Source organism: Methanolobus profundi, assembly GCF_900114835.1.
GTDB lineage: Archaea > Halobacteriota > Methanosarcinia > Methanosarcinales > Methanosarcinaceae > Methanolobus > Methanolobus profundi.
In genome coordinates, this window is sequence record NZ_FOUJ01000008.1 from 1 (window position 1) to 57,671 (window position 57,671).

The following is a 57,671-nucleotide window of genomic DNA, read 5'->3' on the forward strand; positions in this document are numbered from 1 at the left end:
CTTTTAATATCAAGAGCTTTGAGTTTGTTTTTGTGTTTTCAACTTAATATTAACTCTTATAGCTCAGGTTTTGTTCTATTCAGTATGCATGCATTCCACGGTATGTCTACTCTTACCTTCCATCTGCATAGACAATATCATTAGAATAGGGGGGTATTGCAGGGTTGACATTCATATCGAAGTCTACCTTTTGTAGGGTATTGCTTTACCGATAATAAGCATATTTTAATAATGATCCTGCGTGAAAAAGGCACTAAAATAAAGGATCTATTTTGCCCTATAAAAAAAGAGGTAGCACCCCGAATAACTTATCCGGGGTCTGATACAAAAAAGGTCTGGTCACAACCGTTCATTTTCTTCATTATTTCTTCTTTTGATCAAAATAATGAAGAAACCTGCTACAATAAGCAGTGCAAGTAGTCCGAGAACCTTTAATGTACTGCTCTCTTCTCCGTGTGATCCGTCATGTCCCAAATCTGATCCATCTGGATCTTCCATGGAAGCTGAAATTCCATTGCCATCTGATATCCCGGTGGACACAGGTTCAACTATATCTGTATCTTCTGAACTGACCATCTCAGCTGCTGTCTCCTCTACAGTTTCATCATCACTCCAGAACAGGAGTTTCTTAAGATAATATGGCATTCCATCGCTTTCGGAGGTAGACGATGAACTGTATTGATAGTTACATGTGACAGCAAATGGTGAGTATCCGGAAATATTCCTTACAATGAAGTAGGAGTATGTTCCATCATTACCTGTAAGTTCAGGTGTGTACGCTTCCCACTGTGGATTGGACCAGTGCCTGAGGTATACGGTATTGATGATCAGGCTTCCTCCATCCTTTGTATTGAGTACTCTGAACTCTATGCTGCGGTTGTTGCTTCCATCATTGACCAGTGTCTCGTTGTTGAAACCAATATCGAAATACTGGTATATTGAAGAGGCAGGGAAATCGATACTTGAACTGTTGATCGAAGAAGTGTTCAGTACTTCCACCTTGATCTGTATACCCGTGGTGTTGTTTCCTGTATTGAATGATGTTGAAATTATACTGCATGCAAGACCGTTACAATCTCTCTCATTGTTGTTTGTCGTGTTGAAGCGCAAGTACTTGTCACTGCCATTTATCGTAATATCTGGTGTGGTATTGATCATTATCTCAATGTCATCTCCACTTTCAGATGAATTAGTGATCGTCCATTCCCAGGAATGTGTGTCTGTCCTTCCAATGCTTTCGTTACTGGTCTGAACGGACACATTATATATCTCCATAAAGAAATTACTCTGGCTGAAGTACTGGCTGCTGTTGATCAGACAATAGGATACAAGGGACGAATCATTTGTGTTATTGAACAATGTGGCGCCTGTTCCGTTTACAGGATTTCCGTCAACGAGCCATACAAAGCTTGAGTAAAGAGTGCTCTGAATACTGAAATTCAGTTCTTCTCCATATGCTGATATTGCTGATGTGTTCTCAGGTGAGTATGTATTGATCGGTTCATCCGCACATCTGATATTGAAAAGGCTTGAAGATGTCCCGTTGCTGTTCTGTACTGTGAGGTTTACTGTGTAGTTACCAGATGTGAACATGTGCGTAGTGTTACTGTCAGTTGTATTACTTCCATCACCGAAGTCCCAGTTCCAGTCCGTTACAAGTCCGGATGAGTTGTCGGTGAAATTAACTGTAAGCGGACTTATTCCTCTGCTTACGTTAACATTAATATCGGCGATCGGCAGGATGGACACGTTCATATGTACATTCTCTGTGTTGTTCACATGTCCGAAATTATCGGCAAAACTACAGTTATAGGTCATTGAACTTACCAGTGTACCGGAATTGCTTGCAGGGATAGAAATGTTATATGAATAGTTCCCTGAATCAAAGGTCATTTCATATTCCTGTCCATCCACTGTTATATTGCACCAGTCCACTCCGGCGATATCAGTGACATTTATCTCTACGGTAACAGTCTCTCCTGTACTACCATTAAGGACTTTCTCGACCCAATTATGGTCAGGTCCGCTTGAATCTATTGTAAATGTGACATCTCTTGCTGATGAGTTATCCTGTGTATCATTCGCATATACACGGAACATAGCATTTTCAGTATCATCCTGGGGTAAAGTGTAAGCCATGCTTGTGCTTGTCAAAAGACTTCCGATCTGAGCCCAGCTTCCATTGAAGAGCCACAGGTCGTATTTCACACTGTCACCTTCCACATCTGTGGACGAACCCCATGATACTGTCATAGAGCTTCCACCCTGTTTGATCTGTCCGCTTGTTGGTGATGTGAATGCTCCTGGGGTTGTTGGTGCATCATTTACTGACGTAACGCTCACAGTAACTGTGGTTGATAATTGTGGTGATTCATCACCTGCCATTCCGCCATATTCGACAAAATAACCTGTTATTGGGTCGGTATAACCTGAATAGTAATCGTTCCATTCTCCATTTACAAGTAAGTGGGCACAGTCTTCACCATATGACAGATATGCATCATTTGGCTCTCCACTTGCCCAATTTTCGTATGCTAATGCAGAACCAGCGTAGTTACCACTCCAAAATTGAGTTCCTGCTTCAGGTCCGGTTACCCATTTCCACACTCCTTCAGTGTCTGCATCACTTGCTCCTATCCATGCCTGTCCTTGTATTTTAGAACTGATGAAAGTGTTCTCTGCTGCAGATGTAATTGTTGCAAGATATCCCTGTAATCCTTCCAGTTCCCTGCTTGCAGCAGCAGTTTCTGCTGCTGTCCATGAAATATGGGAACTTGCCACGTATTCATAATAGTGGCCTGTATCTTCTAAATATAATGTATTTCCTCCCAGGACAAAGGTGATCTTTCGGTTTGCAGTGTTTGGTTCCTCGTTTGTATTCTCGTACCTTACATTTCTGAAGGCAGCCTGATATGCTGCTGGAGTTGTGCTGTCGGAAGACAATGTCAGTACTCCTGTAGAGGTGTCAAATGATCCTGATATGCCACTTGTTGTGTCATATCTTAGATAGTCCTGTCCGGAGACATAACCATCTCCTATGTATACTTTAGCTGAAGAGTAAGTAGACTCGCTGCCGGTGATCGTCAGTCCGGGGTCTATATACATGTCATCATTTTCAGTATAAGTTGCAGTACTGCTCGAAGCAGTCAATGTAGTTACTGCTTGTGCAACAGGCGTGAAGGCCACACATGATATTAATAGTAATGTGGCAATAATAATTGATCTGTGCATAAATTCCTCTCCTCTCTGAATTATGTATTTGGTTAATGTGAAAAAAATCAATGTCTTTATATGGCATCAAGTACCATGCTTATTATTTATCCATATTTATTTTTATCTTTAAATTAATAAAGGTATTTTAATCTTTCCGTAAATTGATCACAGAAGTTATTCTCGTGCACTCTTTGCATGGTATTAGCAATGCATCGAATAATTTGTGATATTAAAAATGCAGATCAGGATGGCGTAAATAAACAATATTTGCCAAAAATCGAGAATATGGTGGAATATATACTCCATAAAATTGATCTTATCTCTTAAGGTGATCGATGCACAGCTCATCAATTATATGCCTGCACAAATAATTATTTCTAAAAAAGAGAACATTTAGCTGCTATCCTCGGACAGCAGCTTAAAAAAAAGAATTAGTCTATGGTATCATGCATGCGAGGTTTGATCTCATTTAGACCACTTGACTCGCTTTCATCACCATTCTCATCATGATCTCTGCGATGCATTTCCTTGCTGACCATCTGGTTGAACATGAAGTACTTCTTCACGTATGCCATGATCTCTTCATCGGATATGCAGGAAACCCTCTTTTCATCATTATAGAGCTTCTGGATATCTGTCTGGATCGCTCTGAGACGTTTATCGTTCTTATCGATCTCGATATTAACTTCCAGCAGTTCGTTCAGTGTTTCCTGGACCTTATATCTGAGTACTTCGATGCCTGATGAATCACCGATAAGGAATATCCTCTTTCCACCAACGATCTCAGGTGGGTATGGCTCGTAGGTGAACGGATTCTTGATAACACCGGCAGAGTGGATGCCTGATTCATGGGCGAACACGTTGTTACCTACAACAGACTTGTTCCTTGGTATACGGATACCGATCTCATCCTGCATGAACTTTGAGAACTCTACGATAGAATCAAGGTTATACTTGTCAAATCCTTCGATACGCCTTGCCAGGAACAACAGAAGCTTCTCCATTTCAGCATTACCTGCCCTTTCTCCTATTCCTAAGAATGTAACGTTGGACCAGTTTGCACCGTGCCAGTAGCCTGCAATAGAGTTAGCGACTGCAAGGCCGAAATCATCATGGCAGTGGGTCTCGATGTTCTTGACATTGAGCTCATCCTTCAGGTACTTTGTGATCATTGGTATTCCAAATGGCTCGTCAACACCTTCAAAAGGTATACCGAACCCGATGGTATCACAGATACGAATAGTACAGTCAGGATCGATGTCCATTATCTTCTTGATAAGCGGGAATGTAAAATCGTAATTGTCTGCACGGGTCATATCTTCGATATGAGCCCTGGTACGAAGGCCATGGTCCACTGCATACTGGAGTGCATTGAGATATTTCTCCTCAGCTGTCTCACGGGTCAGTCCCATCTTATCGATTATGTGCGGGTCTGATACTGACATCAGGACACCGGTTTCCTCGATACCGTCAATGTTGAGTACCATATCAATATCAGCAGGATTAGCACGTGCCCATCCGGTGATCTCCGGGAATTCATATCCCTGATCCATCATGAGCTTGATAGCCTTTCTGTCCCTTTCGTTGTACACGAATGACTCAAGTTTCTCTATTCCTATCTGATGCAGGTAGTTATATATCTGGAACTTCTGCTGACTCTTCATAACAATACCGGGCATCTGTGCCCCGTCCCTGATAGTGCTGTCACTGATAGATACTTCCTGCCCCAGAGGCAATTTTATTTTTGGAAGATCATCATAATCCTTGTATATTTTCATTCCATACCTCCTTTGTATAGATCTTGTGATCCCGGAACGCATATCCTATGCAAAAATGAGTCAATATCAAATATTGATGTCTAACTGGAAAGCGATCAAACTCCGGGTAATTATCTTTATTGAAAGATGAACTCCATCTATTATAGGCAAACTTCTACTTAAAATGTCCTTTCGTTATCTGTAATTTAATAATTTTCTTGAGATGTGAGTGACAATAAACCTTTAAATCTTTATAATTTAAATTAGTACATGATTCATATGTGGAGCACATTACTCAGGAAGTTCGAAAAATATCCGGCCCAGCAAAAGGTCCTGAAGGTCCTTTTTGAAAGAGGTTTCCAGGTAAACGATGAAGGCAAGGTGACCTCAGGCGCAATAGAGATAGCCCACACACAACTTGCCAGAGAAGCAGGTGTTGACAGGCGTGTTGTTGATTCCACCACGGAGGTCATCCTTTCAGATGACCAGTTGAAAAAGATCTTCCAGAATGTAAGGTCCATACCATTTCTTCGTGATGTAGCCCCTCTTCTTGGTCAGGGTGTTGTTATAATCACTCCTGATGATGCATCACACAAGGGTATAATCTCAGAGGTATCCACAGTGATCGCAAAGCATAATATCAGTATCAGGCAAGCTGTATCAGATGACCCGTTCTTCACTAACGAGCCTAAGCTCACCATAATAACAGATACCAAGGTCCCTGGAAGTATTGTAGAAGAATTGCTCAAACTGGATTCAGTAAAGGGTGTCAGTATCTATTGAAGCCCTCTTCTATCTTTTCCTAAAGAACAGCCTTTGCAAAGGCACGGAACACCTTTAACATATGCACCGAACGTGAAGGGTGCAGCATCTTTTTTATCAGTATGGATGGATGGTCCATGTCGCCATAGCGTGTGATGGTGTCAAGAATAGCTGGATCGTTCATGGACCCTATCAGCTCATCGAGCTCACTGTCCTCAAGTCCACCTATGAAATTATGTATCCTCATTCCCATGGAAAGTTCCTTTCCTATCTTTCCACGCCATCTTTTATCATATTCCGAAAGGAAGTTCGAAGAACTATTTTCCTCAGAAACAGCTTTTGCAGCAACCTCTCCTGCTATCTTTGCGCAGACAGCACCGGTGTATATTCCTCCACCTGATGTTGGCTTGACCTGACCAGCAGCATCTCCTACCACAATCACACCGTCAGAATATGTCTTTTCAAGAGGTCCAAGTGGTATCCCGCCCATTACAAGGTCCAGTTTACCTCCACCATATCTCGAGGCTACATGCTTGTTATTTATCAGTAATTCTTCCAGGACCTCATGGGCATTGATGCCATATTTTGGGTCAACTGCCATCCCTACTCGTGAAATACTTTCATTCACAGGTACTGTCCATCCAAAGAATCCAGGAACCTGTGATCCTACGAACAGTTCCACAAAATCAGTATCATCTGAGCGATACGGGACCTCTGCCTGGATTCCCGGAAGTACTTTGCTCACATTACCAAGACCTGCCATCTTTGCTATCCTGCTACGAACACCATCTGCTGCGATGATCACATTAGCCTCAATTGTCTCAGTTCTTCCTTCTCTAATTACAGACAATCTCTGTATCTTGCCGGATGTTTCGATGCCAGTAGCTCTGGTATTCAGCCATAGGTCCACATCTTCTCCAAGTGCCATCGCTCCGAGCTGGCGGTCGAACATCTTTCTGGAAACAACATATGCTTTTGTCTTCTTTCCATCAATGGGCAGACGGTCACCATTCATAGGGTGTACGAATGCTCCTCTGACCGAGTTGAACACAAAGTCATCAGATGGCTCTACGTCGCATTCACTGACCGCTCTTGTGCTTAATAATCCGGTGCATCCTACGGGGCTGCCAATTGAAGAGTGGTCCTCTACCATCAATGTCCTGGCACCGTTCATGGCGGCATATCTTGCTGCTGTGGAACCGATGGGTCCGGCTCCTACAACTATAACATCATATCTTTTCATGTCAGCTTCTATTTCCATTCTGTATTATTGTGAGCAATTCCCTGAACGCATTTATTGTATGGTCAGGTCTTTCCATTGCCTGCACGTTATCATCAGGGTGGCTGTAATCGCCATATAATGCATGTACAGTTACCATTCCGATCTGTTTGGAGGGGATGATGTCTCTTCTGAGACTATCTCCTACATAAAGCGTCTCGTAGGCTTTGAGGCCCATGGAGTCCAGTGCATAGGTAAATGGTTCATGGGATGGTTTCTTGTGTCCTGTCATATCATAGGTGAAAAGTGAATCGAAACATCCACAGAGGCCTACCTTTCTGAGGCGTTTGCTGGCATTGTTCTTATCAGCATCAGTCAGTATTCCAATACTGAGCTCCATTTCCTTCAGGTCGAGCATTGTATCCTTCACACCTGGATAGAGTTCGATAGTGCTTATCTTCTCCCTTTCGTATATGGCGCAGCAATCGTTGAACATCTGTTCCGAGTACATATCATATTCTATCAGATAATCGCTGATATTCTCAAGGTCTTCAAACCCGTATTTCTTCCTGCGGAAATAGGATAACAGTTCATGAGCTTCTCCTTTTCCGATGAATTCCACAATGGCAGTGCAGGCAGTTATTTTTGCTTCTATGAAGTCAAAAAGGGTGTTATCCATGTCGAATATAACGCCTTTTAACTCACCTGTCATTATCGTGCCGTCCATTATTCTCATCTCATCTTCAAGGGTATAATGCTCTCCCTCGGTCGGAATTATGCAGCATTCATATATCAGCTATTCGTCTGCTGAAATATTCCAAAAGCAATATTTATATATTATTCTGATATATACAATAAACCTACTATCAAAATGATAGTTACTGAGGGAAACAATGGTTAAACAAATACAGTTAGAAAAGACTGATAACCCAGTGCAGTCCAATTCATCGACCGCTGATGAATTTGTTGTACGAAGTGAAGAGGATGGGTTCTATTCATCCTGTGGTCAGGCATATATCAGGATCGACAGAAACTGAACATTGAAGTTTTAATGATCTCTATTTTTCTGATAATAGTTCCTACTTTCCATTTTTTGCTGGATCTTCTGTTTTTCAGGTGATCTTTTCAGATCTGTCCTTGTAATGGTCGAAAAGTTCCTTTCCCCATAAGATGGCAGAGTCCTCGGAACTTGATATCGTAGTACTATCGTATTTCCCCTGATTTCCGGGAAGTGCCATTGAGAAAAATTTTTCACTTACAATTAGGTCCAGAGGCCTGACCTGTCCTTTATAGACAAAGATGTTGGACCTTTCATCTTTGAACAGGTTGTTGATATCTTTCTCGTATTCTTTTTTCAGCGATGCGAATATCGGATTGTCTGTCAGTAATATATTGTGATTCTGTGGGATCTCTCCTCTTATGGTCCTGTAGACATCCTCTGTAATTATGAGATCGAGCATGGTTCCCTTTTCCATGAGCCCTGAGTATATTATAAGCTGTGCCGGGTGATGCACTGGAATAAATGCCATTATCCTTTCAGAACCATCTATTCTCTGCAACATGTCTTCCTGTTGTTCGAATATATCAGGCATCTGCGGTTCACATATCTCGCAATTGCTAAGCTCTCCTATCCTGTAGAGAAGTTCATCTGGAATGGGTCTGAGGTCATGTTTGAGCCAATAGCTCCTGTATCTCTCATGGATCTCGAGGGTTGCCAGGAGATCTTCCATATTTCTCACTATCACTTTTCCCATGGGTGTGAGGGTGCAGGTTCCCTTATAGTAGGTTATCAGGTCCCATTCGACAAGCTTCTTTATCTGTGGTATCATTGATTTCCAGGGAAAATCAAAAGCTACCTTTATCTCATCTGAACTCTTTGCTCCATTCTTCAGGAACAATAGTAATTCCTTCCTTTTTTCCGAAAGGAACAATGTATCGATCAGAGACGATCGCATGTAAACCCCATTTTCAATTTGCTTTCAAAGGCATATATAGTAATTGGAATATTGTTATTCATTAGGAATGAACATATGATCTGTTACTTTTCCAACGCTGTTGTCCTTCTCCACTGATGCTGGAATATTCGTATGCCTGTTGCCATATCATCATGGTTTTGGCTATATCTTTTCAACTGAAAATATATTATGAGGAAGGGACCTCGGGAGGAATCGTCTAATGGGGCATATCAGAACAGCAGTATTAGTTTCAGTTCTATTTACAACAGTGATATTACTATTCACTTCAGTGTCTGTAGCAGCAACAGGTATGGGAATGTCAGCTTCATCAATGGATCCTGATGGTGAGAATTACGAATTTCTGATGGTAAGGGTCGTCACTCCGGATTCATTGGAGGTCACAGTGGGGGATACAGTGACCTGGCGGAACCTGCAACGTCCAAAGGTGCCGATCGTTCTTGTGAGCATTGACGGTCTGTGGGATGATGCGACCCTTTACTATGGCAAGACCTTTTCATATACATTTGAAGAGCCAGGGACCTATGCATTTACAGTTCAGGACAATCCTGCAATGGCAGGAACTATAGTCGTATCTGAGGGAACGATGCGTTCGGTAGCCGATACATCTGAGGATGAAGAAATGATGGTGCCGGAACCTGTGATAATGATGACACAGTCTAACGAACAGGTCATGAGCCGTATGCAGGAACAGGTTATGGATCATAGGAATGAGTTCCTTATCGTCCGCACACTTACACCAACTTCGATGGAGGTCTATGCAGGTGAGGCTGTCACATGGAGGAATCTCCAACGCCCAAAGATGCCTGTAGTGCTCATAAGCGATGAGGGTCTGTGGGATGATCAGACCCTGTATTATGGTAAGACATTCTCCTACATCTTTGATGAACCGGGTACCTATAGTTTCAGTATTCAGGACCATCCTGAGATGTCCGGGACCGTTGTAGTCTCTGAGAAAAGGATGGCATCTGTAGAAGATGAGGATACTGAAGCGGTAATGGTAGCACCAGGGCCTGTAATGATGAAAGAGGGTGAGGAAGTCGGAACCATGGAACAGGTAAGGGTACGTGTGGAGGAACAAACGATGGAACATAACTACGAGTTCCTTCTCGTCCGCGTGGCAACTCCTGAGTCGATGGAGATCGAAGCAGGTGAGACTGTTACATGGAGAAATCTCCAGCGTCCAAAGTTCCCTCTTGTACTTGTGAGTGATGATGGTCTCTGGGATGACCAGACCCTTTACTATGGTAAGACATTCTCATATACGTTCGAGAATGCAGGAACTTACAGTTTCAGTGTTCAGGGCAATCCTGCAATGACAGGTACTATAGTTGTAAAATAAGTATGGAAGGTAATTTTCAACCTTCCTCTTTTCTATCTTTCAGGTTATTGGAATATGAGTTCCAGTTCTTTCTGCAGATCATCTGCCATCATTGGTGAATATCCATGTGTACTGCCGTTCACTGAATACATCTCCTTTGGTTCACTTGCTTTGTTGAAGGTACTCAGTGCCATCTCATAGGGAATGACAGTGTCATCTACTGAATGGATCATCACATATCTGCGGGGTGTGATCTCTCCAAGATAGTTGTCAGGGTCTATGGACCTGGAGAACAGGTATGCATCCATGTCCGTGTTCTCATCGACAACAATACTGTCCGTATCATATCCACTTGTACTAATAGCGATCACTCCTTTTATATCCGGGTCGATAGCCGTGGAAATGATGGCGAACCTTCCTCCATTGCTGAGTCCCAGCATTGCGATGTTCTCGCTGTCCACCAGTGACTGTTCACCAAGTACATCTGCTGCGACCATTGCATCATGCACCATCATATATTCCACCGGCTCCTCTCCGTTCATGAAAAGTTCAAGGTCACTCTGCATGTCTATTCCGCCAAGATTCCTCTGGTCGATGGTTATGGATGCATAACCGAGTTCTGCAAGTAATTCCGGGATAGAAGTCTGCTGCTCTTTGGAAACCCCTGCTCCCGGAAGTACGACCACACCAGGTACGGCTGTATCTGAATCCGGTAATCTGATCAGGGCTTCGATATCCGAGTCCCTGCTTTTGAAGGTCAGTGTCCTTACAGTTGTATTGTCGTCTCCGGTCATGACGTTGCTGATGCTATATTCAGTTTGGTCCATCTGTGAATAAGAAAGGATACCCTCGTCTGAAACGGACCAGTCAGCATCCTTGTCAGATGCAAGGGACATTCCGATCACTCCTGCTGCCATAAGTATGATCCCTAATGCAAGTGGCAGTATTTTCACAGTTGGTTTCTGCTGTTGTGCTGTCTTTCTTTTTCCTTTAGTGGTATGGTGCTTGCTCATATGATCACCAGAAATAGTTATACGAACCTGCCGGGAGTCGAACCCGGGTTCTAAGCTCCGGAGGCTTAAGTGATATCCGCTACACTACAGGTCCATTGTATCGATATAGGTCCATTCTGCATGTTTCTCATTGAAGATAAATATAATGTTTCCTTGAATGTTTCCTTGAATGTTCCCTTAAATGTTCCCTTGATCTACTCAAATGTTTCTTTGAATATCCTCCAAAATGATCAATTTATGGGTATTTTGAACGCATATCTGGATGTCGAGATCAGGCATTTTTGTATATATTTGTCCTTTATCGATCATATCAGGTTAATTAGTAACTATACGAACAAAAAGTTTTAAATATCACAATTGTGTATTAGGTGTATTCACGATCGTGATGAAAAACGTACATCAAGGTTATAAGGTTGTTATGAAATTGGCTGCATAGCACTCCTTTCCGGTTACATGCCGTACCTTGTACTAGTGGTCTATTCCACATGAATCCTTCAAATGACAGGAGCTTCCGCGGCTCCTGTTAAAAAACGTACACTCCTGAAAGTTAAAACCCCTTGTTTTATTTATTAACCACGCTAATAGGTTGCACCATGAAAATAAGACTCCCTTCAGGCAAGACCGAAGATATTGATCTGGGTCCTCTTACCGTTGAAGAATTACTTCGTGAACTGGATATAGCTCAGGGCGAGGTGCTTGTCTCCCGTGATGGGGAAATAATTCCCGAGGACACTATCCTTAATATTGATGACAACATCCGTATCATGCAGGTAGTGTTCGGTGGATGAAAATAAGTCCCTGATAAGTGCTTTTTCTCTTACTCATCTGGTTGCGCAGCGTTGCTCATAGCTTCACAAACAGGCTCAGGAATATCTGTTATCCTCTTCCCCCATGAGTAAACGTTCATCTTTTTGCTTCTTACAAAGCCGATTATCGTAAGTCCACGTGCCCTTGCTATATCTATGGCAAGTGTGGTTGTTGCTCCTCTTGAAACTACGATCGGGATATTGGCTGTCAGGCATTTCCTCACCATCTCAGATGATATCCTGCCAGAACAGATGATATATGTTCTTGAAAGGTCGATACCTCTCTCTAATGCGTAACCTATGATCTTGTCAAGTGCATTGTGCCTGCCTATGTCCTCAACAACACAGACCTTTCCTTCTGCATTGTAAAGTCCTACCACATGGATCCCACCGGTCAGGACATGAAGTTCGGAATCAAGTGCTTCCTTCACAGAGTTACGTATGGTCTCTGAATCAAGTGTCAGGTCAGAGTTGATCTCCGGAAGTTTGGCTATATCCAGATAGGACATGGAACCTCCGCATCCGCTGAGCACGGTTTTTTTAGAGACAAGTATCTTAAAAGGACTTTTTGTGAGTACACTGGCATCGGTGTTCTCTATCTTGATGGATTCGATCTCGTCGACATCTTTGATGATACCTTCAGTATAAAGGAAACCAAGAACGAACTCCCTGAGCATATCAGGACTTATCATGGCTGTCAGGGCATGTCTTCCATTAACTCTTACTGCAAGGGGCATTTCCTCTATGACCTGATGTCCTTCCAGCTCAAAAGAGTCAGCATCTCCCTTGATGCAATCAAATTCTGTGTACATTTATAATCTCCTTGCCAGTTCCTTCATGGTGTCTATAAGCCTGTCAACCTCTTCCTCTGTGTTGTAAAGATAAAGGCTTGCACGTACAGTCCCACCCTCAAGACCCAGATGGTCCATAAGTGGGTGACAGCAGTGTTCCCCTGACCTTACCATTATGCCTGCTCCTTCATCAAGGATATGTGCAACTTCATGAGGGTGTAATCCGTCAACATTGAACGAAACGACTCCGATCCTGTCCTTATCATCTTCAGGGCCGTAGACTGTCACTTCATCTATCTCTCTTAGTCCTTCAAGTATTCTCGTTGTAAGCCGTTCTTCATGTTCCCTTATCTTCAGCATGTTGTGATCTTCAAGGTAATCCACTGCTCTGGCAAGTCCTATTATCCCGGATATGTTCGGTGTCCCTGCTTCATATTTTTCATATCCATCAGCAGTAGTATATCCATCCACGGATACATTTTCTATCATACCGCCACCAAGCATGAGCGGGTGGATATCTGCTTCCTTCATCCACAGAATTCCGGTACCCGTAGATCCAAGCATCTTATGTCCTGAAAAACACAGGTAGTCACATCCAAGTTCTTTTACATCGACCGGTATGTGTGGGACAGATTGGGCGCCATCCACAAGGAGCTTTGCACCTTTCTCATGGCATATCTCAGCTATCTCTTTTACAGGTAAAAGGTTGCCAAGTGTATTGGAAGCATGTGTTATCGCCACGATCTTTGTCCTGTCATTGATCGCATTTGCAAGCTGTTCTATATCTATGGAACCTTGCATGTCAGTGTTAACTACTGAAACATCCACTCCTCTGTTACGCAGACGGATCCACGGGAGGAAATTCGAGTGATGCTCAAGGACCGTGGTCACTACGTTATCGCCTTTGTTCCACCTAGTTCCGCAGGCCACCATATTAATGGCTTCTGTGGTGTTCTTGGTCAGAACAGTGGTACCGTTACCACCGCCGATGAATCTGGCTATCTTCTCATGGGAATGCCAGTACTTTTGTGAGGCGATATTGGTCAGTCTGTGAACTCCTCTTCCTACATTGGCACGGTAATGCCTCTCGAATTCGTTCGTTGAGCTAACTACCTGCTCAGGTGAAAGGCTGGTGGCAGCGCTATCCATGTAGGCTATGTCTGCAAGGATGGGGAAATCGTTCCTGATCCTGTCTACTTTAAGCATGCTGTTCCATCCGAAATATCAGGTTATGTAATGATGAATGGATGCACTTCTTATTCTTCGCTGCCAGCTCCGCATTGCTGTTCGTCCTGGCGCAGCTTTTTGCAGATGGTGCATATTCTTCCCGGCAGGTTGTCCACCGTGCCATCTTTCATCTCTTCTGCAAGAATACGTATAGAGTTCTTGACATCATCATCAAAGACGATGCGATATCCTCTTTTCTTGGAAAGGTACTGTGAAACGGCCGAAGGTGCCATATCAAGCTCTTTGGCTACTTCCTGTTGCGAAAGGCCACAATTAACAAGTTCTTCTGCAATAGCTGCCCTTATTGCCGGCAACACATCCCAGACTATCTTTTGACAGGGTAATTCCATAATTTTAGTTTCCTCTGAATTATTGATGGTTATTTCCACTAATGATATAACTCACAATTGTGAATATGCTTTTGATCTTAAAAGCCTTTTCTGTTATCTTTGTAATTGTCTTTGCCTTGTACAATATTTATATATCTTCACAATTGTTAATAAATGGATTATCGGTATATGGAAAGTATAGCACTAAGGTCAAAGAGATGACCTTTGACCCCATGTTATTTACTTATCCAGTTACATATCTAATATCACAGACTTGAAGGACCCATCTCATGTTTAGCGAAGATGAACTTGAACGTTACAGCAGGCAGACAATGCTCTTTGGCGAGGACGGCCAGAAGCGGTTAAAGGATGCAACGGTCTTCATTGCCGGTGCAGGAGGACTCGGATGTCCTGTTGCTCTCTACCTTGCAGCCGCAGGTGTAGGGAACCTGGTAATTGCAGACCGTGACACGGTGGAGCGAACCAATCTCAACAGGCAGGTATTGCACTGGGAATCGGATATTGGCAGGGAGAAAGTTCTCTCTGTTAAGGAGAAGCTCCATGATATTAATCCACATATCAATGTTGAGACCTTCTATCTGACAATAGATCATACTAATATCAGGGAACTTGTGGGAGATGCCGATATTATTATCGATGCAATGGACAACTATCCTGTCCGTTATCTGCTGAACCAGGTTGCCCATGAGAAAGGTATTCCATTGGTCCACGGTGCTATCCGTGGCTTTGACGGGCAGGCAATGACCATAGTCCCTGGTGAAAGTGCATGTTTTAATTGTGTTTTCCCTTCTCCTCCGCCAACAGAGGTATTTCCGGTCGTAGGTGTGACCCCTGGTATAATTGCCATGATACAGGTAAATGAAGCTATCAAGTACCTGCTGGGCACAGGCGAACTCCTGACCAACAGATTGCTCATATGGAACGGGCTCTGCTCTGAGATGGAGTATATGAGAGTGTCAAAGAGATGTGACTGCAAGATATGTGCTGAAATTGGAAATAAACAGGAGTGATCCCCATGATCAGGATAACACACGATGATTTTGATATAAACGCAATGATATCAGCTGCCAGGACCTCTAAGATGGGTGCTCTGGTGACTTTTATCGGAACTGTAAGGGATGATGGAATGGACATGCTTCAATTCGAGGTCTATGAGGAAGTGGCTATCTCTGAACTTGAAACTATTCGTGATGAGGCATTCGAGAAGTTCGAGATAGAAAGCGTTGATGTCATTCACCGAACAGGTGACCTGCCGGTAGGCGAGAACATCCTGCTTATTATTGTAGGTGCCGGACACCGCAAACACGCATTCGATGCATGTGAATATGTCCTTGAACGCATAAAGGAAAGTGTCCCTATCTGGAAAAAAGAAATTGGTGGATCGGGAGATCGATGGATCCCCGGAGAAGCTTATAATTCCTGATCCGTTTATTTAAATCTTTTTTTATCACTTGATATCCAGCATTCTCTGGATGGCAAGTCTTGCTTTTTCTGCAACTTCCTCTGGTACGGTCACTCTTGGAGTTAGACTTTCAAGTGAGTTGTATACTTTTTGAAGGTCTGTTCTTTTCATTGTGATGCATACAGCATTGTCAGATAATGGATAGTACAACTTATCAGGGCAGTCATTTTTCATCCTGTGGATGATCCCTACCTCTGTACCGATAATGAATTCCTTGTTCTCGCTCTTACATACATGTTCTATCATGCCGGATGTTGAATATACATGGTCTGCCAGGTCTACGACCTCTGAGCGACATTCGGGATGTACAAGTACTTCTGCACCGGGATGTAGCTTACGTGCGTTAATGACATCTTCCGGTGTGATCCTGTCATGGACGAAACAGAAACCTTCCCATGGCATTACCTGTTTATCGGTAAAACGGGCAACATAACTTCCAAGGTTCCTGTCAGGCACGAAGATCACCTTATCTTCATCGAGGGACTCAACAACCTTCACAGCATTGGAGGAAGTACAGCATATATCGCTCTCTGCTTTCACTTCGGCTGAGGTGTTCACGTAGCATACTACCGCTGCATCAGGGAACCTTTCCTTGAGCACACGCAGTTCACCTGCTGTTATCATCTCGGCCATAGGGCAGTTAGCATCTGCCGCTGGTAACAGGACAGTCTTTTCAGGTGACAGTATGGCTGCTGTCTCTGCCATGAAATCAACTCCACAGAACACTATCACGTCAGCGTCCAGGTTTGCTGCCTTTCTGGCAAGTTCAAGGGAATCGCCTATGAAATCAGCTATGTCCTGCACCTCGCCTATCTGGTAGTTGTGGGCAAGTATTACTGCACTGTGTTCTTCTTTAAGCTTGAGTATCTTATCTTTGAGTGCTTTTGCGTCAAGTGTCGTTCTGTCGATATAGGTCATAAGTGCTACCTTTGAGTGTTATTGGTGGTTCGTATCCAATGACACGAATTCACAATTGTTATTTAGTATTATTTCTATTTACTTCTTACCACAATATACTGGTCATATAGTCCCTATATATTAGATGATGTAATGGAGTTTAAGAGCTTGTATTGGTTGTATCATCACCTTTTTGAATGATACTATCTATTTTTTAGTATCATCTTTATAATTTGTACACTATGAATATATTTACGAAAAAATGGCTGAACTATGGGTAGGGAAAGCTTTCATCCGGGGGAGTTCGAAGAAGCACTCCTGACCATGAACAGGGTTGCTGCTAAGAATATGATACTCAGTGAGTTCAATGGCAACAATGCGTTTGAACTGATAAATGAAATTATCTCTCCTGCACTTCAGAATATTGGCGAGAGTTGGTCGAATGGTGATATTGCATTGTCCCAGGAATACATGGCCAGTAAAATGTGTGAAGAAATAGTGGAATCTTTGCTCCCTGCTGAAAGCCCTGTAAGGAAGGATATTCCTTCAATAGGTATCACAACCCTTGGGGATGAACATATGCTTGGGAAACGTATAGTCACGTCATTTCTCAAGGCAAATGGGTTCAATATCCATGATTATGGTGATATGGGTGTGGAAATGGTTCTCAGAAAGATCCGGGATGATGGGATAGAGGTCCTTATGGTCTCTACATTAATGCTTAATCTTGCTCTTGAGGTCAAAAAGCTCAGAGAGATGCTCGACAGGGAGAATATCGGTACGAAGATCATAGTCGGAGGGGCACCTTTCCTTTTTGATCGTGATCTCTGGAAAGAGGTGGGTGCTGATGCTATGGCAGTCGATGCTATGGAGTCTGTAGAGAAGATACGTGAGGTTATGGGGGTAAGCCGGTGAGCAGTGATGAAATGACACCTATGGAGAGGGTATCCGCAACGCTTGGACATGAAGTGCCTGACAGGGTACCATTCTTCTTGTTGCTGACCACACATGGTGCTGACGAGTTCAATGTTTCCATCGAGAAATATTTCTCGAATCCTGAAATGGTGGCAGAGGCCCAGATAAGGATGCAGCAGAAATATGGACATGACTGTTATTATGCGTTCTACTATGCTTCTCTGGAGGCTGAGGCATGGGGAGGCAATTCTATCTTTTACCCGGATGCACCTCCTAATTCGGGCAGACCTATCATAGATCACTTTGAGGATATCCATTCTCTGGAAGTGCCTGATGTTGCGGGCTCAGCTATACTGAAGAACGTATTGAGGACCATAGAGGTCTTAAAACAGAATTCTGGGAATGATATACCTATAATTGGTGTTGTGATGTCGCCTTTTTCCCTTCCCACTATGCAGATGGGGTTCGGCCCTTATCTTGATCTTATTTATGATGAACCAGAGGCTTTCCGGGAACTGATGAACGTGAACGAAGAATTCTGTGTTCAGTGGGCTAATTTGCAGGTAGAAGCAGGCGCAACTGCAATATGTTACTTTGACCCTGTATCTTCATCGACTATGATCCCTCCTGAGCTTTACAGGAGAACGGGCTTCAAGGTGGCCAGAAAGACCATCTCTCAAATAAAAGCTCCTACTGTCACCCACATGGCTTCGGGAAGGTGCCTTCCTGTCATTGATGATATCATGGACACCGGTACGGTAGCGATCAGCACAAGTTCACTTGAACCTCTTTCAGATATAAAGGCCGCATGTAAGGGTAAAGTCACAGTAGCTGGCAATCTTAATGGGCTGGAAATGAGACATTGGTCGCCTCAGGAAACTGAAGATAATGTCCGATCAGCAATTGAGGAAGCAGCTGATGACGGAGGATTCATCCTGTCAGACAACCACGGTGATATCCCTTATGGTGTATCTTCTGAAGTTCTCATGGATCTATCCTCATCCGCAATAAAATGGGGTCAATACAGGTAGTTATTATGTTCTATGATCATTATGTAATTGCACCGGAATTCATCAGAAGAGAGATCGGATCCCTGGTGGAGGGTAACACTCAGTTGCAGGGGATAAAGACCTCTTTTTTTCTCCCTTCCAGCGATAAAGATAATGAATGTCTTATCTTTGATGCGATCAAGGAAATGAAATGTGACAACGATATATTGCTTCTTTGTGATGCATCCTGCCCCCCGGTATCTGTCCCGGACGATTACTGCGGCTCGTTGAAGGTCAGCAGACCTGTGGATCTCTATAATATGTTCGCCGGGGATCGAAGACTTCAGGAACACAAGGATGCAGGCGCTTTTATCACGATACCCGGATGGCTTGAAAGCTGGCAACACGATCCCGATGGTATGCTTTCTTCTATGCTCTTAGATGGTTCTTTCTCAGAGAGATACTCTTCCATCCTGATCCTGGATACTGGTCTGTATCCCGGCATGCCTTTGATCGCAAAGAGATTTTCAGAGCAGGTAGGTGTTCCTTTCAGTATTATGGATGTGGGTATCGAGCATTTCAAACTTGAATTTGACAACATGGTACTTCAATGGAGTATTGAGAAGAAGCAGGATCAGTTGAAAGTATGTAACCGTAAGGCAGCTTCATATGCGATGTCAATTGATTTCATAAAGACCATTGCAGATCTTACTGATGAAGCAACTGCTATAGATTCTATATGTAAGTTGTTCAGCACTATGTTCGCTCCTAAGAACGTTGTCTATTATTCTTTTCATGAAAATGAGATCGAGCTTAAGTATTGTAAGTCACCTGAATCTGAAAAGGAACTCATAATGAATTTGAGGGATTCGGATTCCAATTATGTTGTTTTTGATAAGGAGGATGGTTTCGCCATAAAGATATTGGCGGCAGAGGACCTTCTTGGTATTATCGAGATACATGGGGTGGCTTTTCCCGAATATCTGGATGAATATCTCAGTGTAGGTTATGATCTGGCAAAGGCATCAGGACTTGCGATCTCTAACATAAGGCGGTATCATGAGCTATTCCGCTCCAGAGAAGAGCATGTAAAGCTCACAGAGACTCTCAGGACAACTAATCGTATTCTGAGACATGATATAGCAAATGACCTCCAGATAGTGCTGGGAGCACTGGACCTGCTCGAAGAGAACTATGATGAGAAGTTCCTCCTAATGATAAGGAAGGCTGCTAACAAAAGTGCTTCACTTATTGAGAATATGAAAGAACTCGATCAATTGTCAGTCGGTGTTGATCAGTTAGAGATCCTGAATGTTAAAGAGCTTATGGAGAGCATAATGGGTAAGCATTCGGTGGAATTCAATATGGTCGGGAACTGTGCTGTAATGGGTGACAAAGCTCTGTCATCAGTTCTTGATAATATTATCAGTAATGCCATAGTTCACGGGGATGCCAGCAAGATCGATATTGTGATGCAGAATGATGATACTTCCTGTAAGATATCTATATCTGATAATGGTGTAGGTATTCCTGACAGTGTGAAGCCAAAGATATTTGATGAGGGGTACAAGTATGGAAAGACCGGTCACACAGGTTTTGGTCTCTATATTGCGAAAAAGACAATTGAGCGCTATAGTGGGTCAATACATGTGGAAGACAATGATCCGGTAGGTTCAACATTTGTCATAGGGCTGAAGCCTGCCAGAATACATTAACAGCCTTCTGATTAAATGATTTTTTGGTAATCCTGTGCATGATAGTGAATAGTTGTGTATTGCAAGCCTATCATTATATGTTATGACTGTCCATTATGTAATGGATATAAATTTATGGAGTACATCTAAGGGGTCTGGAATTGGGGGAAACACATTCATATAATCGTTATTCTGAAACCATATTCATATTTTTTATTCTTGTATGTCTGTACTTTGTAAGCCTGAAAAGTTTCCTTCTTTTTCATAGCATTGTTGAAATAGCAAGTGTTGTGGTAATATCGGCTGTTTTTCTAATTACCTGGAACTCGAGACATTACCTGAAGAATTCCTATCTTCTTTTTCTTGGAGTAAGTTTACTTTTTGTGGCTGGTATCGATCTTATCCATGTGATGAGCTATAAGGGGATGAATATATTCGCTGATGGTGGGGCAGATCTCCCAACCCAGTTATGGATCGCTGCAAGATATTTACAGGCAATTTCTTTTTTGATAGCCCCTTTCATGTTGGGAAAAGTATTGAATGTACATAAGATATTTTCTATATACTCTGTGGTGACCATCTCTATTTTAGCATCAATATATCATGGTTATTTCCCGAAATGCTTCATTGAAGGAAGCGGGCTAACTCAATTCAAGATAATAAGTGAATATGTGATCTCCTTGATCCTGCTGGCTTCATTCATTATTCTCCGCCAGCATAAAGAAGAGTTTGATATAAAGGTCTATAATTTACTATCTGGTGCGATCATCCTGACCATTTTGGCAGAGCTGGCATTTACATTCTACATCGATGTCTATGGCTTTTCAAATCTTGTAGGACATTATTTTAAATTACTTTCATTCTATCTGATATACAAAGCTATAGTCGTTACAAGTCTTACAAGACCATATGACCTTCTTTACAGGGAACTTAAGATGAGGGAATATGAACTTGTGAAGAAGAAGGAAGCACAAGAGCGTCTTCTGGAAACTCTGGGTCTTGTTAACCAGATCCTTCGTCATGATATTCTCAATGATCTCAATATCATTTCTCTGTCAGTTGATAATCTCAAAGAAAGAATGAATGAAAGAGAGCTTGATCTGTCCGAGAAAGCTGTGAGGCATAGTCTGCAAATTATCAGGGAGATGAAAGATATGGAATCACTGATGTATATAAGAGATATGAAGACGATCGATCTTCGTACTCTTACAATGGAGATCGCACAGGAATTCCCAATTGATGTGGATGTACATGGTACCTGTTCTGTAAAAGCGGATAGTGGTCTCCATTCTGTTATTGGTAATATCATCCTGAATGCAATGGTCCACGGCAAGGCGGATAAGGTGGATATATCAATGAGCTCACAAGATGATCATTGTGAGATGCGAATATCAGATAATGGGAGTGGGATCCCTGATAAGATAAAAGAACGTGTTTTTGAGGAAGGCTTCAAGTATGGTCCTTCCGGGCATACTGGTCTGGGTCTGTATATAGTGAAGCAGATCGTAGAGAGATATGGCGAGATATCTCTGGAGGATAATGTTCCTTCGGGTGCGACATTTGTACTGAAGTTCTATCACAATTATCCGGTAAATGAAGAAAAAGAAGCTAAGTAATGATCCTCTAAATAAAAAAGAGATACCCACATGAGTGGGTGTTCCTGTTCTACTCTTCCGTGGCTCTTCCAATGGCCTTAACAAGTGTAAGCATGACTCCCATACCTTTCTGGAAGTCTTCGTCCCCCATCTGTTTGATAAGGCCGCCAAGGCCGATCTTTGGAGGATCAAGAAGAGCTTTGTCAAGTTCAGGGTCTTGCATTCCTCTTTCAAGCACGTCGATAAGATCTGTGCTTATTACTGCATTGGTCAGTTTGAGCACGGTAGCCATGATCTCGGCTATCCCATGGGCTGTCTGGTCGTTCATGTAGTCCTGCATTATCCTTGCTGTTCTTACAAGGTCCAGGAAAGCTTCCATGTCCTCAGGTCCTACCGGAATGCTTGTTGGTGTATTATCATTTTCCATATTCATCCCTCCTTAGAACAACCCCTTTACACTCATGTCCCAGTGCAGGTAGTAATACATACGATACATGTACCAACCCATTTTAGTGGGTTTGAACGGTGCAGGCATAACGCCATAGTTCCAGGTAGCTATGTATGCCTGGCCTGCGGAAGAAGGTGTTTCCATCTCTGTGATTATAGGACAACCTGTCTCTCCTTCATATGGTGCTTTTGTATTGTTGCCATATATGTCATTGATAAGGTTCTGACTGACAACAAGTGCCTGATAGTGAGCCCCTATTCCTGTTTTTAGTATGTCGGCAGGTCCGTTGTCACCAAGGATGTAAACGTTATCATGGTTGCCTGCAGGACCACGGTATTGTAATGTTGTTCTGTCACAGGGTACCCATCCCTTTTCATCAGTGATGCCGGAATCACTAAGTACTTTCTGGGGTTTGTGTGGAGGAACTGCTATCAAAAGATCATAGTTAACCGTTTCTCCTTCCTTTGAGCTAAGTTCTTTTTTGGCAGCATCGACCTGTCCAAGAGGGAAGCTTCTCTTTACTTCGATATTCTTTTCCTTGAGAAGCCCACTCACAAGTTTATTGAACTCAGGTGGCCCGATAGGTTCCATTGGCCAGAGTAGTGTAAGGTTGAACTGTTCCCTGTTCTTCAGTACATTTCTGAGGTAACTATCAAGCAGGAATGTGAATTTGACCGGTGCACCAGGGCATGGGATCGGCATTGCGGCAACGGAAACAACAATATCTCCTTTGTCCATGCTTCGTATCTTTTCGCCAACCTGTGTAGCTCCTTCGATCGATGTATAGAATGTATTGAGCTCATCTGCAAGTCCGGGCACGGCATCAGCATCAGCACGTGCTCCCATGGCGATAACAAGATAGTCATAATTGTATCTCTTTCCACTTTTGACACCTACTTCCTTACTGTTAAGGTCAATAGATGTGACTTCTCCTGCATCTCCAAATGCTGTGTTAACTCGGGGACTTATAAGTTTCCTTCTCTTCCTGACGATGTCTTCGGGCGTGTATAGTCCGAATGGAAGGAAAGTGAAGCCTCCCTGATTTATGCTAGTATCGTCCCTGTCAAGAATAGTGATCTCCAGTTCATCTCTGGCGATCTTCTTCCTGAACTCCCTTGCAAGTTTATTGGCTACCACAGAACCTGCATAGCCTGCTCCTATGATCAGTACCTTTTCTTTCATTACTAAACCCCAATTTTGAATGAGTTATCTGTTCAGATAAAAATTTCGGTACTGATACTCTTCCTCAGTAGTATTTAAACAAATGGAAGAACCTATTAAAAAAGATACTTTTTTGCAGTTCTATGCAAAAATCTTCCATAGCCAGCACTGGCTGGCTAGTGAAAGATGAGAAGTAGAGAAGGTTACAGATGTGATCTGTAACTTAAAGGTTATAGTTATTGCTGGCAATAACTATAGGTTTAGTTCTGGAGTACTATCTCAATGTTGATGTCCTTAGGAACCTGGATACGCATAAGCTGCCTGAGTGCACGCTCATCTGCTGCGATGTCAATAAGTCTCTTATGTACACGCATTTCCCAGTGGTCCCATGTAGCAGTTCCGTCGCCACTTGGACTCTTACGGACAGGTACTACCATTTTCTTGGTTGGTAGTGGAACTGGTCCTGAGATACTTACACCTGTTCTGTCTGCAATAGCTTTTACCTGATCGCAAACACCATCGAGGTTTACAGGACTGATTCCTGATAATCTTATTCTTGCTTTCTGTGACATGTTTATCTCCTAAAAAAAGGAAAATTTGAGTGTCTTACTGTTTCTGTTTGACACTCATGCACATGCCAGCTGCAATGGTCATTCCCATATCACGGATAGCGAATCTTCCGAGCTGTGGAATTTCCTTTACTGGCTCGATAACCATTGGCCTTGTTGGTCTGATGGTTACGATAGCTGCATCGCCTGCCTTGATGAATGTTGCATTCTCTTCCTTGACCTGGCCTGTCTTTGGATCAAGCTTCTTGTCAATGGACATGAGGGTACATGCGGTCTGGGTTGTGTGGCAGTGGAATACAGGTGTGTATCCTGCTGTGATAGCGGATGGGTGCTGAAGGACAACGATCTGTCCTGTGAACTCTTCTGCTACTGAAGGTGGGTTGTCAGCTGGGCCACAGACATCTCCTCTGCGTACGTCGTTCTTTCCGACACCACGTACGTTCCATCCAATGTTGTCACCAGGTACTGCTTCAGGAGCTTCTTCGTGGTGCATTTCAATGGACTTTACTTCTCCGCTTACGCCACTTGGGTTGAAGGTTACTGTCTGACCCTTCTTCATTACACCGGTCTCGACCCTACCTACTGGTACGGTTCCGATACCGGAGATGGTGTATGCATCCTGTACAGGGATACGGAGTGGAAGTTTGTCTGGCTTTTCTGGTTCCTTAAGCTCGTTGAGGCAGTCAAGAAGTGATGGTCCTGTGTACCATGGTGTGTTCTCGCTTGACTTTGTGATGTTGTCACCCTCGAATGCGGATGTTGGGACAAATGGTACTTCTGATGCCTTGAATCCTACCATACCGAGAAGCTGGCTAACATCTTCCTTGACCTGGTTGTATCTTTCTTCGCTGTATTCAGCTGCGTCCATCTTGTTGACAGCAACGATAAGCTGGTTGATACCAAGGGTCCTTGAAAGGAACACGTGCTCTTTTGTCTGAGCCATTACACCATCAGGTGCTGCTACGACAAGAACAGCTGCATCAGCCTGGGATGCACCGGTGATCATGTTCTTTACGAAGTCACGGTGACCTGGGCAGTCTACTACTGTAAAGTAGTACTTGTCTGTGTCGAATCTCTTGTGGGAGATATCGATGGTTACTCCTCTCTCACGCTCTTCCTTAAGTGAGTCCATAACCCATGCGAAAGCAAAGGATTCTTTTCCTTTCTCTTTTGCTTCTGCTCTGTATTTCTCGATAAGGTGTGCAGGTACTGCTCCTGTTTCGAACATCAATCTTCCGACAAATGTTGATTTGCCGTGGTCAACGTGACCGATAACTGCTAAGTTTAAGTGTGGTTTCTCAGCTGCCATTTTCATATCTCCTATAGTTTAATTACAATATATCAGTTTGATTTGCCATAATAGGTCTTTTTACGTTTAAACCTTTCTGACGAAATAGGGTTTTTGCAGTATTTTACTGCAAAAATCCTGGCAATTACATGCTAAGGTAGTCAGATGCTTGTGGAAGCTCCTTCTTGAGTCCCTTCCTTTCTCTTATTCCGCTGACTATCTCTGCGGTAAGGTTAGTTGGAAGTGTGTCAAATCCTGAGAACTCTGTGCTCCACATTGCACGGCCTTCAGTTGCAGATCTGATGTCTCCTGCAAATCCGAAAAGTTCGGATACTGGTGCCCTGGACTCGATTATTGTCATGTCTCCTTCTGAGGTCATGTCAATGATAATTCCACGACGTCCCTGGATCTCCTTGGTTGCACCACCCATGTTATTCTGTGGTACCTGGATGAATACCTTCTGGTATGGTTCAAGGAGTGTGTCATCAGCCATTAACATTGCTGCCTGGATACCCTGTCTGGATGCAGGTATTACCTGTGCTGGTCCTCTGTGGACAGCATCCTCGTGTAACTTTGCGTCAACGAGCTTGACCTTTACGCCCATACATGGTTCCTTTGAAAGAGGTCCTGCTTTCATTACTTCCTGGAATCCTTCAAGGATAAGTTCCATGGTTTCATTGAGGTGCTGGATACCTTTTGTGACATCAATGTAAACATTGCTCTCGAAGATGTCCACAATACCCTTAGCTTCATCTTTGTCAAGACCTGCTGCCATGAGCTTCTCTCTGCGCTCTACCTCAGGCATACGCATGGATATCTCGCCAGCCTTGATAAGGTCTCTGACGCCTTCCTCGAGTGGCTCGACCTCAACATAGAACCTGTTGTGTCTGTTCGGGGACTTTCCTTCTACTGGTCCGGCGTGGCCACGAATGGTCTCACGGTAAACTACAATAGGTGGTGTTGTTGTGATCTCTACACCCTTGTCACGCTCGATCCTGTGAGCAATAACTTCGAGGTGAAGTTCACCCATACCAGCCATTAAGTGCTCACCGGTCTCTTCGTCCAGTGTGATCTTAAGTGTTGGGTCTTCCTTTGCGACCTGTCTCAATACTTCAACAAGCTTTGGAAGATCCTTCATGTGCTTAGCTTCGACAGCAACGGTAACTACAGGCTCACTTGCGTGAGTGATACTCTCGAAAGGCTCCATGCCTTCAAGGGTGGTTACTGTTGAACCGACAATAGCATCTCTAAGTCCTGTTACAGCTGCAATGTTTCCTGCAGGGATGTTCTCTACTTCAAGTCTCTTTGGACCCATGAAAACACCGACCTGCTGGATCCTGTTGGTCCTTGATGTACCGGATACATAAACTTCCATACCACGTTTGAGTGATCCGCTGAACAACCTTCCGGTTGCAACTTCACCTGCATGTGGGTCCATGGTAATGTCTGTAACCATGAAAGCAAGGTCTCCCTGTGGATCTGCACTTGCCATTGACTTTGCGATCTTTGTTTCCTTGTCTCCATGCCAGATAGCGTTAACTCTGCCTTCCTGTGCCTGAAGTGGGGATGGAAGGAACCTGATAACCATGTCGTTGAGAACTTCGTGGAGTGGGCACTTGTCTGCAAGTTCCCTTATCTTTTCAGGATCATCTGCTTTATTATAATCATAGATCTGCTGGAAAGTTACTCCGGTCTTCTGCATCATTGGTACGCTGATAGCCCAGTTGTACAATGCTGAACCGAAAGCCACAGTACCTTCTGCTGCGTCTACTCTCCATCCTGCCTTGTAGCGTTCTTCGTTCATACCTTTGATGAGCTTGTTGACGTGGTCAATAAGCTTACCGAGTCTGATCTGCATTTCCTGTCCGTCGACCTGCAACTCATTGATGAGACGGTCAACCTTGTTGATGAAAAGAACCGGCTTGACGTGTTCCTTCAATGCCTGCCTGAGAACGGTCTCTGTCTGTGGCATTGTACCTTCTACAGCATCAATTACTACTACAGCACCATCTACTGCACGCATTGCACGTGTAACGTCACCACCAAAGTCTACGTGGCCTGGTGTGTCGATAAGGTTGATGAGATATTCCTGGTCCTCATACTCGTGGACCATTGAAACGTTTGCGGAATCAATTGTAATACCTCTCTCTTGTTCCTCTTCATCAGAATCTGTCCAGCATGCGTTACCTGCAAGCTCTTTTGAGAGCATGCCGGCGCCTGCAAGAAGGTTATCTGATAAAGTTGTCTTTCCGTGATCGATGTGCGCAACAATACCGATGTTACGTATCATCTTTGGCTGACTCATGAGCGCTGCTACACGGTCCACCATTTTATCATTTCTAGCCATATTTACTACCTGATCTTAATTTACTAAATGCCAAGGCTTGATTAACGTGCTGCCTTTGCGACTCTTTCCTTCGCATCTTTCCTGTTGATGGAGAAGCATTTTGCATCGCGGTTAGAAGCTGCGATAAGTTCTGATGCGAGGCATTCTGCTGCACTTCTCTTTGATTTGAAAGCAGCCTTGTTTGCGCCCATTGTGATGTACCTGAGTGCGCTGTCAACACGTCTCTGTGGAGCAGTGTCCACTGCCTTTGGTACAGATATTCCACCGTACTTAAGCCTGACAACTTCTTCCCTTGGACCTGCGTTGGAGATAGCCTCTACCAGTACCTGTACAGGGTTCTTCTTTGTTCTTGTGTTGATCACATCAAAAGCTTCAGAGACTATCATCATAGCTCTCTGCTTCTTTCCAGTGTTCTGTTCGTTGCGCATAACATTGTTGACAAGACGCTCAACGATGCAGATGTCTGACTTGTTGAACTGCTGTCTTGCATGCTTTCCGTTTGTGTGAGGGATGATCACAGGGTCAAGGTTAACGTACCTTATAATTCCCTGGTCAGCGACCTCAACTTCAGTGAGATCCCATTTCCCAAATAATTTATACATATGATTATCTCCTTGGTTTCTCTTTACGGCCAATGACCATTTCTCTTAAACATACGTTGTTTACAGCAGTGACCTTGAAGCGCACACCGGGAATATCACCCATTGCACCACCCATACGGCCACCAATTCTCTCTACTGTAACTTCGTCGTGCTCGTCGATAAAGTTGATAGCTCCGTCTCCAGGGCAGAATGCTGATACCTGACGACCGTTCTTGATCAACTGTATTCTTACACACTTTCTGATAGCTGAGTTTGGCTGTTTAGCCTCTATGCCCACCTTCTCAAGCACAATGCCTCTTCCCTGAGGTGCACCACTGAGTGGATCTGCTTTGATGTCAAGTCCGAGTGTACGTCTGTTATAGCGTGAGTCCTTCCATCTTGCATCCTTTCGCATGCGCTGGATAGTGTGAGCTGCATATTTTCCATTTGGCATATATTATGTCCTCCAATTTATGTCTTTGATGAGTATGATATTATTCGATGAATCATTGCAGGATGACATCATCTATATCGTGATGTCGCTTTGCAACAAGTTTGACCTTTTCAATGTTTTTCCCATTACGTCCTATGGCAAGACCTTTGTCCTTATTGGATACTTCTACATAAGCCAATCGCTTATTGTTCCTGCTTGTAATGTTCACCGATCTGACAGATACCGGACTGAATGCGTTCTTTACGAATGCAACAGGTTCGTCCGAGTATTCGACGAGATCGATCTGCTTGTCCACCGTCTTTTTCATCCGGTTGATGTGGTCTCCTTTTTTCCCAATGGCGGCGCCCATGTCGCCTGCCTTTATCACATATATTATCCTGCCATCGTCAATAATACAGTCTTTGACAGTTGCCCCTGTAAGTTTTTCAAATAATGCGATGTATCGGATACCTTCGGTGGATAGCTTGATCTCGCCCAAATATCGCAACTCCTTTAAGCGGCAGCCAGAATATCGGACTCGCCGCTGTCAATGATCGCCATTGCAGCGATGAGGAATGGTTTTCCGCATGCAGGTCCGAGTTCTGTTCCTGTGCCTGGGTAGTTGAGTATCGGTACGTTGGTGCTTTCTATCTTGGCCCTTACTTCTGCAGGACAGTTTGCAGCGAGTACTACCATTTTAGCTTCATTACTTGTGGCAGCATCGATAGTCCTGTTGGAACCAATGATCACCTTTCCGGTCCTGATCACTTTGATCAGTGCTTTGTCAATGTTAATGTCCATTTATATCAACTCATTTATAACGTCAGTTTGAGATTTGTATTAATAAGTGATTCCGTATATTTACTTTCTGGTTGTTCTTTATATATCTCTATATAATGAACCAATTATCTGGTAATTAGATGTACGTCTCCGGTTCCCAGCTTTATAGGCTGGCCCACGATAATGTTCTCCGTTACACCGTTGAGCTCATCGCGGTCTCCACGCATTCCAGCATCAAGCAAGTGGTTCACAGTAACTTCGAACGCTGCACGCGCGAACACACTGGCTTTCTCTCCGGAAATACCGTGCCTACCGATTTGCTTCACTTCACCATCACAGCACATAATATCAGATACGAGCATTATGTGTCTGATATCAACAGTAAGACCTTGTTCTGAAAGTGTGTTGATAGCTTCTGTGATGATCGAGTTCCTTGCAGCCTCGACACCGAATACCTCGTATATCTCTCCGATATTGTTCGTGGATGTCCTTGTAACATCTACTCCCTCTATCTGGAGTACTTCTTTCAATTGTGATCCTTCAGTATAAAGGGTGTATTCCTCGCCATCTTTTCTGATAACGACCCTTTTGATACCTTCGATACCTTTCAGTGTAATTGAATGAATGTTCTTTGCAAGCTGGAGAAGTTCACGGTATGATGGCGCGTTAGGGGTCACAATGACCTGGTTCGCAACACTGCCTGATACATTTACCATTACATCGAGCTCCTCTCGAAGCTTGTCTGCAATGTCATCAGCGGAGAGTGCTCTCTGCATCAATGTTTTCTCGTGAAGATCAATGATAAGCTGCATGTTGGCAAGGTCCGTTGTGATGTCTGCAAGATGTTCGATATGAGTTGCCTCTATCTCCCATGCAAGACTACGTGCCTTATCCCTGTCATTTGCATAATCTTCTTCCAGTGCGATCGTCATCATTGGTGTGCTTGGTTGTTTCCTTGCATCCACGATCTCAATGAGACGTGGCAGACCAAGTGTAACGTTAATTTCAGCGACACCAGCGTAGTGGAAGGTACGCATGGTCATCTGAGTACCCGGTTCACCAATGGATTGTCCTGCAACGACACCTACTGCTTCACAGGGTTCCACACATGCATATTCGTAACTGGCCATCACCTGCTCAACGATCTCTTCAAGCTCTTTCTTTGAGACTCCTACTTTCATCACGTCGTCCTTTAAGGTCTTCATGATGTTCTTTGGCAGATCAAGTCCGCTGATCATTGCATCAATAGTAGCTTCACTGATTGTCATTTTAGTTCACCTCCTTCCCGGTGACTCTCCTGACGATACGGTGAATAGCCTCAGGTTTACTATAGTCACTCTTTGTGGAGTCAATACCGTCCTCTCCATACTTGAACTGGACAATAACTCCACGTGTTTCACGTACCGATCCGTCATACTGGACCTCAAGGTCCTGCAATGCGTTAACAAGTCTTCTCTGCAGGTAACCTGACTGGGAAGTACGGACCGCAGTATCTACAAGACCTTCACGACCACCAATTGCGTGGAAGAAGTATTCGGTCGGGTTCAGTCCGCTCTTATAACTTGCTTTTACGAATCCGTGAGCATCTGCACCAAGGTCACCCTTATCGAAGTGTGGGAGTGTCCTTCCTGCATAACCTCTTCTGATCCTTTCACCACGAACCGCTTGCTGTCCGACACAGGCAGCCATCTGGGTAAGGTTAAGCATTGAACCTCTTGCTCCTGACTTTGCCATCAACACAGCAGAGTTCTCAAGACCAAGCTGCTGACCTGCAATATTACCGGTCTGGTCCCTGGCCTTACCGAGTTCCTGCATGATCTTCATTTCGATCGTTTCCTGAAGGGTACGTCCTGGCAATGGTTCGAGTTCCTTTGCTTCATAAGCTTCAATGAGCTTTGAAACTCTCTCTTCAGCTTCATTCAGGAGATTTCCGATCTGGATCTTTGCAGTAGTTGGAATATCTTCATCACTTATACCGAAACTAAGACCCGTCTTCATCACACCACGGATAGCAAGTCTGGTAAAGTCATCTACGAAATTAGCTCCTGCTTCAGGACTGTATTCCTTCACGACCTTATCGAGGATCTTGCCCTTGAATGCACCAATGGACTGTTCGTCAATAGTACCCTGGAGCATCTCTCCATCTTCTATGACAACATATGCATTGTATTCGCAGTCTCTCTTCTTACAGGTATCACACTTGAAACAAGCCTGTGCAGGGAATTCCAGATAGAGTCCTTTAGGGAGGATCTGACTGAAGATCTGCTTACCGTTCCAGAGTGGTTCTCCGTCCTCAGAGTAACTTGCCGGCTCCGGCAGGACTCTGATATCGGATTTCCTGAGCAGTTCCAGAGCAGCGTTCTTTGTGATCGCGTTCTCGTTCCTTGTAAGAAGGAAAAGACCTGAGATGTGGTCGTGTATACCACCAATGATAGGTCCTCCGAAACGTGGGGAAAGGATGTTCTCCTGGACCTGCATGAGGATGCTGGCCTCTGCCCTTGACTCCTCGGTCTGCAGAACGTGCATGTTCATTTCGTCACCGTCAAAGTCAGCGTTGTATGGTGCACATACTGCAGGGTTAAGTCTGAATGTCTTGAATGGAAGTACCTTGACCCTGTGAGCCATGATACTCATCTTGTGAAGTGAAGGCTGTCTGTTAAAGAGAACGATGTCTCCATCCATGAGCTGTCTCTCGACAGTCCATCCTACCTCGATCTTCTCAGCGAGTTCTTCCTTGTTGATCTCAGATACTCTGATACGCCTACCGTCATCACGTATTGCATAGTTTGCACCAGGGTGGACCTCTTTACCACGCTGTACATACATACGGAGGAGCTCAAGGTTCCTTGATGTGACCTTTTCAGGAATTGTCATCTGCTTGGCAATTGCAAAAGGTACACCAACTTCGTTGATACTAAGGTTAGGGTCAGGTGATACTACAGTACGTGCAGAGAAGTTCACACGCTTACCTGACAGACTTCCTCTGAAACGTCCTTCTTTACCCTTAAGACGCTGTGTGAGTGTCTTCAGTGGCCTTCCTGATCTGTGTCTGGCAGGAGGTACACCTGATACTTCATTATCGAAGAATGTTGTAACATGGTACTGGAGCAGTTCCCACAGGTCCTCTATAATAAGTTGTGGAGCACCAGCATCCCTGTTCTCCTGGAATCTCTGGTTGATCCTGATAATATCTACAAGTTTGTGGGTCAGGTCATCTTCACTGCGCTGACCGGATTCAAGGGTAATTGAAGGTCTGACAGTTACCGGTGGTACCGGAAGTACTGTAAGGATCATCCATTCAGGCCTTGCGCTTGATGGGTCCATTCCCAGTACCTTCACATCCTCATCAGGGATGTTCTCGAAGCGGTCACGGATCTCGGTAGGTGTGAGTTTGTGTCCATCCTCTACGTAGTCGCTTGGTTTCTCGAATTTGATCTCAAGCTGGTCTGTAGAACAGTATGGGCATGATTTGGACTTACGTGCTTCCTTGAATACTTCGTTGATGATGCTGTCAGGGAGGTGTCCCATTTCCTTTGCTGTGCTTAACTGGTCAAGGAATTCTTGTTTCTTACTTGCATCAAGGAGAAGCCTGCTACAGTTGCGGCAGACCGAACGCAGTGTCTTGCGTATTGTCTTGTTGAATCCTACGTGAATTACCGGGGCGACCAGATCGATGTGTCCGAAGTGTCCCGGACATTCTCCTGCACGGCTTCCACAGGTCTTACATTTAAGACCTGGGTCAATAACTCCAAGACGAAGGTCCATAAGACCCATGTCTATTGGATAACCGTCGTCATCATAAGTGTCAGCGGTAATGATCGCTGTCACACTCATTTTCCTGACTTCTCTGGGTGAGAGCAGACCGAATTTTATCGCGCCGACCCTTTTTGGAATTGATGGTATATCATTGTTCATCCTTGATCACTCCTCATACAGCATCCTCTAGTTGCAGTCTTGGAGCTACACCAAGGGACTTGATCTCATCAAGCAGTAGTTTGAATGCGTAACTCATGTCTACAGGGTGGATGTCCGTCTCAGCACCACAGTTAGCGCAGTATCTGACATTCCTCTTCCTGTCGAAGGTTGCTACCATTCCACAGTGTCCGCAGACAAGTTCTGTTACTTTATCTGACTCATCGAGAAGTCTTTCTTTCAGTGTCATTGCAGCACCGTGTCCGATAAGGACATCACGCTCCATTTCTCCGAAACGAAGACCTCCTTCACGGGCACGACCTTCAGTTGGCTGCCTTGTAAGCACCTGTACAGGTCCACGGGACCTTGCATGCATCTTTGATGCGACCATGTGGTGCAGTTTCTGGTAAAGGATAACTCCTACGAACACATCTGCCTGTATCTTCTTTCCGGTTACACCATCAAAGAAGACTTCCTTTCCTGTGTGTGCAAATCCATGCTCTTTAAGGCCTGCACGCAGGTCATCTTCATTCTCTCCTGAGAATGCAGTTGCATTGATCCTTCTTCCTTCCATGGAACCGACCTTACCTCCGATCATCTCAAGCACGTGACCGACGGTCATACGTGAAGGGATCGCGTGAGGGTTGATAACAAGGTCAGGGACCAGTCCTTTCTCTGTGAACGGCATGTCGGCAAAAGGTACAATAAGTCCGATAACTCCCTTCTGACCGTGTCTTGATGCAAACTTGTCACCGATCTCTGGGATCCTCTGGTCTCTTATCTTTACCTTTGCAAGACGTGTTCCGTTTATTGATTCTGTGATTATTACTGTGTCAACGACTCCTTTTTCGTTGGAGCGCATTGTGATAGCACTTTCTCTGCGCTGCTCAACTGTTATTCCGAAGTCGGACTGTTCTTCAAGGAAACGTGGCGGACTTGTCTTTCCGATAAGCACATCATTTGGACCGACCTTTGTCTCAGGGTTCACAAGACCATCGATATCAAGGTTTGCGTATGCCTCCGGGCTACGTGCTCCTCTGAACTCGGAGTCAGGGATCTCGAACTTGTCTTCCTGTCCTCCAGGGTAACGTCTTTCCTCACCCTCAAAGGTCCTGATGAAGTGACTTCTTCCAAGTCCTCTCTCAATAGAGCCCTTGTTGAAGACCAGTGCATCTTCAATATTGTGTCCTTCGTAGGACATGACAGCTACAACAAAGTTCTGTCCTGCAGGCCTGTCATCGAAATGGATAGATTCACAGGTCTGTGTCCTTACCATTGCTCTCTGTGGGTAATGCAGGAGGTGTGCACGGGTGTCCGGTCTAAGCTTGGTGTTGGATGTTGATACACCGATACATTGCTTGACCATCGCTGCACCCATTGTGTTACGTGGGGATGCGTTGTGTTCCGGATAAGGTACCATTCCTGTACAGATACCTAACATAAGTCCCGGATTGATCTCCATGTGGGTGTGCTTGTCTGTGATGTGTTCCCTGTAAAGGGCAATAAATGCATTTTCTTCTTCTTCGGAATCGAGGTACTCTACCTTACCGGCCTTTGTCAGGTCGTCATAGGACATCTTGCCCTCAGCAAGGAGTGCCTCCTCTTCTTCCGTCATGAGTGCTTCTCCATTGCTCACGATGATGAGCGGCCTTCTTGCACGGCCCATATCAGTGTTAATGAGCACTTCATGTATGTCTTCGTAATATGTGATATTGATCTGCTTTGAGATCATTCCTGTTCTGCGCTGTTCTCTGAGGTCATGTATCAGTTCAACAGGGTCAGTATGGGTTCCTATGAGTTCTCCATTCAGGAAAACTTTAGCTTCATTCATCGAGAAGTCCTCCCATGTCATCTAATGAATCAGAATAGTTCGTATACCCGATCGGTTCTGGCTTCACATCTTCTTCCACTACGGTCTTAACTTCAAGCTCTTCAATGAAATCATCAAGCTCTTCATCATATTCAGGAAGTGCTTTCAGTGATGAATTGAGTACTGTCTTCACGACGCCAAGGTCATAAAGCACATTCTTGAGCTTCTTTTCTTCATCTGAACCGGTTGAAAGTTCTACCATCTGTGCAAAGTTCTTCACAAGACCACAATTCGGACCTTCCGGAGTCTCTGATGGACAAAGTCTTCCCCATTGTGTAGGGTGAAGATCACGAGCTTCGAAGTGTGGCTGTGCCCTTGAAAGTGGGGAAATTACACGCCTGAGGTGAGAAAGTGTTGATATGTAGTCTGTTCTGTCAAGCAATTGTGATACACCAGTTCTGCCGCCTACCCAGTTACCAGTTGCAAGTGGGTGCTGCAGTCTGTCTGTGAGTACGTCTGCTCTTACAAGGGTGATCACATTGAGCTCACGGTTCCTCATATTAGCTCTCTCTAGCTGATATTTGATATCTCTTGAGAGCCTGTTGAATGCAACCCTGAACAGGTCTTCCATAAGGTCACCTGTGAGCTTTAATCTCTTGTTCGAGTAATGGTCCTTATCATCCGGATTACGCCTTCCAAGTGCCAGCTCGAAACAGGATTCTGCCATCCTTCCAAGGAAGTTTGCCTTTGCAGCTCTGTCAGTTGGTTCGTTCCCAAGATGTGGTAAAAGGTATCTGTCAATAACGTAGTTCGCACGTTTGATCTGGTAGTCCCTTGCCTGTCCTGAGGCAACTCTTGACCCGATCTTCTCCATTGCATCCTCGATGTTGTCGACCTCTGCTTCTTCAAGGTTCTCGAACATGAACTTCATGATCTCAGGGTCTGTGGATACCGCTTTTACAAGCTCTTCGTCAGTCTCCACACCGAGCGCTCTCATAAGTGTGATAAAATTGATACGTCCTGAAATTGAAGGGAATGATACTTCGAGAAGTGATTTTCTACCTCTCTCTACGACCACAAGTGCCCTGTATCCTCTTCTCTGTGAGAATACCTTTGATACTTCGATGGTGTCGCCATATCTTTCACCGAATTCAGTGAGTATCTTGTTCGGAGCGAGGTCTTCCAGTGTCATGACCACACGCTCTGTTCCGTTGATGATGAAATATCCTCCTGGGTCCAGTGGGTCCTCTCCGAATTTGACCATCTCTTCCTCGGTGAGCTCTGTGAGGTTACAGATGTTGGATTTGATCATCACCGGGAGCTGTCCGATCTTTGCTTCCTGTGGTTCTTTTTCCTCATCATTCTCAACTACACTCATCTGAAGGTAGAGTGGCGCTGAGTATGAGAGGTTCCTGAGCCTTGCCTCATTTGGATAGAGGTTCTCAATAGCACCATCTGCCTCTTTTACCACTGGGTTCTCTACTCTGATAGTACCCAGTTTGATGTATGTATCTTCGAGGTCAGTTTCGATGATCTGCTGTTCATCGATGATCTTTTGCAGACCGCTCTCCAGAAACTTATTATAGGAATCGATATGATGCTGTACGATCTTATCTTTCGTGAAGAACGAACGTGGGATCTGTCCTTTAGTTAACGCTATGATAGCACCTTCTTTGTGTGATTTGTATTATTATAAAATGGTAAAAAAAGCCATGACAAATGGTCTCTATGTGCTGATCGCTCCCTTTAAGCGATCACTAGTCTGTAATAGAATGCCTCATCGGCAGTCTGACTGTTACGGGTAATTTTGACAACTTCCCCAACTTGTGCCCCAATTTCCTGTATTATCGGATCAACGACCTTTATCTTGGGTAGTTGTTCCTTCTCAATTGCATATTGCTTTAAAACAGATCTAAGTTCATCTTCCGGCATGATCTCATGTTTCGGGATTAACTGGTGGTCGAGCAGGCTAAATTTTCTCACTATTATTACTCCTCCCTCAAAAATGTGAACGTGAACACTCCTGTGCAAAGTGTGGCGGGCTCGTAGGGATTTGAACCCTAGGCCGTCTGGTTAAAAGCCAGACGCTCTGCCTGACTGAGCTACGAGCCCAATATGTTGTTGGGTGGGTTTGCTGAGGCTGCTTCACGTTCATCGACTTCGGTGTAGCGGGTGATAGAGGCACTTATAGTATATAATTCTTTTGTGCTTTCCCAGTATCTTCAAACTACTATAATTTACAATGATCTACTGGTACTTATAGGTTTTTTATTAAAGTAGATTTAAACTGGTGAAAAACAGAATGTTTATATCATATTATTTCTGCTTTTTACAAAGTAGACGTGGATTTCTCACTCCACTGCTCCAGATCCCTGCTGAAAAAAGTGATATTTAATGGTGTAGCGACTTGATGTATCGCTTTTTGAAAAAAGAAGGGGACTTATGTCCCACATTCCCAGCCGCTCATGTAGGCTGATTGTTCCTCTGATAGCTTATCAATACTGATGCCCATTGACATGAGTTTCATCTCTGCAACACCGATGTCAAGCTCGCTTGGTACTGTGTGTACTCCATCAGGCAGCTTGTTCTCTGCTATGTATTTGACACAGAGTGCCTGATTCGCAAAGCTCATGTCCATGACCTCTGCAGGATGTCCGTCACCTGCTGCAAGGTTCACAAGTCTTCCGTCTGCAAGTACATAGACACGCTTGTCTGTGAGCTTGTATTCCTTGATATTGTTCCTGACAGTCTTTATGGAGCTTGCCATTGCAGTAAGGTCCTCGAGGTTGATCTCAACATTGAAGTGACCTGCATTTGCCAGTATGGCACCATCCTTGATGACCTCGAAGTCCTCTCTCTTAAGGATATCTCTGTTACCGGTTGTTGTAAGGAATATGTCACCTATCTTTGCAGCCTCTTTCATAGGCATGACACTGTTACCGTCCATACGTGCTTCCAGTGCTCTTATGGGGTCGATCTCGGTGACAATGACGTTTGCTCCAAGTCCGCTTGCACGCATTGCAGCTCCTTTACCACACCATCCGTATCCACCGATAACAACGTTCTTACCTGCCACAAGGAGATTGGTAGTTCTCATGATTCCGTCCCATGCTGACTGGCCTGTTCCGTACCTGTTATCGAAAAGGAATTTTGTCATTGCATCATTCACTGCAATGACCGGCATCTTGAGCGCACCGTCACGTTCCATTGCCTTAAGTCTGTGAATTCCGGTTGTGGTCTCCTCACAGCCACCGAGTATTGATGGCAGAAGGTCTGTGCGTTCGGTGTGAAGCTTGAATATAAGGTCAGCACCATCATCTATTGTGATATCAGGTTCGAAGTCAAGGACCTTGTCAATAGCCTCATAGTACTCCTCTGTGCAGCAGTCATACTTTGCAAAGCACTGGATGTTGTCCTTCTGGTGAAGTGCAAGGGAAACATCATCCTGTGTACTTAACGGATTACAGCCTGCAATAGCTACTTCCGCTCCGCCGATAGCAAGTGTCTCGACCAATGCTGCGGTCTTTGCCTCTACGTGTAATGCCATACCTACTCTGTGACCTGCAAGTGGTTTTTCTTTTTCGAACTGTTCTCTGATAATATTGAGAACTGGCATATGGTTAAGGACCCAGTCTATCTTCATGTTGCCGGATCCTATCATCTCAGTATCGCTCATTTAATCTCTCCAGTTGTGTTAAAGTTGAATTTAATAATAATTAGTGTCTCAATTGTTGATCTTCGATATAAGGTCTTTTGAGCTTTTGACAGCTATATCAATTACTTCCTGCTCATCCATTGAGAGTACCTTTCCATCTTCCATCAGTACCTTTCCGTTCACAATGGTGGCGCTCACATCCTTACCACTTGCAGCATATACAAGATGGGATGCCACGTCATAGACAGGTGTCAGATGTGCCCTGTTCATGTCCACTATGATCATATCGGCATTGTATCCTTCCTTGAGCATTCCGCTGTTGATACCAAGCGCTTTTGCACCGTTGATGGTTGCCATCTCAAGGACCTTGCGTGCAGGAAGTACTGTGGGGTCCATTGTACTGACCTTCTGCAGAAGTGCTGCTGTCCTCATTTCCTCGAACATGTCAAGGTTATTATTGGATGCACAGCCATCTGTCCCAAGGCACACATTCGCTCCTGCGTCAATGAGTTTGGATACCGGGCATATGCCTGATGCCAGTTTCATATTGCTTATAGGATTGTGGGAAATATTGACGCCGTATTCGGCCAGTATCTTTATGTCTCCGTCAGACAGCCAGACACAGTGTGCTGCAAGTACGTCGGTGCCCCAGAAGTCGATCCCTTTGAGGAAATGTATGGAACACATGCCGAAGTTCTCTTTCATATAGTTTAGCTCAGCTTCGGTCTCAAGCACGTGGATATGCAGTTTTACGTTGTCCTTTACAGCCTGTTCCTTTACCCTGATCAGGAAATCTCTGGAACATGTGTTAGGTGCATGTGGACCGTACATGGTCGTTATCCTGCCATCTCCCTTCCCGTTGAACTCTTTGACAAAGGCGGTGCCTACTTCAAGCTCCTTGTCTGCCTTTTCCTTATCTCCGAAGTCTATCATCCCGTAGGAAAGTGCAGCACGTATGCCTGCCTCGTCAACGGCCTGGGCCACTCTGTTCTCGTGGATGTACATGTCTGCAAAGGCGATAGTGCCGGAGCGGATCATCTCAAGGCAAGCAAGCCTTGTACCTGCGTAGATGTCCTCATCCGTGAGCTTTGCCTCGGCAGGCCAGATATGGTTCTCAAGCCAGTCCTGTAATTGCATATCATCCGCATAGCCACGGAATATTGTCATTCCTGCATGGCAGTGTGTATTTACCAGTCCTGGCATAAGGACAGAACCCTTTGCGTCGATGATCTTATCAGCACTACATTCAGTTGAAGTACCTATCTCCTTTATCGTGCTGTTCTCTATCACAACGACCCCGTTCTCGATGTCACCTGCATCCGGGTCCATAGTGAGTATATATGCATTCTTTATTATGATATCAGCCATTATCTCTCTCCAATTCTCTAGTATGGTAATGTTCAATTAATGTTATCAGACCGTTTCCTGTTTTAGTTCTTCCAGGTACATACGCATGATCTCAAGTCTCTGCTCTGCGATCACCCTGGCAGTTTCAGTGTTCAGCTTTTCTGGTATTTTGAATGGTTTTCTTTCCATATAATCATAGAATCCATCAAAAGGGTCCTCTGTGTAAGCGTTCATAGATGTCTCTTTTACAGTGCCTATGGTCTGCTTCAGGGCTCTTAATGCTCCCATTGAGACAAGGGAGCGAAAGATCCCCACGGCTCCGAGTGCGTCAATTCTGTCAGCATCCTGAAGTATCTGAGCTTCGATGGTCTCTGCTTTCATGCCACGACTGAAGCGGTGTGTGAGGATGCATGATGTAACATGGTCTATGAGCTTTGTATCTGCACCGTTCTTGTTCAAAAAATCGCGTGCGATCTCTGCACTGTATTCTGCATGATTGCCACCTTCTTCATGCTCCCTGACAATACCAACATCATGTAACAGGGCTGCAAGACGAAGGACTTTAAGGTCACCACCTTCAGTTTCCTGTATCTTCATACAGTTATTCTCCACGCGGTTGATATGTGACATATCATGGGTGCTGGGTTCACCTTCAAGGATCTCTGCAACGAACTCTCTTGTTATATCTATCAGATCCATTTGATACCTCTCTCTTCCGCCTTGTTCTTCAGGTTCTCCTGCATGGAGTAGAGTGTATCGGATATGACCTTATCATTGTCGTATGCATCGATAACATCAAGGAGCGAGTCATTACTTTTATTTTTCATGTCCTTTGTGAACTGCACCATATTGCTCAGTGCCCGGGTCACGTTATCTATTATGGATACTGTGGCAGTGAGTGTCGTTCTGGAAAGTGGGTTGAGATCTATCGATATAACGGTCTTTCTCATTTCCACAAGCTTCTGGCAGCGATCTCCATCCTCAAGAGGTACCAGCACTACATCGGCACTGAATATCCCGTCCTCATCGACGATGGCCCTGTCGTGGGAAAGGTCAAGTCTCTTATCTCCCTTTCCTCCGAGGACGACATCAGCACCCTGTGAGCGGAGATGCTCTGTTATCTTGTGAACCCTTGCATCGCTCCTGTGGAACAGATTCACTTCCAGCCTTGCACCTGTGACATCAGCAAGAGCTACCATCAGGTCAGGTACAAGTGCAGCCGTGTTCCCATTCACTGATATTATAGGGTTCCTTGCAAGAAGTATGTGGGCAACAGCTGCCCTTTCGGCAATGGCTGCAGATTCAATTGTCTTTTCCCCAATAAGATAATCAAAGGCCTCACCACGTCCCTGGGCTACAAGCCCCTGCTTGCTGGTGATCCCAATATTCACTCCGTTGACTATCTTTTCCCTTGTAATGAGGGATTCATACCTTGGATGGTCTTTAGGGATGTCTGTCATTCAGTTGTTTTCTCCTTATTGTTTACTTTTAACTGTTGCTGGCATCAAGTATTATTCCCTGGTCGGTAGGCACCAGCATTGTCTGGATGTCCTGTCCCTGCAACATCTGTATGTATTTGTAATTTATAAGATCAGGGTTCTTTGCCAGTTGTTCATTTATTATTCTAAGAGCTTCAGCTTCACCGTGTGCTTCTGCGATAGTAGCATTTGCAACACCGTTGGCCTCGATTATCTTTCTCTCTGCCTCAAGCTGTTCTTTTTCCTTAACGAATATCATTCTCTGAGCTTCCTGGTCTGCCTGTAGCTTTGCTTCGATAGCCTCAGCAACTCTTGTTGGTAATACAACGTTCCTTACCAGGACCTCTTCTACAATGATCCCATCGCTTCCCAGTGCCTGATCAATGTTCGTGAGCATTTCTCCTGCAACCAGTTGCCTTTCTTCACCATAGACCTGTAATGCGGTCTTAGTGGATACGACCTCGCGTATCGATGATCTTATCGTAGGACGTATTATCTTCTCTGCGTAGTTGGTTCCCAGGTTCTGATGTACGGTACTGACCTCATCGGACATTAGTCTGTACCTTACTGTGATGTCAAGTCCCAGAGTAAGTCCTTCTACTGTAAGGGCTTTGATCTGGTCGTCTCCTGTGACCTGACCCTCGCCTTCAATTCCGCTCATGGTGTACGTTTCACTTCTGACAGAGTATTTTGTTACACTGACCCATGGTGGAACGATGTGTAGTCCTTCTCCAAGTTCATCCTCTTCAACACCGCCGAACTGGTTGAATTTCACACCAACCTCTCCTGCTCCTACCGACACGAAGATCGAGCCGAACATTATTGAGAACAATATTAGAATTACAAAAATGATAGGTATTATACGAGCTAGTTTACTAAATATAGGTGGTATCGCACCCAGTGGAATATCAGGAACCCGTTTCTGGGGTTCTGGTTCCCATTCACCTTCAACAACCATATTTTCATATCTCCCAGGTCGATAATGACCTTCCATTCATCTATAAATGGAACTGTTAAATATGTTTTCACTCAGTTGATGCGGATAGTTCCTGTCCTTACTTTGAACCTGAGCACCGTTCCGAATTCGGAGAATATGTTCTCAAGTTCATTACTATCTTTCTGGGAAGGCATAGAGAACACCGCATTACCAAGCATTGCCTGTGATGCCGTAACTCCAATAGTATCAGCAGCTTCAATGGCATCCATGACCTTTTCACTGGCCAGCATACTCTGTATTGTGAAATCTCTGGAACAATGCATGAAGTTCTCTACCGAAGGCTTTTGCATTAGCTTCTTCATAGCTTCTTTTCCGGCATTATTGATGTCATTTACCATTTCTTGATCGCTTAATACTGAACTTGTGGACAGCTCACCCAGGACCACGCAGTAGACATCATTTTCCTTCGATGGGATCTGATCCACAGAAGCTACGGATGGTGCGCCCGGTGTTTTTCTGATGAGAATGCCTCCGTGAGCCTGTCCTGTAACATCACCAAGTCCGCTTCCATTGCTGACCTCTGCCACATGTGCAATATCATTTAGCTGGCTTGCAGTATGTCCAAGTGAAAGTGCATGGTCAAGTGCGTATGCAGTCCCGAGTGCTCCTGCTCCTGAAGCTCCAAATCCGCATCCGATCGGTATCTCTGATGTGCTCTCTACCGTGACCGGAATCTCTGTCATGGAACTTACAACTGCCCTGCTGGTATCTCCGGCAACCTTCTCTCCGTTGAGATATATGTCGGTGCTCTCGATATCATCGCCTATTGTCACGGTGGTATGAACTCCTCTGTCAAGTACTACTCCACATCCGGTAGAACCTTTTTTCATTGGCTCCTTATGGTCATGTATCTGAAAAAAACCTGTAATATGAGCAGGTGCAAAAGCCCTGGCTGTAAATTTATCTTTGCACGATCCGCATTGCATCTATTCTTCGTCCTGTGCTTCAAGCAGTAATGTTATTTCATCCATTAGGACATTTGCAATAAGACTTTTGGGACCTTCAATGTTCAGATCCTCTTTTTCATCGGAGTATAATATAGTAACATTGTTGTTGTCAGTTCCAATGCCACCCTTGCTGACCTCGTTGGCAACTATCATATCAAGCCGGGAATCTTTCAGGGTATGCCTGGCTCTTTTTAGCAGTTCACCACTGTCAACTCCGGCCTCCGCCTTGAAGCCGACTATCTTTGTTTGTGGATATGCTTCTTTTGCTTCTTTTATAAGCTTGCGTGTGGTCCTGAAAGAGAGTTCAAGACCCTTGCCGGAACTTATCTTCTGCTCACTGGCATCCAGTGTATAATCAGCAATAGCAGCAGCACTTATCAGCATGTCGTATCCTTTTGCCAGTTCACCAAGAACTGCATCTGTCATCTGTGCTGCTGTTTCGGCATGTATCTCGTTAATGCCTGTAACTCCTAATTTGTTCCTATGGACAATGGTCACATCAGCACCCCTGCGATATGCTTCAAGGGCCAGTTCATTTCCGGTCTTTCCGGATGCCCTGTTTGTAAGGATACGTATTGGGTCGATGGGTTCTGCAGTGGAACCGCTTGTAATGAGTATCTTCTTACCTCTGAGGCTATCCTGACCAACTGTCCGCTCAACCTCAAGCACGATCTCATCATTACCGGCTATCTTGGCTATTCCTTCCTCGACCTTGGGCCCGACAAAGTTAATTCCCCAACTCTTCATCTTCTCTATATTCTCTCCGACAGCCGGATGATCATACATGTCCTCATGCATCGCAGGTACTATCATTACAGGTTTGCCTGCACCGATGGCCGTTGTCGCAAAGGTTGTCACAGGTGTGTCGTCTATGCCTGCTGCGATCTTCCCGAGTGTATTGGCGGTTGCAGGTGCTATAAGTAAAAGGTCAGCCCTGCCAAGATTGCCAAAGAACTCCACATGCTCTACTTTCCCTGTAATTGCAGTGATAACCTCATTTCCTGTTGCATATTGCAGGGCCATCGGGGTGATTATCCATCCGGCAGCCTCGCTCATCACTGCATGTACGTCAGCTCCTCTGCGGATAAATTCACGGGCAAGTTCCACTGTCCTTACAGCAGCGATGCTGCCTGTGACCGCAAGCACGATGGTCTTTCCTTTCAATGAATCTGATCTTGTGGATCTGATCCAGAGTGTCGGGTGTTCATTTGGGATTTGAGGCATATTCTGTCCTTATTTGATGAATAAGTGGATTAGTGGATCTTTGGTATTTATATGCGGAGGTGGGATCTATTACTCTGAGAGGATTACGTTTACTACTCTATTCAATTCAGGAATATCTTTCTTGGCAGTGTTCCAGACTTCTTCAAGATCAACACCAAAATAGACATGTATCAGTTTATCTCTCATTCCTGCTATCTCTTTCCAGGGGATCAGGGGATATTTATCTGTCGTATTGGATGATAGATTCTTTGTGGCTTCACCAATTATTTCCAGTTGCCTGATAACAGCATCCTGTACAAGTCTTTTTTCAATAAAATCCTCAAAGCTCATTTCAGAAGTATATTCTTCTATTTGCTCAGTTGCATCCAGGATGTGATTAAGAAAAACAGAATCATCCTTCACAATAGATGCTCCTCAGTTCATTTTTTACCATGGGCGAAATGTGTGGGCTCAATGCTTTTTCAGTTACCATGTCTATTTTTGTTCCCAGCAGTTCTTCAAACTCGTTCTCGATCTTAATGTGATCGATAAGACTCTTGCCTTTAGAGAATGTTACCAGAAGATCAATGTCACTGTTCCCGGTTTGTTCTCCTCTTGAAAAAGAACCAAAAAGCCCAAGGGAAACTATGTCATTCTTCCTGCAAAGTTCCATTACATCTTCCCCTACGCTCCTGTCAAGGCCAAGGGATTTTACAAGATCGAATATGTCGTTGATTTCCATGTGTTCTTCTCTTTTAGGTGGAGTATTATCTTTTTTATCTTCATTTCCTGCTTAAGAACTGTGGTTACATCTTATTTCGCATTATTATTAGCTATCATTCTTATTAAATTTCTTGCAGGATACTTCATTCAATTTTCAGCAAATTCAGGCAGGATGATCCCTTCACCTAAACCAACTTTGCTCTTGCAGATTCCAGAGCAGCTTTTCCAACAGTCTTTTCTGCAAACCTGTCTGCAAGTATCTCCAGTTCATCCTGGGAATGGTTCCCTGTAAAGCTCATGAGGGCCAGTTGTCTTAGTATCGGGGTTTTGTTATTGTGGCGAAGATGCCATACCTCATGTGCAAGGATAGCTTTTAGTTCCGGTGTATCTGTAAGTTCCAGCATTCCGATGGACAGGAAAATAGCTTTTCCCGAAGCAAAAGCTCCGGGTACTGCAGAATCATAGTAATACACTGTTGCCTTTATGTCAAGCTCATCAACAAATTCCTGTGGCCAGTCCATTATCTCTGTTATTGGTCTGGCTTTGTATCTTTTGATAAGTACCTTATAATAGACTCTCGGGAGGAGAAGGATAATTGAGGTCGATAGTATCACATAGGCCATATATATCTCAAGGCTTAGCATCTGACTGCAATTCATGGCATGGATGATCAGTGCTATGGCAGCGAGAATGGACAGTTGTCCCAGAACAAGTGAGATAAGTCTGTTTTTGGTATCTGTGCTTTTCAGGTACAGGCCAAACATCAGTGTGGCTGCCAGAAGCACAACTCCTATCAATGGCAGAAGGCCTGAATCGCTGATGCATGTAACATAACATTGCAACTCGTCCCTGATGTTGAACATGTTATACCCGCCGGAAAAGTTCACTTCTTTTTATTGTATGTGTGAAAATTCTCGATCGCCACTTTACCAAAGGTGTCCACAAGACTGTCCAGCACCTTTTGCGTGATATGGTTTGCCGTGTTATCCATAGAATCAGATGCAGAATAGATATATCTGACCTTGTTTCCGCTCTTGTCAAGTTCCCGGTTCGCATAACCTGCTTTTACAAGTCTGTCAAGGGTACCGGCAACGCTGGATAATGGGATGTCCGTCTTTTCTGTGATCATGGAAGTTGTCAGCTCTTCGTTCTCCCATAGGACCTGCATTATCTGTGATTCAATGGGACTGAAGAACTTTGTCAATCCTTCATTTGAGAGGTTTATTCTGTCCAGTTTCACCATGACTTTACAACTGTTGTAAAACCATATATATCTTGTCGGTTTTTCTGGGATCTTTGTTCTTCGTATACTTTACATCAGCCGTAAAGTTAATCTGCTTTTACACTTGTTGTAAAGTAGTCACTTTACACTTACTGTATAGTGGTATGATAAGTTATTAGAAGAAGAAACAGAGGACAAGGACAGGGGAAAAAGGATGCATTTACACTCTTTTGTATTGAAGGACCTTTTCAGAAGAAAAACAAAACTGATGGTGGCGGTGTTGGGTGTTGTAGTTGCTGCGGCTGCAATTGTCGCTGTCATTACCACATTCTCAGTGGCAGAGGAAAGTTTCCACGAGGCAACCAACAAGTTTGGTGCCAATGTAGTGGTCAGACCTGCCATCGAGTCAATTCCACTCGTTGATGGATATTCAACCATGGGCTCACTCTATGCCGGGAACAATTACATAGATGAATCCGATATTCAGAAGATCTACACGATCAGGGACAATGCCAGTCTTTCAGTTGTAGCACCACGGCTGTACGGCATTGCAGAACTCGAAGGTTCTTCTGTTGTTGTTATGGGTATTGATCCGGAGCAGGAAAGAAACCTCAAACCATGGTGGATGGTCAGGGGACACTGGCTCACAGACGAGGATACTGAAGTACCAGAGGCATTGCTGGGTTCGGATATTGCTGTACCTCTGGGTCTGACGGAAGGTTCAATGATCTCACTTTCCAGGGAAAATATCTCGATCGATGTTCGGGTTGCAGGTGTGATAGAAAGCACAGGTGATAACGAGGACGGATACGTGATACTTCCGCTTGCCACCTCCCAGTACCTGCTCTCACAGGAAGGAAAGGTCAGCAGTCTGGAAGTGAGGGCATTATGTAACGCCTGTCCTGTGGAAGAGATGAGCCAGCAGATAGAAGGCGTTCTTCCGGGTATAGAGGCAAGGGCCATGAGCCAGATAGTCCAGAACGAGATGGCGATAGTAGATCACACAAGATCCTCAGCCATGGCAGTTTCTATTATCACCCTGCTTGTAAGCACCCTGACAGTCGCTTCCACAATGCTTGCTTCCATCAATGAGAAAATGAAAGAGATAGGTATCATGCGTGCCATCGGCGCCAGTGATATTCAGATAGTTTCCATGCTCTTCTTTGAAGGTGCACTTATCGGAGCTGTTGGAGGTTTCATTGGTTTCTTTGTCGGTACACTGGCATCGTTCATTGCAGCCCCTATGCTGGTCTCGGAAACTCCTGATCCAATGTGGAATATACTGCTACCTGTTGTAGGTGTCTGTATATTCACAGGAATGCTTGCCTCCCTTGTTCCCGCAAAAAGGGCTCTGGGTATCGATCCAGCAGAGGTGTTGAGAAGTGTCTGATGAGAATAATGTTATTGGTCAGGTTCATGAGCAGGATATGATCCGGGTCACGGATGTGACAAAGAACTATAGTCTCGGCTCCGGTGAAGTAGAGGTCTTGCACGGTATCAACATGTCCGTCAAAAAAGGCGAGTTCGTTTCCATTATGGGTCAATCCGGTTCAGGGAAGACCACTTTGATGAATCTTATCGGAATGCTGGACAGTCCTACAGACGGAAGTATCAGTATAAATGGCACTGAGATCACAGGTCGTTCTCAGAAAGAGCTTGTTCAGATGAGGCGAAAGACTGCAGGCTTTATTTTCCAGCAGTTCCACCTCATCCCTTCACTGACCGCTTACGAGAACGTTGCTCTGCCACTGGTATTTGCCGGTGAGAAAGATGAAGGTGCTGTGGCAAAGGCAATGGAGAAAGTAGGTCTTCATCACAGGATGCATCACAGACCATCAGAAATGAGTGGAGGAGAACAGCAGCGTGTGGCTATTGCAAGAGCTGTTGTCATGCAGCCACAGATACTGCTTGCTGATGAACCTACAGGTGCTCTGGATGCGGTTACTGGTGCTAAGATCATGTCCCTGCTCAAGTCGCTGGCCGGTGAGATGACGGTGATCATGGTGACGCATAACAGGGAACTTGCAGATCATTCTGATAGAATTATTGAATTACAGGACGGCTACGTAAAGATATCAATTTAAAAAAGAATATAGGGAGCAATAATATGAATCGAAAAATGGTATTTGTGTCTTTGTTGGCAATTCTAGTTTCCCTTTCAGCTCTGGGATGTATAGGTTCCAACGATCCTGCATCCGCAGGTTCGTCTGAACCAGTGAAAGGAACATGGATCGAATCTAAGGTGAGCGGGGATACGGTGTCCATACCGGTCAGCTCGGTGGAGCTATACACTAATGTCCATTCAAAAGTGAACACGGAAATTGGTGAGGTTGCTATTATGGCCTACATGCTGGATGATGAGGTGGTCGTCAGGTCCAATGTATGTCCTCCATGTGGTTCTATAGGATTCACACTTAAGGATGAGGTTTTGATATGTGATGCATGTGCCACGGTATTTGATGCAGCTACAGGCGACGGGATAATGGGAGGCTGTGTGGCCTATCCAAAGGAGAATATCCCATACACGATATCGGACGGAAATATCGTCATGAAGCTGGATGATGTTGTGACAGCTCACAGGGATACAGTAAAAGTGAACTGAACATCTCTTTGATCTTACTTTCGAAGGAATAAGGCTTCGTTGCCTTATTCTCTATTTTTTACGGACACTTTTCTGAATACCACTCTGAAGAGTTGTCACTTACCTGAATATCGACCTCAGGATGGGAAGCATGAACAGTCCATAGGCTACATACTGGATAAACAATGCTGCAAAGGCAAGTGAGTATCGTCTAATTATGCTCGTGCTCACACCTGAGAATCTCTTCTCATTGAGCATATGTGCCAGCATGGGGAAGATGCCATAAACGAACATGACAATGATCGCATACAGTAATCCAAACACGGTCTCAGTGAATATCCTCAGGAATACCTGCCCAGTTTCTTCTGCGAATATGCCGTAAATTCCTGTTATCAGAAAAACATCCCTGCCTGTGTATTTAAATCTCCTCAGGACCAGGTACCATGCAGAGATCACAAAAAGATAGTACGCAAAACCAAATATAATATCATTTACTGGATCCGGGCTTAGAAGGATCCTCTGCTCAGCAGGTTTTGGAAGGTTATCTATAATTGCAAATACTTCGGTCAAAAGCCCAAACAGCACTCCCGCTCCAATAAAGGATGTCCTCAATGGATATTTTTCGAGAAGAGCACTTAGTCTCTCTTTGAACAGATATGTGAATATCCACATTGGAAATATCAGGTTCATTGGTTCATTTAGTCCGTGTATTGTCAGAATGATGCCAAGGAATATCAGTAGTGCCCTTTTCCAATCCATCTGGATTAGTATGAGGACTTTCATTATATTTTAGTTTTTGACTCTGTAGAAATCCTGTTTGAATGGCTCATACGATCCAGAATTATCTGTCATGGTTACAGACTATCAATTTCATGGGAACATAGACTTTTTAAATGTCGTATGAAGCAAAAGAGTTGTGGAATATATATTATTCGGCTTTTAGGATTGTGCCGGCTTCGCCGGACCCTTCGGGATGACCTAAGTTATTCATAACTTCCAGTTAGTCAAACTTATTGTCCATCACAACCTTGCGTTTCTGATAGTTCTGCAAAAATTATTGACAAACAAAGAACGCACGACCATCCGCCGCAGGCGGCACGTTCCTTCATTACTCTTCTAATGGCTACTGGATATTTGTATCAAAAATCCAAAAATATTTATTCTATTCTTTTCAGTAGTATCCTTAATAATTTAAAAAACTGAGTGCCATGGCAAAAGAGTTTGATTATTACAGGATTCGATCAATAGATTATACTTCTGATTTTGCATCCGGTGCAACGATAGTACCTTTGGTATCCTGTGCTTTCTTTTATTTTATTGGTTTTGAAACACAGTTTCTATCTTGGATTAAAATAGCAGTTTTTTCAAGTTTGGCAGGAATACTTTTTCTGGCTTGGAGGAGACATTTCTTCCATGAATTGTACGTGAAGGGTGTTGATGTTACAGGCCGTATTGATTCTGCTCAGGCATTCAAAAGAGGTGGATCAAGGGTGGAATACAAATATGAATATCAAGGTGAAAAGTACTGGAGAGGGAATACATTAACAGCCTCTTCCTTTCGTAAATATGGCTTTAGTGAAGGAGATGAAGTTGTGCTTCGGATTGATCCGAAAAATCCTAGAAGGGCTGTTATAAGGGATATATATTTTCTGCTCGACGTGAGAATAAATCAGTAGGATTTTTTGTAGGTATCGTACTCTGTGATACAAAAGAAGATTTATCACATTCCATATATAACTGGCAACTATGACCTCTCGTTTCCTGCTCTGCACACTCCTCATAACACTCCTCCTGACATCCGGCTGTCTGGAAAACGAAGCAGATACTCCTTATAATATTGAAAACGATAATGTTTCCAAAATCACTGATTCCGATGTCCCTGATAATAATGATAAATCTGTTTCAGAAACAGACTACCGCCAGCAAATGCGTGATTTTGTCATTGACATCAGCACCTACTCAAAACAAAAAGACCCTGACTTCATAATCATCCCTCAGAACGGTCAGGAACTATTGACATCCGGTGGAGAGCCGGATGACCTGATAGCACAGGATTACATTGAAGCCATAGACGGGGTCGGCAGGGAAGACCTGTTCTTTGGTTATGATGATGACAATGTGGCTACAGATGAAGAAGATACAGAATATATGACCTCATTGCTGGATATAGCAAAGGACAACGGTGTAGTAGTGATGGTAACTGATTACTGCTGGACCCGATCTTACGTAGATGCTTCCTATCAAAAGAATACAGACCGAGGTTACATTTCCTTTGCTGCTGACAGCAGGGACCTTGACACTATTCCTGACTATCCGGCAGAGCCATTCAATGTCAACGATGATGACATCTATGCTCTCGATGATGCGAGTAATTTCCTGTATATCATCAACCCTGAGGTATTTGACAGTAAGGCAGAGTTTCTGGAAAGCCTTCAGGAAACTGATTACGATGTGATCCTTGTCGATCTCTTCTATTATGATCTTCCTCTTACTTCTGATGATATTTCCTCTTTGAAAGTCAGATCCAATGGTGGTTCACGGTTGGTGATCGCTTACATGAGCATCGGTGAAAGTGAAAGCTATCGCTACTACTGGGATGATTCATGGCGTATAGGGTCACCTGAGTGGCTTGATGCTGAGAATCCTGACTGGGAAGGGAACTACAAGGTACGCTATTGGGATGAGGAGTGGCAGTCTCTCATCTATGGAAATGAGGATGCATACCTGGATATGATAATGGATGCAGGATTTGATGGTGTGTATCTTGATATTATAGATGCTTTCGAGTATTTTGAAGATGATCAGTGATCTGTCAGGATGGTCATTGCTTCAAGGTTATGCTGTCATGTGCATATGGTCACAAATAGATACCTATTAATATCATAATACCCGAGGAATCTCACAGAGAGGACTTTTTATGCGGATCGGTATAAAAAAAGCAGTAGTAATTCTGGCAGTGCTCTTGCTCGCTATATCAGTGACAGGATGTACCTCAGAAGATGGTGGTAATGATAATGAAGGCAGCAGTTCTGCCGTAAGTGGTGGTGACCTTGGGGATGAGTATACCAACTCAATAGGTATTGAGTTCCAGCGTATCGAAGCTGGCAGTTTCGACATGGGTACATCAAAGTATGCTTACTCCCAGCCTGTACATGAGGTAAGGATCTCTGATGCATTCTACATCGGTACATATGAGGTAACACAGGCACAGTGGGAAGAGGTAATGGGCAGTGATCCATCTGAGTTCCAGGGCGATGATTATCCTGTGGAAAGTGTCTCATGGGATGATATTCAGGAATTCATAGACAAGCTCAATGAGATTGAAGAAACTACAAAATACAGACTTCCAACCGAGGCTGAGTGGGAATATGCTGCAGCAGCCGGAACAAACACACTCTACTCATTTGGCGAAATAGATGAGGATGAAGGCCCGTTCCTTAAGGACTATGCATGGTATCAGGAGAACTCATATGAGAGAACCCACAGTGTAGGCGAGAAACTTCCAAACCAGTGGGGACTCTATGATGTGCACGGTAATGTGGCAGAACTTGTACAGGACAGCTGGGTAGATAACTACGGCAGTGCAAGTGAGGATGGCAGTGCAATGGACAAAGGAGAAGGTTCCCTGAGAGTTGCCAGAGGTGGCAGTTACTCAAGTAAAGAAAATGCACTCTACACTGCATACAGAAGAAAGCAGGACCCACGCGATGGTGACTCTGCGATCGGCTTCCGTCTTGTGATGGATGCCTGATATTCTTTTTTTCTTTTCTTTTTTCATAAAGTCCCACTTTATGTGGAAATGAATAGACAGGTTATATATTCAGTAAGTTTCTATTTCTGTTATAAAATGATAGAGAAGGAAAAGATCGTTGATAATATAAGTTCCATTTTCAACAGGTACTCAGGTAAAGAGGAGATGGAACACGAGATCAATAAGTTACGTTCACATATAGTTGAGCTTGAGCTTGATGTTCGGACTGCCAATATAAGGTATGAGAAGAGCACAGAGTCTGAAAAGAAGGCAGTTGCAGCCAAACAGGAAGCAGAAGAGTCTCTGAAGGCTGCAGAGGTCAGGCTCCTGACCCTTGAGCATGAACTTGAGAAGCAAAGGGAGGATGCTCCGGGAGAACTGTCATTCAACCGCGTTGATCATTTCAGCAGGCAAAGGACAATAGAGTTCCTGCATGCTCTGTCATCTTTCAAACAGTCGTCCGGTCCATTGATAACAGTCCATGTTGCTGCGGGTGAATCACTTGACGGTATAAAGGACAGCGAGTCTCTTAAAGAGCAGATAGATGTGGGGACAATTGCACTCATCGATAAAGTTGTCTCAGCAACAGGCTACGTATTGTTCTACTCTCCAGATCATATTGTGAATGAGATGATAGTTCCTCCTTTGCCGGTGACGATATCCGGCTGGAGTACAGGTGAAACATTTGATACCGTCCCTCTTATTTCCCTGCTGGAAAAAGAACTTGGTCTATGTGTACTTGTGGCACATGCCGGTGAATCCTTTGTAGGATATTCCCTTGGTCCGGAAGAATTCGATTCATTCCAGGTGATAAGAAGTAGTGTAAAGGCCAAGCATGCAAAGGGTGGTTTCAGCCAGAGAAGGTTCGAACGCCTGAGAGATGAGGATATCGCTCATCATATAGACAAGGTAAAATTAGCTCTTAAGGACATGCTGCAGGAGTTCGCAGGTAGCATCGATCATCTTATCATAGCAGGCGATCCGCAGCTGGCAAGAGAGATCACAACTGATGTTCCTCTGGACATCGATCAGATATTCTCATCAACCGATGTTCGTATAGAGAAACATAATATCTCTGATATTCTCAAACAGTTATTGGCATGTCGCAGGTACAGGTTGTAAAAAGGTGGTTGTATGGTGAGCAAAGAAGAGATATGCGGTGTCATCGATGCCATTGGTGCTCTGACACAGGACGAGATAAGTTCGGTCATCAAAGAGCTGTCCTTGCTGAGGGGTGATACTCCTTTGAGCATTCCTGAGGTAAAAAGTATCTGTGAAGAGGCTGAGAAAGAGCACCTTATAGTTTCTGTTTCCTGGGAAGAGGTGGAAGGGGTGAAGGAAACCGAGGACCTCTACTACATATCCGGTCCTAATGCATTTCCTGAAGTGCCTTTTGAACTGAGCGAGGTCATTGACATTCTGGTACTCTCAAAGAGGGGGGTCGATCTCAGTAAAGTGGCATTACGTCTTAACAGGAATCTCCACAAAAGGATAAACAACCTTGAGAACAAGATCGACTCAGTCTGCAAAGGTAAGGTCCATCCTCACGACCTGGAGAATCTTGAGCATAGGTATAGTGATATCTTAAATCAGTATTATGATTATAACTTCTGGCTTTCTGAAGATATGTCGGAGCTTGAGGGTGAAATTGGTGAGCTCAGCAACCGGATCGAGGCTCTCAGGTCGGCACAAGGTATTTGACCTTTAGGTAGTATCAGGAATCAATATGGCAAGAGATAGACGAGACAAGTATTACTGGAAAGCCAAGGACGAAGGTTATCGTTCACGTGCATCATACAAGCTTTTCCAGATCAATAGTAAGCACCATATTATCAATGAAGGTGACACTGTGGTGGACCTTGGTGCTGCTCCCGGTGGCTGGCTGGAGGTTGCAAAGGAGATATCCGGCGGGCGTGTTGTAGGTGTTGACCTGAGAAAGATATCTCCAATAGAAGGCGTCGAGACGATCGTTGGTGACATAACTTCCGACAGGACCATCAAGAAGATATTCGAACTTGTGGGTGCAGGTGGGGCAGATGTTGTAATATGTGATGCTGCACCAAACCTTAGTGGTAATTGGAGTTACGATCATGCAAGGTCGATCGATCTTACACGTTCAGCTCTGAGCTGTGCAAAGAAGATCCTGAAACCAAGTGGTCATTTTGTTGTCAAGGTATTCCAGGGTGATATGTTCAATTCTTTCCTCGATGAGGTAAGGGATAATTTCACATTCGTACGTTCCTATTCCCCAAAAGCATCAAGGTCCCAGAGTGCTGAGATCTATGTTGTTGGTAAGAAGTTCCTGACAGCACCTCTCAGGCGTAATGATGAGTTCGATGTTACAATAGAGAAACTTGGTTCAAGTGGTGACGGTGCTGTGCTTATAGATGATTTCGTGGTCTTTGTAAAAGGAGTTGAACTTGGGGACCATGTAAGGATAAAGATACAGGATGTTAAACCCAATTTTGCTTTTGCGGAAGTCATAAGTGAGCTAAAATGATCATTTGATCTGGGTCTATGATCTGCCAGGATTACTACTAATATATACTTATATATTTAAGTAATATATTTTTTATATATGATCTGCAGTTGTACCTTTGGTACTTTCTGAATAAGATATTCGTTCTTTTTGTAACGTGTATGTAACGATCCAGGAATATGCTCCTATGAATGATGAAGTCCCTGCTCCAGATAAAAACTCCCGGCAAATGCGTTTGATCATTGCCGTAATAGTGGTTCTTGTAGGGGTCTATGGGCTTCTTGGTGGTTATATAGAAGAGCAGCGGACATTATATGAGGTCAATTCCATATGGGATGATGCATCAGACCTTCGGGAAGCTGGCAGCTATGAGGAGGCATTACAGTTATACAATTCTGTCTTTGGTCTTATCTCTTCCAATGAGTATCCTCTTGAATATGGCATGAATCATTACTACAGAGGGAGGGCATATGAGGAGATCTCTTCAGTGGACACTACGAATGGTTCCAGCTATCTGCAGAGCAGCATATACGCTTATGATTCTTCTCTGAAGTTCATTACCGAAGATGAGTACCCTGCAGAATATGCCAGGGTACAGTATAGTATGGGTGACTCATACCTGAAATTATATGCTTTCAATGGTGATGAAGGGACACTAAGTGCCTCGATCGAATATTATAATATTGCACTTGACCATTATTCCATAGCTGTTGATCCTGTATATTTTGCTTCTATCCATAACAAGCTGGGAAACGCCTGGCGTAAGAAAGGCAATTTTGAAGGGGATGCAAGTGCCCTTGGAAATTCACTTGATGAATACACAGAGGCTTTGAGGGTATTCAGGGCAGATATATATCCTCTTGAGTATGCAGGTGTCCAGAACAACCTTGGTAACCTGTATATCGAGCTGTCTGCATACAGTGATCAAAAGAACAATATCAACAATGCTATAGTTTCTTTTAATAATGCACTGGAGGTGTATACTCTCGAGACCCGTCCGGTGGAGTATGCAACTGTCCAGAACAATCTTGGAAATGCCTATTTCGCACTTTCAGAGATCGAGAACAAGGAAAGCAATGTGGAACTGGCTGTGAACGCATACAATGAGGCATTGAAAGTCTTCACCATCAGTCTGTTCCCTGATGCACATGATGGTGTCATCTATAATATTGCAAAGGCTTACAGAAGTCTGTGATCAAAAGGTTATGTAAATTAAAAAAGAAGTATTTGATAAGGATGATCGGACCTTATCTTTCCTGGAGTGTCTGGACCTCTTCAACCAGACGTTTTCCGGCTGCGATCTCATCTATGCTGTGCACTACAGCTCCAAGATTCTCAATGGCCAGTTTTATCTCTTCGTAATCCAGTTCCTCGCCTTCAACAGTTATCTTCACCGTTTCTGTCTGCTGATCGACCTCATAGAGACTGAGATTAACTCCGTGTACTCCTGGGAGTATACTAAGGGTCTTAGACAATTCAACAATTGATGGATGATGGGGTTTAAGCACATCCAGAACCAATCTTCTAATTCCTGTCAATTTTTCATCCTTCCTTATTAGAAAGCCGTATTCTATTATAAGTACATGAACATTGCATATAGAACATTATATTATTTTTGTTTTCCTATGGAATGGTTTTATCTAATTTCAGAACATAAAAGGAGTCATTCTCAATATCCATGAGGTATTCTTATGATCGATATGCATACTCATACTATTTTCAGTGATGGTGAACTTATCCCCAGTGAGCTGGTCAGAAGGGCAGTTGTCCACGGATACAGGGCAATAGGTATCACCGACCATGCTGATTTCTCAAACGTGGAACATATTCTTAAAAACGTAAGCAAGGCAAAGTACCTTGAGGATGAGCTCGATATCCAGGTAAAGGTAGGTGTGGAGATCACCCATGTTCCGCCACGAAAGATCGCTCCCCTTGCAAAGATGGCAAAGGACCTGGGTGCAGAGATCGTTGTGGT

The 57,671-nt window shown here is 44.1% G+C and carries 58 protein-coding genes and 2 tRNA genes (1 of these 60 running past the window's edge); 21 read left to right on the forward strand and 39 right to left on the reverse strand.

Annotated features, from left to right (window positions below; all coding sequences use genetic code 11):
* Nucleotides 1-339: 339 nt before the first annotated feature.
* On the reverse strand, nucleotides 340-3,231 hold the full coding sequence (locus BM008_RS13915; RefSeq protein WP_091938085.1) for a PKD domain-containing protein: 2,892 nt from the start codon (nucleotides 3,229-3,231) through the stop codon (nucleotides 340-342).
* Between the two features lie 413 nt (nucleotides 3,232-3,644).
* Nucleotides 3,645-4,991 (reverse strand): homocitrate synthase/isopropylmalate synthase family protein, encoded by a 1,347-nt coding sequence (locus BM008_RS13920; RefSeq protein WP_091938087.1) that lies wholly within the window; start codon nucleotides 4,989-4,991, stop codon nucleotides 3,645-3,647.
* A gap of 258 nt (nucleotides 4,992-5,249) precedes the next feature.
* Between BM008_RS13920 and BM008_RS13925 the strand changes: the two genes are divergently transcribed.
* Complete coding sequence (locus tag BM008_RS13925) at nucleotides 5,250-5,753, forward strand: TrpY family transcription regulator (RefSeq protein ID WP_091938089.1); 504 nt, start codon at nucleotides 5,250-5,252, stop codon at nucleotides 5,751-5,753.
* Nucleotides 5,754-5,772: 19 nt separating this feature from the next.
* On the opposite strand, the gene BM008_RS13930 is transcribed toward BM008_RS13925, so the two are convergent.
* Complete coding sequence (locus BM008_RS13930) at nucleotides 5,773-6,993, reverse strand: geranylgeranyl reductase family protein (RefSeq protein WP_245748061.1); 1,221 nt, start codon at nucleotides 6,991-6,993, stop codon at nucleotides 5,773-5,775.
* Nucleotides 6,977-7,687 (reverse strand): HAD family hydrolase, encoded by a 711-nt coding sequence (locus tag BM008_RS13935; RefSeq protein ID WP_245748062.1) that lies wholly within the window; start codon nucleotides 7,685-7,687, stop codon nucleotides 6,977-6,979. Before BM008_RS13935 ends, BM008_RS13930 begins: the two co-directional genes overlap by 17 nt.
* A gap of 157 nt (nucleotides 7,688-7,844) precedes the next feature.
* Between BM008_RS13935 and BM008_RS15015 the strand changes: the two genes are divergently transcribed.
* The gene (locus BM008_RS15015) at nucleotides 7,845-7,988 is read left to right on the forward strand and encodes a hypothetical protein (protein ID WP_177188097.1); all 144 of its coding nucleotides are present in this window, start codon (nucleotides 7,845-7,847) and stop codon (nucleotides 7,986-7,988) included.
* A gap of 75 nt (nucleotides 7,989-8,063) precedes the next feature.
* On the opposite strand, the gene BM008_RS13940 is transcribed toward BM008_RS15015, so the two are convergent.
* On the reverse strand, nucleotides 8,064-8,906 hold the full coding sequence (locus BM008_RS13940; protein WP_091938091.1) for a helix-turn-helix transcriptional regulator: 843 nt from the start codon (nucleotides 8,904-8,906) through the stop codon (nucleotides 8,064-8,066).
* Between the two features lie 220 nt (nucleotides 8,907-9,126).
* Between BM008_RS13940 and BM008_RS13945 the strand changes: the two genes are divergently transcribed.
* The gene (locus BM008_RS13945) at nucleotides 9,127-10,266 is read left to right on the forward strand and encodes a cupredoxin domain-containing protein (RefSeq protein ID WP_091938093.1); all 1,140 of its coding nucleotides are present in this window, start codon (nucleotides 9,127-9,129) and stop codon (nucleotides 10,264-10,266) included.
* Nucleotides 10,267-10,310: 44 nt separating this feature from the next.
* Here the strand turns inward: BM008_RS13945 and BM008_RS13950 are convergent, their stop codons facing one another.
* Together BM008_RS13950 and BM008_RS13955 are read right to left on the reverse strand one after the other, a co-directional pair.
* On the reverse strand, nucleotides 10,311-11,258 hold the full coding sequence (locus BM008_RS13950) for an alpha/beta hydrolase (RefSeq protein ID WP_091938095.1): 948 nt from the start codon (nucleotides 11,256-11,258) through the stop codon (nucleotides 10,311-10,313).
* Between the two features lie 22 nt (nucleotides 11,259-11,280).
* Nucleotides 11,281-11,352 (reverse strand) — tRNA-Arg (locus BM008_RS13955).
* Between the two features lie 499 nt (nucleotides 11,353-11,851).
* Here BM008_RS13955 and thiS point away from each other — a divergent pair.
* The gene (gene thiS / locus BM008_RS13960; RefSeq protein ID WP_091938097.1) at nucleotides 11,852-12,046 is read left to right on the forward strand and encodes a sulfur carrier protein ThiS; all 195 of its coding nucleotides are present in this window, start codon (nucleotides 11,852-11,854) and stop codon (nucleotides 12,044-12,046) included.
* Between the two features lie 29 nt (nucleotides 12,047-12,075).
* Here thiS and fdhD read toward each other — a convergent pair whose 3' ends face one another.
* From fdhD to BM008_RS13975, 3 genes are read right to left on the reverse strand one after another with little or no spacing between them, the layout of a single operon-like run.
* The gene (gene fdhD / locus BM008_RS13965) at nucleotides 12,076-12,876 is read right to left on the reverse strand and encodes a formate dehydrogenase accessory sulfurtransferase FdhD (RefSeq protein ID WP_091938099.1); all 801 of its coding nucleotides are present in this window, start codon (nucleotides 12,874-12,876) and stop codon (nucleotides 12,076-12,078) included.
* On the reverse strand, nucleotides 12,877-14,061 hold the full coding sequence (locus BM008_RS13970; RefSeq protein ID WP_091938101.1) for an aminotransferase class V-fold PLP-dependent enzyme: 1,185 nt from the start codon (nucleotides 14,059-14,061) through the stop codon (nucleotides 12,877-12,879).
* A gap of 50 nt (nucleotides 14,062-14,111) precedes the next feature.
* Complete coding sequence (locus BM008_RS13975) at nucleotides 14,112-14,432, reverse strand: transcriptional regulator (protein ID WP_091938103.1); 321 nt, start codon at nucleotides 14,430-14,432, stop codon at nucleotides 14,112-14,114.
* Between the two features lie 269 nt (nucleotides 14,433-14,701).
* On the opposite strand from BM008_RS13975, the gene BM008_RS13980 reads away from it, so the two are divergent.
* Together BM008_RS13980 and BM008_RS13985 are read left to right on the forward strand one after the other, a co-directional pair.
* Nucleotides 14,702-15,442 (forward strand): HesA/MoeB/ThiF family protein, encoded by a 741-nt coding sequence (locus BM008_RS13980; protein ID WP_091938105.1) that lies wholly within the window; start codon nucleotides 14,702-14,704, stop codon nucleotides 15,440-15,442.
* A gap of 5 nt (nucleotides 15,443-15,447) precedes the next feature.
* Entirely contained in the window at nucleotides 15,448-15,855 is a 408-nt protein-coding gene (locus tag BM008_RS13985) for a molybdenum cofactor biosynthesis protein MoaE (RefSeq protein ID WP_091938108.1), read from the forward strand.
* 24 nt (nucleotides 15,856-15,879) lie between these two features.
* On the opposite strand, the gene nadA is transcribed toward BM008_RS13985, so the two are convergent.
* Nucleotides 15,880-16,812, reverse strand: a complete 933-nt coding sequence (gene nadA, locus BM008_RS13990; protein ID WP_091938110.1) for a quinolinate synthase NadA — start codon at nucleotides 16,810-16,812, stop codon at nucleotides 15,880-15,882.
* 252 nt (nucleotides 16,813-17,064) lie between these two features.
* Between nadA and BM008_RS13995 the strand changes: the two genes are divergently transcribed.
* The 4 genes from BM008_RS13995 to BM008_RS14010 all read left to right on the forward strand — a co-directional run bounded on the left by BM008_RS13995 (nucleotide 17,065) and on the right by BM008_RS14010 (nucleotide 22,005).
* A complete protein-coding gene (locus BM008_RS13995; protein ID WP_091938112.1) occupies nucleotides 17,065-17,706 on the forward strand; it encodes a cobalamin B12-binding domain-containing protein in 642 nt (213 codons plus the stop codon).
* Entirely contained in the window at nucleotides 17,703-18,737 is a 1,035-nt protein-coding gene (locus tag BM008_RS14000) for a uroporphyrinogen decarboxylase family protein (protein ID WP_245748063.1), read from the forward strand. The genes BM008_RS13995 and BM008_RS14000 overlap by 4 nt, the downstream gene beginning before the upstream one ends.
* A 5-nt stretch (nucleotides 18,738-18,742) precedes the next feature.
* Nucleotides 18,743-20,410: an ATP-binding protein gene (locus BM008_RS14005; protein ID WP_177188098.1), complete on the forward strand. Its 1,668-nt coding sequence runs from the start codon at nucleotides 18,743-18,745 to the stop codon at nucleotides 20,408-20,410.
* Between the two features lie 140 nt (nucleotides 20,411-20,550).
* The gene (locus tag BM008_RS14010) at nucleotides 20,551-22,005 is read left to right on the forward strand and encodes an MASE3 domain-containing protein (protein ID WP_091938116.1); all 1,455 of its coding nucleotides are present in this window, start codon (nucleotides 20,551-20,553) and stop codon (nucleotides 22,003-22,005) included.
* 49 nt (nucleotides 22,006-22,054) lie between these two features.
* Here the strand turns inward: BM008_RS14010 and BM008_RS14015 are convergent, their stop codons facing one another.
* The 26 genes from BM008_RS14015 to BM008_RS14140 form a co-directional block, all read right to left on the reverse strand.
* A complete protein-coding gene (locus tag BM008_RS14015; protein ID WP_091938118.1) occupies nucleotides 22,055-22,411 on the reverse strand; it encodes a DUF1641 domain-containing protein in 357 nt (118 codons plus the stop codon).
* Between the two features lie 12 nt (nucleotides 22,412-22,423).
* Complete coding sequence (locus BM008_RS14020; protein WP_091938120.1) at nucleotides 22,424-23,614, reverse strand: NAD(P)/FAD-dependent oxidoreductase; 1,191 nt, start codon at nucleotides 23,612-23,614, stop codon at nucleotides 22,424-22,426.
* A gap of 239 nt (nucleotides 23,615-23,853) precedes the next feature.
* Entirely contained in the window at nucleotides 23,854-24,165 is a 312-nt protein-coding gene (rpsJ, locus tag BM008_RS14025) for a 30S ribosomal protein S10 (RefSeq protein WP_015052947.1), read from the reverse strand.
* Nucleotides 24,166-24,199: 34 nt separating this feature from the next.
* Nucleotides 24,200-25,471, reverse strand: coding sequence for a translation elongation factor EF-1 subunit alpha (gene tuf / locus BM008_RS14030; protein ID WP_091938122.1), 1,272 nt, complete (start codon nucleotides 25,469-25,471; stop codon nucleotides 24,200-24,202).
* A gap of 124 nt (nucleotides 25,472-25,595) precedes the next feature.
* Complete coding sequence (locus BM008_RS14035) at nucleotides 25,596-27,797, reverse strand: elongation factor EF-2 (RefSeq protein WP_091938123.1); 2,202 nt, start codon at nucleotides 27,795-27,797, stop codon at nucleotides 25,596-25,598.
* A 41-nt stretch (nucleotides 27,798-27,838) separates the two neighbouring features.
* Entirely contained in the window at nucleotides 27,839-28,399 is a 561-nt protein-coding gene (locus tag BM008_RS14040; RefSeq protein WP_091938125.1) for a 30S ribosomal protein S7, read from the reverse strand.
* A 4-nt stretch (nucleotides 28,400-28,403) separates the two neighbouring features.
* Nucleotides 28,404-28,832: a 30S ribosomal protein S12 gene (locus tag BM008_RS14045; protein ID WP_091938127.1), complete on the reverse strand. Its 429-nt coding sequence runs from the start codon at nucleotides 28,830-28,832 to the stop codon at nucleotides 28,404-28,406.
* A 52-nt stretch (nucleotides 28,833-28,884) separates the two neighbouring features.
* Complete coding sequence (locus BM008_RS14050; RefSeq protein WP_091938129.1) at nucleotides 28,885-29,310, reverse strand: NusA-like transcription termination signal-binding factor; 426 nt, start codon at nucleotides 29,308-29,310, stop codon at nucleotides 28,885-28,887.
* Nucleotides 29,311-29,324: 14 nt separating this feature from the next.
* Nucleotides 29,325-29,612, reverse strand: coding sequence for a 50S ribosomal protein L30e (locus BM008_RS14055; protein WP_091938131.1), 288 nt, complete (start codon nucleotides 29,610-29,612; stop codon nucleotides 29,325-29,327).
* Between the two features lie 104 nt (nucleotides 29,613-29,716).
* Nucleotides 29,717-30,859, reverse strand: coding sequence for a DNA-directed RNA polymerase subunit A'' (gene rpoA2, locus BM008_RS14060; protein WP_091938133.1), 1,143 nt, complete (start codon nucleotides 30,857-30,859; stop codon nucleotides 29,717-29,719).
* A 1-nt stretch (nucleotide 30,860) separates the two neighbouring features.
* Nucleotides 30,861-33,506, reverse strand: a complete 2,646-nt coding sequence (locus tag BM008_RS14065) for a DNA-directed RNA polymerase subunit A' (RefSeq protein ID WP_091938135.1) — start codon at nucleotides 33,504-33,506, stop codon at nucleotides 30,861-30,863.
* A gap of 13 nt (nucleotides 33,507-33,519) precedes the next feature.
* On the reverse strand, nucleotides 33,520-35,334 hold the full coding sequence (rpoB, locus tag BM008_RS14070) for a DNA-directed RNA polymerase subunit B (RefSeq protein ID WP_091938137.1): 1,815 nt from the start codon (nucleotides 35,332-35,334) through the stop codon (nucleotides 33,520-33,522).
* Nucleotides 35,327-36,952 (reverse strand): DNA-directed RNA polymerase subunit B'', encoded by a 1,626-nt coding sequence (locus BM008_RS14075; protein ID WP_091938139.1) that lies wholly within the window; start codon nucleotides 36,950-36,952, stop codon nucleotides 35,327-35,329. Before BM008_RS14075 ends, rpoB begins: the two co-directional genes overlap by 8 nt.
* Nucleotides 36,953-37,059: 107 nt before the next feature.
* Nucleotides 37,060-37,296, reverse strand: coding sequence for a DNA-directed RNA polymerase subunit H (locus BM008_RS14080; protein ID WP_091938141.1), 237 nt, complete (start codon nucleotides 37,294-37,296; stop codon nucleotides 37,060-37,062).
* 52 nt (nucleotides 37,297-37,348) lie between these two features.
* A tRNA-Lys gene (locus tag BM008_RS14085) sits at nucleotides 37,349-37,425 on the reverse strand.
* A gap of 328 nt (nucleotides 37,426-37,753) precedes the next feature.
* Nucleotides 37,754-38,989 carry an adenosylhomocysteinase gene (locus tag BM008_RS14090; protein ID WP_091938143.1) on the reverse strand — a complete coding sequence of 412 codons (1,236 nt, stop codon included), beginning with the start codon at nucleotides 38,987-38,989 and terminating at the stop codon, nucleotides 37,754-37,756.
* Between the two features lie 48 nt (nucleotides 38,990-39,037).
* A complete protein-coding gene (locus BM008_RS14095; protein ID WP_091938145.1) occupies nucleotides 39,038-40,336 on the reverse strand; it encodes an amidohydrolase family protein in 1,299 nt (432 codons plus the stop codon).
* A gap of 45 nt (nucleotides 40,337-40,381) precedes the next feature.
* On the reverse strand, nucleotides 40,382-41,014 hold the full coding sequence (locus BM008_RS14100) for an HD domain-containing protein (protein WP_091938147.1): 633 nt from the start codon (nucleotides 41,012-41,014) through the stop codon (nucleotides 40,382-40,384).
* On the reverse strand, nucleotides 41,005-41,775 hold the full coding sequence (locus BM008_RS14105; protein ID WP_091938149.1) for a 4-phosphopantoate--beta-alanine ligase: 771 nt from the start codon (nucleotides 41,773-41,775) through the stop codon (nucleotides 41,005-41,007). Before BM008_RS14105 ends, BM008_RS14100 begins: the two co-directional genes overlap by 10 nt.
* A gap of 28 nt (nucleotides 41,776-41,803) precedes the next feature.
* Nucleotides 41,804-42,751, reverse strand: coding sequence for a prohibitin family protein (locus BM008_RS14110; protein WP_177188099.1), 948 nt, complete (start codon nucleotides 42,749-42,751; stop codon nucleotides 41,804-41,806).
* A 71-nt stretch (nucleotides 42,752-42,822) separates the two neighbouring features.
* Entirely contained in the window at nucleotides 42,823-43,716 is an 894-nt protein-coding gene (locus tag BM008_RS14115) for a pantoate kinase (RefSeq protein ID WP_091938153.1), read from the reverse strand.
* A complete protein-coding gene (gene coaBC / locus BM008_RS14120; protein ID WP_091938155.1) occupies nucleotides 43,717-44,961 on the reverse strand; it encodes a bifunctional phosphopantothenoylcysteine decarboxylase/phosphopantothenate--cysteine ligase CoaBC in 1,245 nt (414 codons plus the stop codon). It lies immediately after the preceding gene.
* Nucleotides 44,962-45,030: 69 nt separating this feature from the next.
* Nucleotides 45,031-45,363, reverse strand: coding sequence for a HepT-like ribonuclease domain-containing protein (locus tag BM008_RS14125; RefSeq protein ID WP_245748064.1), 333 nt, complete (start codon nucleotides 45,361-45,363; stop codon nucleotides 45,031-45,033).
* On the reverse strand, nucleotides 45,353-45,682 hold the full coding sequence (locus tag BM008_RS14130; protein WP_091938160.1) for a nucleotidyltransferase family protein: 330 nt from the start codon (nucleotides 45,680-45,682) through the stop codon (nucleotides 45,353-45,355). The genes BM008_RS14125 and BM008_RS14130 overlap by 11 nt, the downstream gene beginning before the upstream one ends.
* A gap of 166 nt (nucleotides 45,683-45,848) precedes the next feature.
* Complete coding sequence (locus BM008_RS14135; RefSeq protein ID WP_091938162.1) at nucleotides 45,849-46,526, reverse strand: M48 family metalloprotease; 678 nt, start codon at nucleotides 46,524-46,526, stop codon at nucleotides 45,849-45,851.
* 20 nt (nucleotides 46,527-46,546) lie between these two features.
* Nucleotides 46,547-46,906: a BlaI/MecI/CopY family transcriptional regulator gene (locus tag BM008_RS14140; protein ID WP_091938163.1), complete on the reverse strand. Its 360-nt coding sequence runs from the start codon at nucleotides 46,904-46,906 to the stop codon at nucleotides 46,547-46,549.
* Nucleotides 46,907-47,099: 193 nt separating this feature from the next.
* Between BM008_RS14140 and BM008_RS14145 the strand changes: the two genes are divergently transcribed.
* The 3 genes from BM008_RS14145 to BM008_RS14155 are packed head-to-tail and all read left to right on the forward strand — an operon-like array spanning nucleotide 47,100 to nucleotide 49,487.
* Entirely contained in the window at nucleotides 47,100-48,275 is a 1,176-nt protein-coding gene (locus tag BM008_RS14145) for an ABC transporter permease (RefSeq protein WP_091938165.1), read from the forward strand.
* Entirely contained in the window at nucleotides 48,268-48,969 is a 702-nt protein-coding gene (locus BM008_RS14150; RefSeq protein WP_245748065.1) for an ABC transporter ATP-binding protein, read from the forward strand. The genes BM008_RS14145 and BM008_RS14150 overlap by 8 nt, the downstream gene beginning before the upstream one ends.
* 35 nt (nucleotides 48,970-49,004) lie before the next feature.
* Nucleotides 49,005-49,487, forward strand: coding sequence for a Fe-S-containing protein (locus BM008_RS14155; RefSeq protein ID WP_218146713.1), 483 nt, complete (start codon nucleotides 49,005-49,007; stop codon nucleotides 49,485-49,487).
* A 99-nt stretch (nucleotides 49,488-49,586) separates the two neighbouring features.
* Here BM008_RS14155 and BM008_RS14160 read toward each other — a convergent pair whose 3' ends face one another.
* A complete protein-coding gene (locus BM008_RS14160; protein WP_143072368.1) occupies nucleotides 49,587-50,225 on the reverse strand; it encodes a hypothetical protein in 639 nt (212 codons plus the stop codon).
* A 449-nt stretch (nucleotides 50,226-50,674) separates the two neighbouring features.
* Between BM008_RS14160 and BM008_RS14165 the strand changes: the two genes are divergently transcribed.
* From BM008_RS14165 to BM008_RS14195, 7 genes are all read left to right on the forward strand, one after another.
* Nucleotides 50,675-51,142: a DUF3592 domain-containing protein gene (locus BM008_RS14165; RefSeq protein ID WP_091938171.1), complete on the forward strand. Its 468-nt coding sequence runs from the start codon at nucleotides 50,675-50,677 to the stop codon at nucleotides 51,140-51,142.
* 70 nt (nucleotides 51,143-51,212) lie between these two features.
* Nucleotides 51,213-52,274, forward strand: a complete 1,062-nt coding sequence (locus tag BM008_RS14170; protein ID WP_177188101.1) for an endo alpha-1,4 polygalactosaminidase — start codon at nucleotides 51,213-51,215, stop codon at nucleotides 52,272-52,274.
* A 109-nt stretch (nucleotides 52,275-52,383) separates the two neighbouring features.
* Nucleotides 52,384-53,217, forward strand: a complete 834-nt coding sequence (locus BM008_RS14175) for a formylglycine-generating enzyme family protein (protein WP_091938173.1) — start codon at nucleotides 52,384-52,386, stop codon at nucleotides 53,215-53,217.
* A gap of 96 nt (nucleotides 53,218-53,313) precedes the next feature.
* Entirely contained in the window at nucleotides 53,314-54,339 is a 1,026-nt protein-coding gene (locus tag BM008_RS14180; protein WP_091938175.1) for a Vms1/Ankzf1 family peptidyl-tRNA hydrolase, read from the forward strand.
* A gap of 12 nt (nucleotides 54,340-54,351) precedes the next feature.
* Nucleotides 54,352-54,918 carry a DUF7109 family protein gene (locus tag BM008_RS14185; RefSeq protein ID WP_091938177.1) on the forward strand — a complete coding sequence of 189 codons (567 nt, stop codon included), beginning with the start codon at nucleotides 54,352-54,354 and terminating at the stop codon, nucleotides 54,916-54,918.
* 25 nt (nucleotides 54,919-54,943) lie between these two features.
* The gene (locus tag BM008_RS14190; protein ID WP_091938179.1) at nucleotides 54,944-55,717 is read left to right on the forward strand and encodes a 23S rRNA (uridine(2552)-2'-O)-methyltransferase; all 774 of its coding nucleotides are present in this window, start codon (nucleotides 54,944-54,946) and stop codon (nucleotides 55,715-55,717) included.
* A 166-nt stretch (nucleotides 55,718-55,883) separates the two neighbouring features.
* On the forward strand, nucleotides 55,884-56,891 hold the full coding sequence (locus tag BM008_RS14195) for a tetratricopeptide repeat protein (RefSeq protein WP_091938181.1): 1,008 nt from the start codon (nucleotides 55,884-55,886) through the stop codon (nucleotides 56,889-56,891).
* A gap of 52 nt (nucleotides 56,892-56,943) precedes the next feature.
* Here the strand turns inward: BM008_RS14195 and BM008_RS14200 are convergent, their stop codons facing one another.
* A complete protein-coding gene (locus BM008_RS14200; protein WP_091938183.1) occupies nucleotides 56,944-57,234 on the reverse strand; it encodes a DUF211 domain-containing protein in 291 nt (96 codons plus the stop codon).
* Between the two features lie 153 nt (nucleotides 57,235-57,387).
* Between BM008_RS14200 and BM008_RS14205 the strand changes: the two genes are divergently transcribed.
* A protein-coding gene (locus BM008_RS14205) for a histidinol phosphate phosphatase domain-containing protein (RefSeq protein WP_091938185.1) crosses the window boundary here: on the forward strand, nucleotides 57,388-57,671 show its 5' portion. Its footprint extends 355 nt past the window's final position; 284 of the gene's 639 nt are visible here — the first part of the coding sequence; its start codon is at nucleotides 57,388-57,390; the stop codon falls past the right edge of the window.

Excerpts from the sequence above, each read along its gene's own strand:
- BM008_RS14145 (WP_091938165.1), top strand. The coding sequence starts at position 47,100 with ATGCATTTACACTCTTTTGTATTGAAGGACCTTTTCAGAAGAAAAACA.
- BM008_RS14190 (WP_091938179.1), top strand. The coding sequence starts at position 54,944 with ATGGCAAGAGATAGACGAGACAAGTATTACTGGAAAGCCAAGGACGAA.
- BM008_RS14130 (WP_091938160.1), bottom strand. The coding sequence starts at position 45,682 with ATGGAAATCAACGACATATTCGATCTTGTAAAATCCCTTGGCCTTGAC.
- BM008_RS15015 (WP_177188097.1), top strand. The coding sequence starts at position 7,845 with ATGGTTAAACAAATACAGTTAGAAAAGACTGATAACCCAGTGCAGTCC.
- BM008_RS14045 (WP_091938127.1), bottom strand. The coding sequence starts at position 28,832 with ATGCCAAATGGAAAATATGCAGCTCACACTATCCAGCGCATGCGAAAG.
- BM008_RS14105 (WP_091938149.1), bottom strand. The coding sequence starts at position 41,775 with ATGACAGACATCCCTAAAGACCATCCAAGGTATGAATCCCTCATTACA.
- tuf (WP_091938122.1), bottom strand. The coding sequence starts at position 25,471 with ATGGCAGCTGAGAAACCACACTTAAACTTAGCAGTTATCGGTCACGTT.
- BM008_RS13925 (WP_091938089.1), top strand. The coding sequence starts at position 5,250 with ATGTGGAGCACATTACTCAGGAAGTTCGAAAAATATCCGGCCCAGCAA.
- BM008_RS14020 (WP_091938120.1), bottom strand. The coding sequence starts at position 23,614 with ATGAAAGAAAAGGTACTGATCATAGGAGCAGGCTATGCAGGTTCTGTG.
- BM008_RS14180 (WP_091938175.1), top strand. The coding sequence starts at position 53,314 with ATGATAGAGAAGGAAAAGATCGTTGATAATATAAGTTCCATTTTCAAC.
- BM008_RS14175 (WP_091938173.1), top strand. The coding sequence starts at position 52,384 with ATGCGGATCGGTATAAAAAAAGCAGTAGTAATTCTGGCAGTGCTCTTG.
- thiS (WP_091938097.1), top strand. The coding sequence starts at position 11,852 with ATGAAAATAAGACTCCCTTCAGGCAAGACCGAAGATATTGATCTGGGT.
- BM008_RS14090 (WP_091938143.1), bottom strand. The coding sequence starts at position 38,989 with ATGAGCGATACTGAGATGATAGGATCCGGCAACATGAAGATAGACTGG.
- BM008_RS13940 (WP_091938091.1), bottom strand. The coding sequence starts at position 8,906 with ATGCGATCGTCTCTGATCGATACATTGTTCCTTTCGGAAAAAAGGAAG.
- BM008_RS14160 (WP_143072368.1), bottom strand. The coding sequence starts at position 50,225 with ATGGATTGGAAAAGGGCACTACTGATATTCCTTGGCATCATTCTGACA.
- BM008_RS13945 (WP_091938093.1), top strand. The coding sequence starts at position 9,127 with ATGGGGCATATCAGAACAGCAGTATTAGTTTCAGTTCTATTTACAACA.
- BM008_RS14100 (WP_091938147.1), bottom strand. The coding sequence starts at position 41,014 with ATGGATCTGATAGATATAACAAGAGAGTTCGTTGCAGAGATCCTTGAA.
- BM008_RS14155 (WP_218146713.1), top strand. The coding sequence starts at position 49,005 with ATGGTATTTGTGTCTTTGTTGGCAATTCTAGTTTCCCTTTCAGCTCTG.
- rpoA2 (WP_091938133.1), bottom strand. The coding sequence starts at position 30,859 with ATGACAATCAGTGAAGCTACTATTGATGCAATGATCAGCGGACTTGAT.
- BM008_RS14110 (WP_177188099.1), bottom strand. The coding sequence starts at position 42,751 with ATGGTTGTTGAAGGTGAATGGGAACCAGAACCCCAGAAACGGGTTCCT.
- rpoB (WP_091938137.1), bottom strand. The coding sequence starts at position 35,334 with ATGAATGAAGCTAAAGTTTTCCTGAATGGAGAACTCATAGGAACCCAT.
- BM008_RS14140 (WP_091938163.1), bottom strand. The coding sequence starts at position 46,906 with ATGGTGAAACTGGACAGAATAAACCTCTCAAATGAAGGATTGACAAAG.
- BM008_RS14135 (WP_091938162.1), bottom strand. The coding sequence starts at position 46,526 with ATGTTCAACATCAGGGACGAGTTGCAATGTTATGTTACATGCATCAGC.
- BM008_RS13995 (WP_091938112.1), top strand. The coding sequence starts at position 17,065 with ATGGGTAGGGAAAGCTTTCATCCGGGGGAGTTCGAAGAAGCACTCCTG.
- BM008_RS14005 (WP_177188098.1), top strand. The coding sequence starts at position 18,743 with ATGTTCTATGATCATTATGTAATTGCACCGGAATTCATCAGAAGAGAG.
- BM008_RS13980 (WP_091938105.1), top strand. The coding sequence starts at position 14,702 with ATGTTTAGCGAAGATGAACTTGAACGTTACAGCAGGCAGACAATGCTC.
- BM008_RS13970 (WP_091938101.1), bottom strand. The coding sequence starts at position 14,061 with ATGCTTAAAGTAGACAGGATCAGGAACGATTTCCCCATCCTTGCAGAC.
- BM008_RS13975 (WP_091938103.1), bottom strand. The coding sequence starts at position 14,432 with ATGGAATTACCCTGTCAAAAGATAGTCTGGGATGTGTTGCCGGCAATA.
- BM008_RS13935 (WP_245748062.1), bottom strand. The coding sequence starts at position 7,687 with ATGAGAATAATGGACGGCACGATAATGACAGGTGAGTTAAAAGGCGTT.
- BM008_RS14165 (WP_091938171.1), top strand. The coding sequence starts at position 50,675 with ATGGCAAAAGAGTTTGATTATTACAGGATTCGATCAATAGATTATACT.
- BM008_RS14040 (WP_091938125.1), bottom strand. The coding sequence starts at position 28,399 with ATGTATAAATTATTTGGGAAATGGGATCTCACTGAAGTTGAGGTCGCT.
- BM008_RS14195 (WP_091938181.1), top strand. The coding sequence starts at position 55,884 with ATGAATGATGAAGTCCCTGCTCCAGATAAAAACTCCCGGCAAATGCGT.
- BM008_RS13920 (WP_091938087.1), bottom strand. The coding sequence starts at position 4,991 with ATGAAAATATACAAGGATTATGATGATCTTCCAAAAATAAAATTGCCT.
- BM008_RS14065 (WP_091938135.1), bottom strand. The coding sequence starts at position 33,506 with ATGAACAATGATATACCATCAATTCCAAAAAGGGTCGGCGCGATAAAA.
- BM008_RS14115 (WP_091938153.1), bottom strand. The coding sequence starts at position 43,716 with ATGCAATGCGGATCGTGCAAAGATAAATTTACAGCCAGGGCTTTTGCA.
- BM008_RS14055 (WP_091938131.1), bottom strand. The coding sequence starts at position 29,612 with ATGGACATTAACATTGACAAAGCACTGATCAAAGTGATCAGGACCGGA.
- nadA (WP_091938110.1), bottom strand. The coding sequence starts at position 16,812 with ATGACCTATATCGACAGAACGACACTTGACGCAAAAGCACTCAAAGAT.
- BM008_RS13930 (WP_245748061.1), bottom strand. The coding sequence starts at position 6,993 with ATGGAAATAGAAGCTGACATGAAAAGATATGATGTTATAGTTGTAGGA.
- BM008_RS14170 (WP_177188101.1), top strand. The coding sequence starts at position 51,213 with ATGACCTCTCGTTTCCTGCTCTGCACACTCCTCATAACACTCCTCCTG.
- BM008_RS14015 (WP_091938118.1), bottom strand. The coding sequence starts at position 22,411 with ATGGAAAATGATAATACACCAACAAGCATTCCGGTAGGACCTGAGGAC.
- BM008_RS14095 (WP_091938145.1), bottom strand. The coding sequence starts at position 40,336 with ATGGCTGATATCATAATAAAGAATGCATATATACTCACTATGGACCCG.
- BM008_RS14185 (WP_091938177.1), top strand. The coding sequence starts at position 54,352 with ATGGTGAGCAAAGAAGAGATATGCGGTGTCATCGATGCCATTGGTGCT.
- BM008_RS14035 (WP_091938123.1), bottom strand. The coding sequence starts at position 27,797 with ATGGCTAGAAATGATAAAATGGTGGACCGTGTAGCAGCGCTCATGAGT.
- BM008_RS13985 (WP_091938108.1), top strand. The coding sequence starts at position 15,448 with ATGATCAGGATAACACACGATGATTTTGATATAAACGCAATGATATCA.
- coaBC (WP_091938155.1), bottom strand. The coding sequence starts at position 44,961 with ATGCCTCAAATCCCAAATGAACACCCGACACTCTGGATCAGATCCACA.
- fdhD (WP_091938099.1), bottom strand. The coding sequence starts at position 12,876 with ATGTACACAGAATTTGATTGCATCAAGGGAGATGCTGACTCTTTTGAG.
- rpsJ (WP_015052947.1), bottom strand. The coding sequence starts at position 24,165 with ATGTCACAGAAAGCAAGAATAAGATTATCAGGAATCAGTCCTGTAAAC.
- BM008_RS13950 (WP_091938095.1), bottom strand. The coding sequence starts at position 11,258 with ATGAGCAAGCACCATACCACTAAAGGAAAAAGAAAGACAGCACAACAG.
- BM008_RS13915 (WP_091938085.1), bottom strand. The coding sequence starts at position 3,231 with ATGCACAGATCAATTATTATTGCCACATTACTATTAATATCATGTGTG.